General features: G+C 69.0%; 51 protein-coding genes (2 of these 51 running past the window's edge). 17 read left to right on the top strand and 34 right to left on the bottom strand.

The annotated features are described in order from the left end of the window. A protein-coding gene (locus C7C45_RS26255; protein ID WP_110566371.1) for an ATP-binding protein crosses the window boundary here: on the top strand, positions 1-1,889 show its 3' end. The gene continues 3,574 nt to the left of window position 1, outside the view; the window shows 1,889 of its 5,463 coding nt (coding positions 3,575-5,463); its start codon lies beyond the left edge, outside the window; the stop codon is at positions 1,887-1,889. A 68-nt stretch (positions 1,890-1,957) separates the two neighbouring features. Here C7C45_RS26255 and C7C45_RS26250 read toward each other — a convergent pair whose 3' ends face one another. The 12 genes from C7C45_RS26250 to C7C45_RS26190 all read right to left on the bottom strand — a co-directional run bounded on the left by C7C45_RS26250 (position 1,958) and on the right by C7C45_RS26190 (position 11,812). Beyond that, positions 1,958-2,314 carry a hypothetical protein gene (locus C7C45_RS26250; RefSeq protein WP_208641342.1) on the bottom strand — a complete coding sequence of 119 codons (357 nt, stop codon included), beginning with the start codon at positions 2,312-2,314 and terminating at the stop codon, positions 1,958-1,960. A gap of 9 nt (positions 2,315-2,323) precedes the next feature. Further along, on the bottom strand, positions 2,324-2,902 hold the full coding sequence (locus C7C45_RS26245) for a sigma-70 family RNA polymerase sigma factor (protein ID WP_110566370.1): 579 nt from the start codon (positions 2,900-2,902) through the stop codon (positions 2,324-2,326). A gap of 166 nt (positions 2,903-3,068) precedes the next feature. Continuing rightward, positions 3,069-3,626 (bottom strand): gluconokinase, encoded by a 558-nt coding sequence (locus tag C7C45_RS26240; RefSeq protein WP_110566369.1) that lies wholly within the window; start codon positions 3,624-3,626, stop codon positions 3,069-3,071. Beyond that, positions 3,616-4,845, bottom strand: coding sequence for a D-mannonate dehydratase ManD (gene manD, locus C7C45_RS26235; protein ID WP_110566368.1), 1,230 nt, complete (start codon positions 4,843-4,845; stop codon positions 3,616-3,618). The genes C7C45_RS26240 and manD overlap by 11 nt, the downstream gene beginning before the upstream one ends. Further along, a complete protein-coding gene (locus tag C7C45_RS26230) occupies positions 4,842-5,309 on the bottom strand; it encodes an enolase C-terminal domain-like protein (RefSeq protein WP_244200575.1) in 468 nt (155 codons plus the stop codon). Before C7C45_RS26230 ends, manD begins: the two co-directional genes overlap by 4 nt. Before the next feature lie 249 nt (positions 5,310-5,558). Further along, positions 5,559-5,783: a hypothetical protein gene (locus C7C45_RS26220; RefSeq protein ID WP_110566367.1), complete on the bottom strand. Its 225-nt coding sequence runs from the start codon at positions 5,781-5,783 to the stop codon at positions 5,559-5,561. A 73-nt stretch (positions 5,784-5,856) separates the two neighbouring features. Continuing rightward, entirely contained in the window at positions 5,857-6,039 is a 183-nt protein-coding gene (locus C7C45_RS26215) for a hypothetical protein (RefSeq protein ID WP_110566366.1), read from the bottom strand. A 152-nt stretch (positions 6,040-6,191) separates the two neighbouring features. Continuing rightward, positions 6,192-7,400 (bottom strand): helix-turn-helix domain-containing protein, encoded by a 1,209-nt coding sequence (locus C7C45_RS26210; RefSeq protein WP_110566365.1) that lies wholly within the window; start codon positions 7,398-7,400, stop codon positions 6,192-6,194. A 233-nt stretch (positions 7,401-7,633) separates the two neighbouring features. Then, positions 7,634-8,959, bottom strand: a complete 1,326-nt coding sequence (locus C7C45_RS26205) for a carbohydrate-binding domain-containing protein (RefSeq protein ID WP_110566364.1) — start codon at positions 8,957-8,959, stop codon at positions 7,634-7,636. Between the two features lie 291 nt (positions 8,960-9,250). Further along, positions 9,251-10,150, bottom strand: coding sequence for a hypothetical protein (locus C7C45_RS26200; RefSeq protein ID WP_110566363.1), 900 nt, complete (start codon positions 10,148-10,150; stop codon positions 9,251-9,253). 12 nt (positions 10,151-10,162) lie between these two features. Further along, positions 10,163-10,927 carry an SDR family NAD(P)-dependent oxidoreductase gene (locus C7C45_RS26195; protein ID WP_110566362.1) on the bottom strand — a complete coding sequence of 255 codons (765 nt, stop codon included), beginning with the start codon at positions 10,925-10,927 and terminating at the stop codon, positions 10,163-10,165. A 45-nt stretch (positions 10,928-10,972) separates the two neighbouring features. Further along, the gene (locus C7C45_RS26190; RefSeq protein WP_110566361.1) at positions 10,973-11,812 is read right to left on the bottom strand and encodes a fumarylacetoacetate hydrolase family protein; all 840 of its coding nucleotides are present in this window, start codon (positions 11,810-11,812) and stop codon (positions 10,973-10,975) included. A gap of 125 nt (positions 11,813-11,937) precedes the next feature. On the opposite strand from C7C45_RS26190, the gene C7C45_RS26185 reads away from it, so the two are divergent. The 4 genes from C7C45_RS26185 to C7C45_RS26170 are packed head-to-tail and all read left to right on the top strand — an operon-like array spanning position 11,938 to position 15,462. After that, positions 11,938-12,657, top strand: a complete 720-nt coding sequence (locus tag C7C45_RS26185; protein ID WP_110566360.1) for a GntR family transcriptional regulator — start codon at positions 11,938-11,940, stop codon at positions 12,655-12,657. 29 nt (positions 12,658-12,686) lie between these two features. Further along, positions 12,687-13,397, top strand: coding sequence for a (Fe-S)-binding protein (locus C7C45_RS26180; RefSeq protein WP_110566359.1), 711 nt, complete (start codon positions 12,687-12,689; stop codon positions 13,395-13,397). After that, positions 13,394-14,869: a LutB/LldF family L-lactate oxidation iron-sulfur protein gene (locus C7C45_RS26175; protein ID WP_110566358.1), complete on the top strand. Its 1,476-nt coding sequence runs from the start codon at positions 13,394-13,396 to the stop codon at positions 14,867-14,869. The genes C7C45_RS26180 and C7C45_RS26175 overlap by 4 nt, the downstream gene beginning before the upstream one ends. Beyond that, complete coding sequence (locus C7C45_RS26170) at positions 14,866-15,462, top strand: LutC/YkgG family protein (RefSeq protein WP_244200574.1); 597 nt, start codon at positions 14,866-14,868, stop codon at positions 15,460-15,462. The genes C7C45_RS26175 and C7C45_RS26170 overlap by 4 nt, the downstream gene beginning before the upstream one ends. A gap of 65 nt (positions 15,463-15,527) precedes the next feature. On the opposite strand, the gene C7C45_RS26165 is transcribed toward C7C45_RS26170, so the two are convergent. Then, positions 15,528-16,085: an aldo/keto reductase gene (locus tag C7C45_RS26165; RefSeq protein ID WP_110566357.1), complete on the bottom strand. Its 558-nt coding sequence runs from the start codon at positions 16,083-16,085 to the stop codon at positions 15,528-15,530. On the opposite strand from C7C45_RS26165, the gene C7C45_RS26160 reads away from it, so the two are divergent. Further along, positions 16,071-16,226, top strand: a complete 156-nt coding sequence (locus C7C45_RS26160; RefSeq protein ID WP_244200573.1) for a TetR-like C-terminal domain-containing protein — start codon at positions 16,071-16,073, stop codon at positions 16,224-16,226. The two genes, C7C45_RS26165 and C7C45_RS26160, sit on opposite strands and share 15 nt — an antisense overlap. A gap of 321 nt (positions 16,227-16,547) precedes the next feature. Here C7C45_RS26160 and C7C45_RS26155 read toward each other — a convergent pair whose 3' ends face one another. The 4 genes from C7C45_RS26155 to C7C45_RS26140 all read right to left on the bottom strand — a co-directional run bounded on the left by C7C45_RS26155 (position 16,548) and on the right by C7C45_RS26140 (position 21,247). Then, positions 16,548-18,140, bottom strand: a complete 1,593-nt coding sequence (locus tag C7C45_RS26155) for a hypothetical protein (RefSeq protein ID WP_244200572.1) — start codon at positions 18,138-18,140, stop codon at positions 16,548-16,550. A gap of 82 nt (positions 18,141-18,222) precedes the next feature. Then, positions 18,223-18,852, bottom strand: coding sequence for a VOC family protein (locus C7C45_RS26150; RefSeq protein WP_110566356.1), 630 nt, complete (start codon positions 18,850-18,852; stop codon positions 18,223-18,225). Between the two features lie 64 nt (positions 18,853-18,916). Then, positions 18,917-20,107: an MFS transporter gene (locus tag C7C45_RS26145; protein WP_110566355.1), complete on the bottom strand. Its 1,191-nt coding sequence runs from the start codon at positions 20,105-20,107 to the stop codon at positions 18,917-18,919. A gap of 129 nt (positions 20,108-20,236) precedes the next feature. Further along, entirely contained in the window at positions 20,237-21,247 is a 1,011-nt protein-coding gene (locus C7C45_RS26140; RefSeq protein WP_244200571.1) for a GlxA family transcriptional regulator, read from the bottom strand. 130 nt (positions 21,248-21,377) lie between these two features. Here C7C45_RS26140 and C7C45_RS26135 point away from each other — a divergent pair, with 130 nt between their 5' ends. Continuing rightward, positions 21,378-22,016, top strand: a complete 639-nt coding sequence (locus C7C45_RS26135; protein ID WP_110566353.1) for an HD domain-containing protein — start codon at positions 21,378-21,380, stop codon at positions 22,014-22,016. Between the two features lie 127 nt (positions 22,017-22,143). Here the strand turns inward: C7C45_RS26135 and C7C45_RS26130 are convergent, their stop codons facing one another. Next, positions 22,144-22,977 carry an SAM-dependent methyltransferase gene (locus tag C7C45_RS26130; RefSeq protein ID WP_244200570.1) on the bottom strand — a complete coding sequence of 278 codons (834 nt, stop codon included), beginning with the start codon at positions 22,975-22,977 and terminating at the stop codon, positions 22,144-22,146. 229 nt (positions 22,978-23,206) lie between these two features. On the opposite strand from C7C45_RS26130, the gene C7C45_RS26125 reads away from it, so the two are divergent. Further along, complete coding sequence (locus tag C7C45_RS26125) at positions 23,207-26,035, top strand: AfsR/SARP family transcriptional regulator (protein WP_244200569.1); 2,829 nt, start codon at positions 23,207-23,209, stop codon at positions 26,033-26,035. 69 nt (positions 26,036-26,104) lie between these two features. After that, a complete protein-coding gene (locus C7C45_RS26120; protein WP_244200568.1) occupies positions 26,105-27,691 on the top strand; it encodes an alpha/beta hydrolase in 1,587 nt (528 codons plus the stop codon). Between the two features lie 78 nt (positions 27,692-27,769). On the opposite strand, the gene C7C45_RS26115 is transcribed toward C7C45_RS26120, so the two are convergent. Together C7C45_RS26115 and C7C45_RS26110 are read right to left on the bottom strand one after the other, a co-directional pair. Next, complete coding sequence (locus tag C7C45_RS26115; RefSeq protein ID WP_146247413.1) at positions 27,770-28,942, bottom strand: hypothetical protein; 1,173 nt, start codon at positions 28,940-28,942, stop codon at positions 27,770-27,772. Continuing rightward, positions 28,939-29,451, bottom strand: coding sequence for a SigE family RNA polymerase sigma factor (locus C7C45_RS26110; RefSeq protein WP_110566350.1), 513 nt, complete (start codon positions 29,449-29,451; stop codon positions 28,939-28,941). The genes C7C45_RS26115 and C7C45_RS26110 overlap by 4 nt, the downstream gene beginning before the upstream one ends. A gap of 206 nt (positions 29,452-29,657) precedes the next feature. Here C7C45_RS26110 and C7C45_RS26105 point away from each other — a divergent pair, with 206 nt between their 5' ends. Continuing rightward, positions 29,658-30,587 (top strand): hypothetical protein, encoded by a 930-nt coding sequence (locus C7C45_RS26105; protein WP_146247412.1) that lies wholly within the window; start codon positions 29,658-29,660, stop codon positions 30,585-30,587. A 42-nt stretch (positions 30,588-30,629) separates the two neighbouring features. On the opposite strand, the gene C7C45_RS26100 is transcribed toward C7C45_RS26105, so the two are convergent. The 6 genes from C7C45_RS26100 to C7C45_RS26075 form a co-directional block, all read right to left on the bottom strand. Further along, on the bottom strand, positions 30,630-32,357 hold the full coding sequence (locus C7C45_RS26100; RefSeq protein WP_110566348.1) for an IlvD/Edd family dehydratase: 1,728 nt from the start codon (positions 32,355-32,357) through the stop codon (positions 30,630-30,632). 87 nt (positions 32,358-32,444) lie between these two features. Continuing rightward, on the bottom strand, positions 32,445-33,329 hold the full coding sequence (locus tag C7C45_RS26095) for a carbohydrate ABC transporter permease (RefSeq protein ID WP_110566347.1): 885 nt from the start codon (positions 33,327-33,329) through the stop codon (positions 32,445-32,447). Next, positions 33,329-34,270, bottom strand: a complete 942-nt coding sequence (locus C7C45_RS26090) for a carbohydrate ABC transporter permease (RefSeq protein WP_110566346.1) — start codon at positions 34,268-34,270, stop codon at positions 33,329-33,331. Before C7C45_RS26090 ends, C7C45_RS26095 begins: the two co-directional genes overlap by 1 nt. Positions 34,271-34,343: 73 nt before the next feature. After that, on the bottom strand, positions 34,344-35,684 hold the full coding sequence (locus C7C45_RS26085) for an ABC transporter substrate-binding protein (RefSeq protein ID WP_110566345.1): 1,341 nt from the start codon (positions 35,682-35,684) through the stop codon (positions 34,344-34,346). A gap of 204 nt (positions 35,685-35,888) precedes the next feature. Continuing rightward, complete coding sequence (locus tag C7C45_RS26080; protein ID WP_244200567.1) at positions 35,889-38,054, bottom strand: alpha/beta hydrolase; 2,166 nt, start codon at positions 38,052-38,054, stop codon at positions 35,889-35,891. 225 nt (positions 38,055-38,279) lie between these two features. Further along, complete coding sequence (locus C7C45_RS26075; RefSeq protein ID WP_110566343.1) at positions 38,280-39,302, bottom strand: LacI family DNA-binding transcriptional regulator; 1,023 nt, start codon at positions 39,300-39,302, stop codon at positions 38,280-38,282. An 822-nt stretch (positions 39,303-40,124) separates the two neighbouring features. Between C7C45_RS26075 and arfA the strand changes: the two genes are divergently transcribed. Beyond that, on the top strand, positions 40,125-41,648 hold the full coding sequence (gene arfA, locus C7C45_RS26070) for an arabinosylfuranosidase ArfA (RefSeq protein WP_110566342.1): 1,524 nt from the start codon (positions 40,125-40,127) through the stop codon (positions 41,646-41,648). Between the two features lie 174 nt (positions 41,649-41,822). Here the strand turns inward: arfA and C7C45_RS26065 are convergent, their stop codons facing one another. Both C7C45_RS26065 and C7C45_RS26060 read right to left on the bottom strand, forming a co-directional pair. Further along, on the bottom strand, positions 41,823-42,188 hold the full coding sequence (locus C7C45_RS26065; RefSeq protein ID WP_244200580.1) for a barstar family protein: 366 nt from the start codon (positions 42,186-42,188) through the stop codon (positions 41,823-41,825). A gap of 5 nt (positions 42,189-42,193) precedes the next feature. Beyond that, positions 42,194-42,643 (bottom strand): ribonuclease domain-containing protein, encoded by a 450-nt coding sequence (locus C7C45_RS26060; RefSeq protein WP_244166133.1) that lies wholly within the window; start codon positions 42,641-42,643, stop codon positions 42,194-42,196. Positions 42,644-42,919: 276 nt separating this feature from the next. Here C7C45_RS26060 and C7C45_RS26055 point away from each other — a divergent pair, with 276 nt between their 5' ends. Beyond that, a complete protein-coding gene (locus C7C45_RS26055; protein ID WP_110566340.1) occupies positions 42,920-43,753 on the top strand; it encodes a hypothetical protein in 834 nt (277 codons plus the stop codon). 95 nt (positions 43,754-43,848) lie between these two features. Here the strand turns inward: C7C45_RS26055 and C7C45_RS26050 are convergent, their stop codons facing one another. Then, positions 43,849-44,811, bottom strand: a complete 963-nt coding sequence (locus C7C45_RS26050; RefSeq protein WP_110566339.1) for a DUF559 domain-containing protein — start codon at positions 44,809-44,811, stop codon at positions 43,849-43,851. A gap of 310 nt (positions 44,812-45,121) precedes the next feature. Between C7C45_RS26050 and C7C45_RS26045 the strand changes: the two genes are divergently transcribed. From C7C45_RS26045 to C7C45_RS26030, 5 genes are all read left to right on the top strand, one after another. Next, entirely contained in the window at positions 45,122-45,727 is a 606-nt protein-coding gene (locus C7C45_RS26045; RefSeq protein WP_110566338.1) for a hypothetical protein, read from the top strand. Positions 45,728-45,766: 39 nt separating this feature from the next. Continuing rightward, the gene (locus C7C45_RS26040; protein ID WP_110566337.1) at positions 45,767-46,270 is read left to right on the top strand and encodes a hypothetical protein; all 504 of its coding nucleotides are present in this window, start codon (positions 45,767-45,769) and stop codon (positions 46,268-46,270) included. 32 nt (positions 46,271-46,302) lie between these two features. Continuing rightward, positions 46,303-46,560 (top strand): hypothetical protein, encoded by a 258-nt coding sequence (locus C7C45_RS33735; protein WP_146247411.1) that lies wholly within the window; start codon positions 46,303-46,305, stop codon positions 46,558-46,560. 433 nt (positions 46,561-46,993) lie between these two features. After that, positions 46,994-47,386, top strand: a complete 393-nt coding sequence (locus C7C45_RS26035) for a hypothetical protein (RefSeq protein ID WP_110566336.1) — start codon at positions 46,994-46,996, stop codon at positions 47,384-47,386. A gap of 502 nt (positions 47,387-47,888) precedes the next feature. Next, positions 47,889-50,384, top strand: a complete 2,496-nt coding sequence (locus C7C45_RS26030; RefSeq protein ID WP_110566335.1) for a hypothetical protein — start codon at positions 47,889-47,891, stop codon at positions 50,382-50,384. A gap of 95 nt (positions 50,385-50,479) precedes the next feature. Here C7C45_RS26030 and C7C45_RS26025 read toward each other — a convergent pair whose 3' ends face one another. From C7C45_RS26025 to C7C45_RS34530, 5 genes are all read right to left on the bottom strand, one after another. After that, positions 50,480-53,413, bottom strand: coding sequence for a hypothetical protein (locus C7C45_RS26025; RefSeq protein WP_110566334.1), 2,934 nt, complete (start codon positions 53,411-53,413; stop codon positions 50,480-50,482). A gap of 171 nt (positions 53,414-53,584) precedes the next feature. Continuing rightward, the gene (locus C7C45_RS26020) at positions 53,585-54,895 is read right to left on the bottom strand and encodes a hypothetical protein (protein WP_208641334.1); all 1,311 of its coding nucleotides are present in this window, start codon (positions 54,893-54,895) and stop codon (positions 53,585-53,587) included. Beyond that, positions 54,885-56,126, bottom strand: a complete 1,242-nt coding sequence (locus C7C45_RS26015) for a hypothetical protein (protein ID WP_110566332.1) — start codon at positions 56,124-56,126, stop codon at positions 54,885-54,887. The genes C7C45_RS26020 and C7C45_RS26015 overlap by 11 nt, the downstream gene beginning before the upstream one ends. Next, complete coding sequence (locus C7C45_RS26010; RefSeq protein WP_110566331.1) at positions 56,123-56,632, bottom strand: DUF7008 domain-containing protein; 510 nt, start codon at positions 56,630-56,632, stop codon at positions 56,123-56,125. Before C7C45_RS26010 ends, C7C45_RS26015 begins: the two co-directional genes overlap by 4 nt. A 450-nt stretch (positions 56,633-57,082) precedes the next feature. Next, a protein-coding gene (locus C7C45_RS34530) for a restriction endonuclease (RefSeq protein WP_208641332.1) crosses the window boundary here: on the bottom strand, positions 57,083-57,671 show its 3' portion. 38 nt of this gene lie beyond the right edge of the window; the window shows 589 of its 627 coding nt (coding positions 39-627); its start codon lies beyond the right edge, outside the window — the gene reads right to left on this strand; its stop codon occupies positions 57,083-57,085.

Genomic DNA, 57,671 nt, shown 5'->3' with positions numbered 1-57,671 from the left:
CTCGCGAGGAGATGGAGATGATCGCCGGGCGCGTCCGCCCGACGACCGCGGGCGCCGGGCTGGAGGAGATCCTGTTCATCGCGCGGCAGCGCGACCGCCGGACCGGCGAGCTGACCAAGATCGCCGTACGGATCTCGTTCGACGCCGCGGGTGGCGCCGAGCTGACCGTCGGTGAGCCGCCGGTCGAGCCACTCGAACCGCTCGACGAGTACCGGCTGAAGGTGCTGCGGGCGAGCAGCCGCAACACCGTGTACCCGTACGAGCTGACCGGCCGGCTCGGCGACTTCGCCGAACACGACCTCGATGACGACCACCAGCTGGTGCCGGTGGATCGTCCGAAGGGGCGCAACAGCGCCGCGGTCGTCGCCGGGGTGGTCACCACGCCGACCGAGCGGCACCCGCAGGGTGTCACCCGGGTGGTGCTGCTCGGTGACCCGACGAAGGCGTTGGGCGCCCTGTCGGAGCCCGAGTGCCGGCGCGTGATCGCCGCCCTGGACCTCGCGGAGCGGATGAACGTGCCGCTGGAGTGGTGGGCGCTGTCCGCCGGCGCCCGAATCTCCATGACCACCGGTACGGAGAACATGGACTGGGTGGCCGCGGCGCTGAAGCGGATCGTCGAGTTCACCCAGGCCGGCGGTGAGATCAACGTCGTGGTCGCGGGCATCAACGTCGGTGCGCAGCCGTACTGGAACGCCGAGGCGACGATGCTCATGCACACCAAGGGCATCCTGGTGATGACCCCCGACTCGGCGATGGTGCTCACCGGCAAGCAGTCGCTCGACTTCTCCGGTGGCGTGTCCGCGGAGGACAACTTCGGCATCGGCGGCTACGACCGGGTGATGGGGCCGAACGGGCAGGCGCAGTACTGGGCGCCGAACCTGACCGCCGCGCGGGACGTGGTGATGTCGCACTACGACCACACGTACGTCGCGCCCGGCGAGGACGCGCCACGGCGGGCGGCCACCACCGACCCCGCGGACCGCGACATCTCCACCTTCCCGCACGACGTCGCGGGCAGCGCCTTCAGCACCGTCGGGGAGATCTTCTCGGTCGAGCACAACCCGGACCGCAAGAAGCCGTTCGACATCCGTACGGTGATGCGGGCCCTCTCCGACCAGGACCACCCGGTGTTGGAGCGCTGGGCGGGCATGGCGGACGCGGACACCGCGGTCGTGCAGGACATCCACCTCGGCGGCATCCCGGTCTGTCTGCTGGGCATCGAGTCCCGGTCGGTGCCCCGGCATGGCTTCCCACCCACCGACGGCCCGGACACCTACACCGCCGGCACGTTGTTCCCCCGCTCGTCGAAGAAGGCCGCGCGGGCGATCAACGTGGCAAGCGGCAACCGGCCTCTCGTCGTACTGGCGAACCTGTCCGGCTTCGACGGTTCACCGGAGTCGATGCGCAAGCTGCAGTTGGAGTATGGCGCCGAGATCGGCCGGGCGATCGTGAACTTCCGGGGGCCGATCGTCTTCTGCGTGATCTCGCGTTACCACGGCGGCGCGTTCGTGGTGTTCTCGAAGGCGCTGAACCCGAACATGACGGTGCTGGCGCTGGAGGGCTCGTTCGCCTCGGTGCTCGGTGGCGCACCCGCCGCCGCGGTGGTGTTCTCCGCCGACGTCAACGCCCGCACGGCCGCCGACCCCCGGGTGCGGGACCTGGAGGCCAGTGTGGCCGCCTCGGCCGGCACCGAACGCGCCGCGCTCACGGCGGAGCTCGACGAGCTGCGCTCGTCGGTACGCACGGAGAAGCTCGGTGAGGTGGCCACGGAGTTCGACCGGGTGCACAACATCCAGCGCGCCGTCGAGGTCGGCTCGGTGGATGCCGTCATCCGCGCCGCCGAGCTGCGTCCGCGCATCATCGAGGCCATCGAAGCTCACCTGGGTTAACCCGACGAGACGGGCGGGGCGGGCGCGGTTCCTGGAAAGCGAGGAATCGACACCGCCCCGCCCCGGTCTCATCCGGTCGTCTCGGCCGGGCGCGCGACAGCGAACACGAGCCAGGCGACGGCGCAGACCGCGGCCGAGATCAGCAGAGCCCAGCCGGTGCCGACGGCGGCAGCAGCGCCCATGACGACGACACCGAGGGTGGCGCCGACCTGCCGCACGGCGTTGAGCAGGCCACCCACCGCACCGGCCGTGCCCGTCGGGGCGGCGCCGACGAGGGCCGTGACCAGCGCTGGCAAGGCGTAGGAGACACCGAAACCGGTCATCAGGAGGCCGACCGCGAGCCACTGGTAGCCGCCGTCGGCGAAGACCACCCCGCCGAGCGCCGCGCCTCCGGCGGTGAGCAGGGCCAGACCGACCAGTATCAATATTCACGATCAGCCGGTTCGTCGCCCATGGCTCGGGCCGGTGTCGGCCTGCCAGGCCGCGACGAGATCCTCGCGGGCCCGGGCGACCCGGGAGCGGATCGTGCCGACGGGGCACTGGCAGAGGTCCGCGGCCTCGGCGTAGGACAGGCCGAGCACCTGGGTGGCGACGAACGCCTCGCGTCGCTCCCTGGTCAGGCCGGCGATCAACTGCTGCAGGGTCACTCCCTCGTCGGCGCCGCCCGTGATCGCGCCGGCGGCCTCGGCCGCCGCCTGCCAGTCCGGCACCATCGCCGACCGTGGCCGGGCCACCGCCGTCCGGACGTGATCCACGGCAACGCGCCGGGCGATCGTGAACACCCACGTCCGGGCCGACGAGCGGCCGGCGAATCCGGGCAGGTTACGAAATGCCCGCAGGAACGTCTCCTGAGTCAGGTCGTCGGCCTCACCCGGCCCGACGAGGTGCGACAGGAACCGCCAGACCTGAGCCTGCAGGGCCCGGATGAACGCCGTGGCGGCCTGCCGGTCACCCTGACCTGCCTCCTGCGCCCACCGGGTCACCTGGTCGTCGTCAACGACGCCGTTTCGCACAGACCACCGTCCTGGGTGCCACTGACGTCCTCCATGCCGAGATGCCGTCGTCGAATCGCGCCGGTCAGCCGCGCACCCTGGTTGTCGGACACCGGTCCGCAAAAGTTCCCGGGACTCCCCCTTTTCGGTTGATCAGCCTGCGCCGGGCTGGTCCTGGATACCGCGGCTACCGGTCCCCCACCCTGGCCGAGACGGGCAGGCCGAGGCCGCTGACGGCTGCCGCCACCAGCGCTTGCGGGGCGAGCGAGACATCGAGCACGAGCACCGACTCGTCCGGCTCGGCCGGTTCCAGTGTGGCGAGCTGCGATTCGAGCAGGCTCGCCGGCATGTAGTGCCCCTGCCGCCGTGCCATCCGGGCCCGGATCACCTCGGCCGGCCCGTCAAGGTGCACGAAATCCACCCGGCTCGGGCCCTGACGAAGCACGTCCCGATAGGACCGCTTCAGCGCCGAGCAGGCCAGCACCGTCGACCGACCCTCCGCGCCGCGCTCGGCCACCCACGCGGCGATGTCCCGCAGCCAGGGCCAGCGGTTGGTGTCGTCCAGTGGCACGCCGGAGCGCATCCGCGCCACGTTCTCCGGGGAGTGGAACTCGTCCGCCTCGGCGAACATCAGCCCGGTCGCCGCGCTGATCCCGCGCGCCACGGTGGTCTTGCCGGCCCCGGAGACGCCCATCACCACGACGTGCCGGGTGGGCTGGGCGTCGCCGGGCCGCTCACCAGTCATGAACCGTGCCGTCCTTGAGCCGGTTGAACGGCAGGTACGCCGGCTCGTACGGGAACCGGGCCGCCGCCTCCTCGTCGAGCTCCACCCCGAGTCCCGGCTGGTCGCCCGGGTGCAGGTAACCGTCGGTGAAGGTGAACGACTGCCGGAACACCTCGTTGGCCAGCGGGGTGTGCTTCATGTACTCCTGGATCCCGAAGTTGTGGATGGCCAGGTCCAGGTGCAGGGCTGCGGCCATACCCACCGGCGAGATGTCGGTGGGGCCGTGGATGCCGGACTTGATCTGGTACTGGGCGGCGAAGTCGAGCAGCTTGCGCATGGCGGTGATGCCGCCGGTGTGGGTGACCGCGGACCGGACGTAGTCGATCAGCTGCTCCCGGATCAGGGTCTGGTAGTCCCAGACCGTGTTGAAGACCTCCCCGATGGCCAGCGGGGTGGTGGTGTGCTGACGGACCAGCCGCAGTGCCTCCTGGTTCTCGGCCGGGGTGCAGTCCTCCAGCCAGAACAGGTCGTACGGTTCGAGGGCCTTGCCGAGCTTGGCGGCCTGGATCGGGGTCATCCGGTGGTGGCCGTCGTGCAGCAGCGGCAGCTCCGGGCCGAACTCGCTGCGGACCGCCTCGAAGACCTGGGGCAGGTGGCGCAGGTACGCGCGGGTGTCCCAGTCCTCCTCGACGGGCAGCGGGGTGCGCTGTGCGGGTTCGTAGTCGTAGCGCTGGCCGGTGGCGCTGGGCTGGGCGGCCACACCGTAGACGGCGTTGATCCCCGGCACCGAGGTCTGCACCCGGATCGACCGGAAGCCCTCGTCGAGGTGGCGGCGGATGGAGTCGAACAGCTCGGGGATGTCCCGCCCCGACGCGTGCCCGTACGCCATGATCCCGGTGCGGGACGCGCCGCCCAGCAGCTGGTACAGCGGCATGCCGGCAGCCTTGGCCTTGATGTCCCAGAGCGCGACGTCCACCGCGGCGATGGCCGCCATGGTGACCGGGCCGCGCCGCCAGTACGCCGACCGGTACAGGAACTGCCAGGTGTCCTCGATCCGGTGCGGGTCCCGCCCCATCAGCAGCGGGGCGACGTGGTCCCGCAGGTACGAGGCGACGGACAGCTCACGGCCGTTGAGCGTGGCGTCGCCCAGACCGGTGATGCCCTCATCGGTAGTGATCTTCAGGGTGACGAAGTTCCGGTCGGGGCTGGACACGATGATGTCTGCTGCGACGATCTTCACGGGGTGCCTTTCGTTCTTACCGGTCGGATGGTCTCACCACTGGGCGCAGGAGCCGTCGGGGTGCCGCCAGGTCGGGCGCGCCAGGCGTGCCCGCGCTTGTCCGCGGTCCGCACCGCGTGTTCGTCGATCTCGATGCCGAGACCGGGTGCGGTCAGCCGAGGCACGTACCCGTCGACGAAGGCTAGTGGGGCCTTGTCGAGGCAGTGGTCGAGCACCTCGGCGTCCAGGTTGTAGTGGATGCCGATGCTCTGTTCCTGGATCAGGAAGTTGGGTGTGGCGAAGCCGACCTGGAGGCACGCGGCGAGAGCGATCGGCCCGAGCGGGCAGTGTGGGGCGAGCTGCACGTCGTACACCTCGGCCAGTGTAGCGATCTTGCGAACCTCGGTGATGCCGCCGGCGTGCGCGAAATCCGGCTGGGCCACGGCGATGCCGGCCTGCACCACGAGCAGGCCCTCCAGGCGCACGCCGATGTCGCCCAGGCGATCCAGCGGCGCGACGGCGATCGCGCCCGGCGGGCGATGGTGCAGTTGATGGAGCAGGCGATCGGCGAGATGAAGTCGTTGTGGGAGCAGACCGGCATACCGACCGGAGCACGGATGGCGGTCCGACGACCACCCGGTGACCGGAGCATGATCGCAGATGCACGCCTTGGCCGTTTGTTTTGGAGAAGCCGTCGCTGTAGCGGAATTCCTCGTTACCTGCCCGCAGGCTGCTCATCGGGTCCGGGTCCAGCCGAGGAAGCGCTGGTGCAATGTGCCGGCGGACGTCCAGGGCAGGTCTTCGGTGGCCTGGACCAGGTAGGCGCCGAGATAGAGGGCCAGCGACATCGGAGCCCCGGCATACTCCACCCGCAGCTCCAGCTTCCGAGTGGGACAGGGCCAGGGCGCGTTGCAACCACCGCAACTCCAGATCGGCAGCACCGGGCCGTGGGTGGTCACCGCACACGTCCGAGGAGACCGCCGATTCCTGGCACATGTACGGCCAGGGTTGCCTGCCCCTGGGCGTCGTTCACTACGCCTCCTCGCTCGGCCAGTGGCCACGGTTGATCGGTATGCGATGCCGGATGTGGCAGGGCAGGTCCGCTCCACAGCGGCAGATCCGCCGCCATTTCCGCCAGGACCAGACCGGGCGGTGGCGGCGGGCAAGAGTGAGGGCTACGGCGACCAGGTACTCCTCGTACGAGACGCGCGGCACCGGATCTCCTCGTGAGTCACGAGGGTGATCTGATCCACCCTCCACTTGAAGGGGAATGCGGCGACCAGGCGACGTCACGCTGCTCGTCGCACCCCTGAGGGAGAACCTACGTAACGTCATGCGGCGGAATAGGTACGGTTCCTACCCGTAGATCAGGAGACCAGGCCGACCTTCAGCGCAAGATCGCGGACGTCAGCGCGCACCGAACGTGCATTGATCAGGTCCAACGTTATCTGGCGGGCGTAACCGTTGAAGCGAACCGTCTCCGGCGCGCAGTCGTACGCTTCCCGAAGAGTCTCCGCGGCGGCTTCGTTGTCGCCCTTTCCGTAGTGGCCGCGGGCCACTTCGATGAGATGCCGGGAGCGCCGGGGCCTTGATGGGATGGCAGCCGGGTCAAGGCGGTTGGCCTGCCGCACAGCCTCACCGGACTTTTGCAACTCGACGGCGACGGTAACGGCGTGGGCTCCCATGATGACTCGCGAGAACGACGTCTGCAGCTGGTAGAAGCCCTGCGGCAATCGCTGCGCCACCCGGTCTGCGCGATCCCAGTAATGCCACGCTCGACCGTCCTCACCGGCACGAGCGGCGGTATAGGCGGCCTCGAAATTGAGCGCGCCCCACAACGCGAGCAGATTGGCATTCGCGTCGTCGATTCGCGCCTCCAGCGCCGAGGCCACATCCAGCGTCACCGTCATTGCGGTATCCCAGTCGCCGGCGTCCCGGTGAACCTGGCACAGGAACCACCCCGCACAGGCCAATGCTTCGGGGTCACTCGATTCCTGCGCCGCCACCATCGCCCGGTCCGCGACCCGCCACAGCAGCTCCGCAGCAGGTTGGTAAGCCAGGAACATCTGAGCCAGCCCAAGAACCTCGGCCAACAGAGCCTGCGCCTGGCTACGCTCGTCACCTTCGTAGGTCAACGCTGCCTGCTGAGCGTCGCGCACCAGATCCGGAAGCAGGGCACCGAGAACTGTTCGGTGGTCAGACGCCTGGTGGCGTGCCCGCCACGCCGCGGTGAGGCGTTCCCTGATCGCCACCACCGGTTGCGGGGGCACCGCGCCGGAGAACGAGAAACGGTTGACGGCGTCCCGAACCGAGGCGAGTGCAGGGTGCTCCGGTCCGTTCACCACCGCGGACCGATCGCTCAACTCCCCCACCAACGCGGACACGTCGACCTTGAGCGCGCGGGCGATCCGATCCAGCATGTGGACGCGCGGCGGCAGGATGCGATCCGTCTCCACGGCCTTGACCCACTCGGCGCTTCGACCGACCAGCCCGCCGAGCACAGCGCGGGTCTTGCCCGAGCGCTCACGGTAGAGCTTCAGGCGCTGCCCGAAGGTCAGCGCTGGCATAGAGTCCATCCGAAACCCCCATAGCGCGAGGTGCGTCACGGATCGTGGCCGCCGTCGTGCCCACCGTACCCACGGCTCCGCCACGCTGGTAACCCATCAGCTCGCCGGCGCGCGCGACAGCTCGTGGTGTGACGACTGGCAACGTTCTTTCTAGCCAGTCAAACGTGGATCGGCCAGCAACACGGCACGCCCGGTGACGCCCGACTACGCCGACACGCTCGTCGACAGCGCCTTCGCCCGCGTCAGCGGACCACGCCGAGGCCGGTGAACGACCTGTCGTACTCGGTGAACGACTGGTTGTTGTACGGCCCGTAGATCCAGGTCCGCAGCGAGTTGGCGGCGGTGTCGACTTCGACCAGGCGTACCGGATTGGTGGTGTTGGAATGGAACGTCTGGAGGAACGAGTAGATCTTGTTGCCGTTGACCCCGGTGTCGACCCGGTTGGCGGCGACGCCGACGTGACCGGAGAAGACGAACCGGATGTTGGCGTACTGCTTGATCAGGTTGTCGAAGAGATACTGCGGGCTGGTCGCGCCGTAGGACGCGCTCTGCTCGATGTTGGCGTTGCCGTCGATGTAGTCGTGGGTGACGACGATGACGTTGTGCCGGGGGTTGGCGGCCACGACGTTCTTGGCCCAGTTCACTGCCTCGACCCGGGGCCACAGTTCGAGGGTCAGCACCAGCCACTGCACGCCGCCGGCCTCGAAGGTCGAGTACGAGTTGTCGACGTTGCCGGCCTCGAACTGTCCCTTGACCGCGCGGTACTGGCTGGCGGTGAAGTACCTGTTGAAGACGGTGGTGTCGCGGACGAGTTCCCGGGTGTGCTCGGGGTCGCGGGCCGAGCCGCCGACGCCGGTCGCCTGGGTGTCGTGGTTGCCGATCGCCAGCGAGTACGGGATGGCGGCGTTCTCGATCGGCCGCATCGCGTTGCGGGCGACGACGTACTGGGAGTGGTCCGGGGTGTCCCAGTTGACCACGTCACCCGAGGAGGCCACGAAGCGCAGGTCCAGCGCGGAACGGTTCTGCACCAGCCAGTTCGTGCGGTTGAGGAACCGGGTGTCGCTGCTGTTCAGCACCTCCTGCTGGGTGTCCGGCAGGACGGCGAAGCTGAACTTCGTGTCGGTGGCACCCGCGGTCTCCATTTGCGCGTACGCGATGTGGACGTTGCGGTCGCAGGGGTCGGCCCGGAAGTCGTTGATGAGTTGGATCTGCACGGTGTGCTGTCCAGGGCCGACCGCAGCGCCGACCGGGTAGGTGCCGTAGTTGGTCGCGCTGACGATGGTGGTCTGGCCGACGCTGACACCGTCGACCGTCACACGGACGGTAGGCCAGCCCTGGCAGTTGTCACCGATGGCGCCGATCAGCACCCGGCCGGAGCCGCTGATGCTCGTGGTGGCGTAACTGGAGTTGCCCCAGAGCGAGGCGTGCGTGCCGGACGCGGGCACGGGGGCGCCGGTCGCCGTACGGATCGCGCCGTCCACGACGGTGAACGGGGACGGTTCGGCGGCACTGGCCGTACCGTCGACGAGTGCTCCGCCGGTCGCGGCAACCACCGTCGCCACGGCCATCGCCGCGAGCCTGAATCTGAGTCTCCGGAAACGCACCGCTGATCCTCCCCTGCCGACATACGCCCATGAGCTGGGCATTCGTAGCGTAAGGAAGATCGGCGTGACAGATGTGAATGCTTCAAGGCCAGCCCGAGTACCGAAGTTGTACTCTCCGTTCCGCACGACCCGGGACGCGGTGGGAGCGGACACCCCGAGCGGCGTTATGACTCAGCGGAATATTTATACCCGTGAGTCATACCGCTCACCGGCACATCCGCGCCCAGCGAGGTGACAGGCCGACGCCGTCCGGGCCTAGGAGTCCCGCCGACCCGCGCCGGCGGCGGAGGGCCGGTGCGCGATGCGGGGAGCCCGCACGGCGGATGAGGTGCCGGACCCCGGGCGGAAGTCCCGTGCCGCACTGGCCACCATCTCGTCGGAGTCGCGCGTGAGCATCTGCCGGATGTGCGACGGAACGACCTCGGATGTCGCCATCGCCAGTCGGACCTGCACCGAACGGTCGTCGACCAGGCGCACCAGATCCGCCTCGTCCACCTCGACCGCACGGACCAGCGCGGCACGGACGTCGACGACCGGGTCCGCGGCGAGCGCGCTGCGCTGCTCGGCGGTGGTCCGCGGGTTGCGGGCAACCCCCTTGCGTACGCGGGCGGTGCGATCGGCCAGTAGGGTGGTGATCACGTCCGAGTCGTGGGTGTGGGTGGCGAGTCGTTCCCGTACCTCGGGTGAGACGTCGTCGGTCAGCTTGGCGGCCAACTCGGGCTCCAGCTCGCGACTCTCCGCGAGGAGACCGCGCAGCTCCTTGTCCGACGCCTCGGACATCACCCTGCGGATCGACTCGTCACAGGCCGGGTTGCCGGCGACCGCCCAGCGGACCCACCGGTCGGCGTCCTTGACGAGACGCATGAGGTTGGCGAGCGAGGTCGAGGGGTTCCTCGCCACGGCCTCCCGCACCTGCCGATCGTGGTCGCGGGTCAGCGGTCGCAGCGCCTGCGCGGGCGCGTCGGCCCGAGCGGCGACCGTCTTGCGGACCACGGGCGACGGGTCGGAAGCCAGGTCGATAAGGGTCATCTGTGGCGTTGTGGGGTCCTGTGCGAGGGTCAGCCGCTCGTCAGCGCTGCCACCGATCGGACGGTGGGCGGTGGTGTCGGACCCGCTGTGACGGTCGGGCTCGCCGACGTCCTGCTGTTTCCCCATGACGCAATCATGTCACGCGCCCGATCTGACACTGGGTAGTCGTAGGCCGGACATGCCACCGTCCACCGCCAGCGACGACCCGGTCACCGACCGGGTCGTGGGCGACGCGAGGTAGACGACGGCGGCGGCCACCTCGTCGGCGGTCACCAGGCGGCCCGTCGGCTGGCGGGAAGCGAGCTGCCGCTTCTCCGCCGTCGGGTCGGCCGCGCCGGCGAGCAGGCGGGTCACCCAGGGCGTGTCCACGGTGCCGGGGGCGACACAGTTGACCCGGATCCCCTCCGTCACCAGGTCGGCGGCCATGGCGAGGGTGAGGGCGTGCACGGCGCCCTTCGACGCCGAGTACAGGGCGCGTCGGGGCAGGCCGACGGTCGCCGCGATCGAGGAGACGTTGACGATCGCCGCAGACGACGACCGGCGCAGGTACGGCATTGCGACGGCGCTCATTCGGGCCACGCCGGTGACGTTGACGTCGAGCACCCTGCTCCACTGCTCGTCGTCGTCTTCCTCCACCGTGCCCACGGCGGAGATGCCGGCGTTGTTCACCACGATGTCGATGCCACCGAACGCGTCGGCGACCGAGGCGACGGCCCCGTCGAGGGAGGACCGGTCGGCCACGTCCGCCCGGACGCCGTGCACACGAGGATCCTCGGGCAGGCCCGACAGATCCAGGTCCAGCACGCCCACCCGGGCGCCGGCGGCCACGAACGCCCGCACGCAGGCGTGCCCGATCCCCGAACCACCCCCGGTCACCACCGCCACGAGGCCGTCACACCGCATGCTTCTCTCCCATCCCGAGTGGTCCTGCGAGCTGCCACACCGCCGTCAGGCGTCCCTGAGCGTGTTCCGCTGCCGGCCGAGGCCGTCGACCTCGACCTCCATCACGTCACCGGCGGTCAGGTACGGGAAGCGGCCGGAGAGCGCGACCCCCTGCGGCGTGCCGGTGTTGATGACGTCGCCCGGGTCCAGGACGGTGTACTGGGACAGGTGCCAGACGAGGTACGCCACGTCGAAGATCATGTCTTTCGTGCTGGAGTCCTGCCGGGGCTCGTCGTTGACCCAGGAGCGCAGCCGCAGCGCCTGCGGGTCGCCGATCTCGTCGGCGGTGACCAGCCACGGGCCGAGGGGTTGGAACGTCTCGCAGGACTTGCCCTTCGACCACTGGCCGCCCGAGACGGCGAGTTGGAAGTCTCGCTCGGAGACGTCGTTGGACAGCACGTACCCGGCGATGTGCGCGACGGCGTCGGCTGGCGACGCGAGGTAGCGGGCCCGGCGGCCGATCACCACCGCCAACTCCACCTCCCAGTCGGTCTTCGCCGATCCGCGCGGGATCAGGACGTCGTCGTAGGGGCCGACGACCGTGTTGGGCGCCTTGTAGAAGATGATCGGTGCGGTCGGCGGCGCGGCACCCGACTCGGCGGCGTGCGCGGCGTAGTTCTGCCCGACGCAGAGGACCACCCCGGGCCGGGCGATCGGCGCCCCGACCCGCTGACCGGTGATGTCGATCTCGGGCAGGTCGGTGGCCTCGCGGACCCGCTGGATGCCGTCGCCGGCGAGGAACTCCCCGTCGATGTCGGCGGTGAGCGACGAGAGGTCGAAGTGCCGTCCCTCGGCGGACAGCACGGGACGCTCCTGCCCGACGGGCCCGACACGCAGAAATCTCACGAACCAACCTCCAGTGCATGCGTACGAATCGGACGTCCGCGGGCGAACCTATTTCCTATAGGATGTTGCGTTGCTAGTGTGTACTCGCTCACACCCGCGCAGTCAAGGGGTCTCCGGGAGACGCGATGGCCCAGCAGCAAGCTCGCGAGGGCCGACTCCGTCCCGCTCGTCGACTCACCCTCGCCGAGGATGTCTACGAGTCGATAAAGACGCTGGTCATGGACCACATTCTTCCCCCGGGTGAACGGGTCAACATCGATGCGCTCGCCCGGGAGCTCGACGTCTCTCCCACACCGGTGCGCGAGGCCCTCGCCCGTCTGGAGGCCGACGGCCTGGTCCGCAAACGCCCGCTGTCCGGCTACACCACCACGCCGCTGCTGAGCCGGGCCGAGTTCGACGACCTGTTCGACGTCCGCCTGCTGCTGGAGGGCGCCACCGCCGGCCGGGCCGCCACGCACGCCACCGCCGTGCAACGACAACGGATCAGCGCCGAGGCCGGGGCGAGCATCGACGTGGAGGCCGGCGACGGATACCGCCGCCACGCCACCTTCACCACGCTTGACGCGACATTCCACGACCTGATCGCCGAGGCCGCCGGCAGCCCACTGCTGCGCGACAGCATCACGCGGCTGCACTCCCACCTGCACCTGCACCGGCTGTACTTCCCGCCCAACGGCGCCCCGGACACCACCATCGAGCACCAGCGCATCGCCGACGCCATCATCGCCGGAGACTCCCGGGCCGCCGCCGACGCGATGCGGGCCCACCTGACCGCCGCCCGGGAACGCCACCTACCCGCCTTCGACCGGCTTCGGGCACCCGAAGCACCGCACGGCTCGGCGTGACCCACCCCCGACACATCCGAGGAGCCGCCATGCGGATAGCCCTCTTCATCACCTGCGTCAACGACATCGCGTACCCGGCCACCGGCATCGCGGTCACCCGCATCCTGCGGCGGCTCGGCCACACCGTCGACTTCCCCACCGGCCAGACCTGTTGCGGGCAGCTGCACGCCAACACCGGGTACCGGACCGAGGCGATGCCGATGGTGCACAACTACGTCGACGTCTTCGACACCTACGACGCCATCGTCGCGCCGTCCGGGTCGTGCACGGCGATGATCCGCGACCAGTACCCACGCCTGCACCCGCCTGCCGCGTCGGTGGCCGCCCGCACCTACGAGCTGTCCGAGTTGCTCGTCGACGTCCTCGGCGTCACCGACGTCGGCGCCGAGTTCGCGGAGACGGTCACCTACCACCCCACCTGCCACGGCCTGCGCATGCTGCGGCTGGGCGACCGGCCGCTGAACCTGCTGCGCCAGGTGCGCGGGATCCGGCTGGTCGAGCTCGGTGACGCCGAGGAGTGCTGCGGCTTCGGCGGCACGTTCGCCCTGAAGAACCCGGCTGTCTCCGGCGCGATGCTCGCCGACAAGTGCGCCCGGGTCCGCGAGACCGGGGCACGGGTGCTCGCCGCCGCCGACAACTCCTGCCTGGCGCACGTCGGGGGCGGCCTCGACCGCCACCGGTCGGGGGTACGCGCCATGCACTACGCCGAGATCCTCGCTGCGACAGGGGCAACCTCATGAACCGTCCCGCCGTCGACCGGTCCGGCACCGGCGGGGCGGTCGCGCCCGCCACCGGAGGCGGGCGGATTCGCACGCCACTGCCCTTTCCCACGATGGCCGCGCGGGCCGTCGCCGACACCCAACTACGGGCCAACCTGCACCGGGCGACCCGCACCATCCGCGCCAAACGCGCCCGGGTCGTCGACGAGGTGCCCGACTGGCAGGCCCTGCGGGACGCCGGTGCCGCGATCAAGGCGGACGTCCAACGCCGGTTGCCGGAGCTGTTGGAGCAGTTCGAGGCGTCCGCCACCGCTGCCGGCGCCACCGTGCACTGGGCCCGTGACGCGGCCGAGGCCTGCCGGATCGTGGTCGAGTTGACCCGGGCCGCCGGGGCCGAAGAGGTCGTGAAGGTCAAGTCGATGGCGACCCAGGAGATCGAGCTCAACGAGGCCCTGGAGGCTGCCGGGATCGCCGCGTACGAGACGGACCTCGCAGAGCTGATCGTGCAGCTCGGCGAGGACACCCCCTCGCACATCCTGGTGCCGGCCATCCACTACAACCGGGCGCAGATCCGGGAGATCTTCCAGCGTCGAATGCCCGACGCGCCGGCCGACCTCGGCGACGAGCCGTCCGCACTGGCCGAGGCGGCACGCGCCCACCTGCGTCGACGGTTCCTCTCGGCCCGGGTCGCCGTCTCCGGCGCCAACTTCGCCATCGCCGACACCGGCACGCTGGTGGTCGTGGAGTCCGAGGGCAACGGCCGCATGTGCCTCACCCTCCCGGAGACGCTGATCAGCGTCGTCGGCGTGGAGAAGCTGCTGCCGACCTTCACCGACCTGGAGGTCTTCCTGCAACTGCTGCCGCGCTCCTCGACCGGCGAGCGGATGAACCCGTACACCTCGATGTGGACCGGCGTCACCCCCGATGACGGGCCACAGGACGTGCACGTGGTGCTTGTCGACAATGGCCGGTCCGCGGTGCTCGCCGACCCGGTCGGGCGTCCGGCGCTGTCCTGCATCCGCTGCTCGGCGTGCCTCAACGTCTGCCCGGTGTACGAGCGGGCCGGCGGCCACGCGTACGGCTCGGTGTATCCGGGGCCGATCGGCGCGATCCTGTCGCCCCAGCTGACCGGCGTGGCCGACAACGCTTCCCTGCCGTACGCGTCGACCCTCTGCGGCGCCTGCTACGACGCGTGCCCGGTGAAGATCAACATCCCGGAGATCCTGGTCCACCTCCGCCAGCAGGCACCGCATCCGGTGGCGGAGAAGGCCACCATGCGCGTCCTGGCGTGGGTCATGCGCAGCCCCCGGCGATGGGCCGCCGTTCTGCGTCTGGCCCGGGTCGGCGCGGGACCTCTCGGCGCGTACCGCGAGCGGCGCAGCGGTGCTCGCACGCTGCGCCGGCTGCCCTGGCCCGCCTCGGCGTGGACCCGTTCGCGGGACCTACCGTTGCCCGCGCCGCAGACCTTCCGGGAATGGTGGGAGAAGCAGTGACCGCACGTGACGAGATCCTGGCGCGGCTCCGGACGGCCCTGGCCGACGGCCCGCCGCCGGTGGAGGTGCCCCGCCGATACCGCCGGGTCGACGATCGCCCCGACCTGGTCGAGGTGCTGATCGACCGTCTGGTGGACTACCGGGCGGTGGTGCACCGGGGCATCGGGGCCCTCACCGGACTGTTGGCCGAGGTCGACCGGCTCGCCGTCCCCACCGACCTCCCCGCCGACTGGTTGGCAGGCTACGCCGGGCAGGTACGCCGCGACGCTCCCCCACTGTCACCGGCCGAGCTCGACGTCGTGGACGCGGTCCTGACCGGCTGTGCCGTGGCAGTCGCCGACACGGGCACCATCATCCTCGACGCCGGCCCGACGCAGGGGCGACGGGCGCTGAGCCTGGTGCCGGACCGGCACATCTGTGTCGTCCGCACCGACCAGGTCGTCGGCCTGCTGCCGGAGGCGCTGACCCGGCTGGACCCGCGCGCGCCACAGACCTGGATCTCGGGCCCGTCGGCGACCAGCGACATCGAACTCAACCGCGTCGAGGGCGTGCACGGCCCACGCCGGCTGGAAGTCGTCCTGGTCGAGGCGTGACCCGCAGGCCGGCCCCCGGCACCGGACGTGACACGCACAGCTCCCGGACCGCGCCGCCCGCCGGGTCACTTCTCGCTGTCGAGGACGGCCATCATCGCCGTCGCGTACCGCTCACCGGACGCGGCGCCGGCCGGCACGGCCCGCTCGATCTCGTCCAGCGCATCCCGGTCCAGCACCAGGTCGACCGCGGCCAGCGACTCGGTCAGCCGTTCCCGCCGCCGCGCGCCGACCAGCGGCACGATCTGCTCGCCCTGTGCCGCCACCCAGGCGATCGCCACCTGGCTCGTGGTCGCCCCCAGCCGCTGCGCGACCCGGCCGAGCGCGTCCACGAGGCGCAAGTTCGCGGTCAGGTGCTCCCCCTGGAAGCGCGGGCTGTTCGCCCGGAAGTCCCCGCCGGTCAGCGCGCGATCCGCCGACCAGTGCCCGCTCAGCAGACCCCGCGACAGCACCCCGTAGGCGGTCAACCCGATGCCCAGTTCCCGCAGCGCCGGCAGGATCGTGGCCTCGGGGCCACGGGACAGCAGCGAGTACTCGATCTGGAGGTCACTGACCGGGAGCGCTACTCCGGCCCCCGCCGCGCCCTCGCCGTGGAAACCCTCACCAGAGCCATGGCCCGTGGGCAGCTACGCGCCGACATCGACCCCGAATCCGTCGTCGACCAACTCTGGGGCGCCTGCTACCACCGGCTTCTCATCGCCGACCTGCCGCTCACCGAGGACTTCGCCCGCACCCTGGTCGACAACCTCGTCCGCGGGCTGCGCTGACCGCTCAGGCTGGCGCGTCAGGAGGCCCCACATCAGGAACCGGACGCCGCACGCGCGATAGAGGGGCGCGATAGTGCTCTTGACGGACCGGAATCGTGCGTCGACCAGTGGTCAGCGGGTGCAGAGTACCGGCGGCCCGTACCAGTAACAGGGTGCTCGTCGAGGCCAGCCCAGTCGACCGGTCTGGGGCATCGGTCTGACCGCCCTGACACCTGTGCCCAAGACCGGGCCAGTGGCGAGGTCTGAACCTGCTCGGGTTCGCGCTGATGTAGGCCCGCGCGCAGCTTGCTGCCCGCTGGCCCCCCGTGCCGATCAGCGCGTTCACCCGCCGGGCCGGGCAGCCGTCAGCCACTCGACGAGTTGCTCGCTGGTCTCCTGCCCAAGCGTCGACGCCGCTCGGGCAGCCAACGCGCTGAGGTCGGCGTGCTCGGCCCCGGAGACCCGCAGCTCCGGACGAGGAGTGAACCGCCAGGCGGCTCGTTCATAATCCCGAGCCAGGCGCGTCACGTCGGCCCGACCGCGCTCGGCCAGGCGAGGATCGACGTCCAGTGCAGCGATCAGTCCTGCGCGCAACCCGACATCGGTGCCACGGCCGTGCAGGAGCCGGTAACCGGCTCGGCGGAGCTCCACCCGGGTGTCGGCCAGCAACTCCCAGGGCAGGTCCGGGGGCAGAGTGGCCGCAAGCGGCCGCAGCGCGGTGGCGACCTCCCGGACCACCGCCGGTGACGGATCCCGCACCAGTGCGGCGAGTTCGGCCGCGACGACCGCGTCCAGCAGGCGCAGAGCACGGACCGCCTGGGCGCGCACCCTGGCCGACGGGTGCGCGAGCAACGGCCGCAGCAGCGCGGCGTCGGCGGCAGACCCGATCTCGGAAAGCCCGGCGATCGCCCCCAGGGCCGGGTCGTCGATGCCGACCACATGCCGGTAGTGCTCCCGCGCGTCCATGCCGAGTCGCCGGGCAGCGTCTCGCGCCACCGCTCGGACCAGGGGCGCGTCGTCGTCCAGGTACGCGGCCACCTCACCGTCGTGACCACCACGGACCAGGCCGGTCAACGCGACCACCCGCACCTCGCGGCGAGTCGACCGGGCCAGGCGGCGGAGTACGTCGGGACGACGGGTCCAGACCGCCTCACGACACGCGGCTTCCGCCGCCACGGACCTGACCACGACATCTCGGTCGGTCAGCGCGTTCACCACGAGGTCGGGCAGCGGCAGCCAGCCCTGCGCGAGGCCGGTCCGGAACAGAAAGCGACGTTCCCGCGGACTGCCCGAGCCGAGGAGGCCACGCCACACCTGCGCCGTCAACGCGAACATCGCCGCCCGCACCTGGTTGACCGCGAAGCCACCGCGCAACCGCTCGTCGAGGCGCAGCACTGTCGGCAGCACCGCCGGAATCCAGGCGCCCGGGTCCTCGGAGAGCAGCATCGCCAGCCCGGCGCGCGCCCGCTCTCGAACCGGCGTGACCCAGTCGCCGGCCCGCAGCACCAGGAACGGCATCATCTCCGGGCCTGGCCGGACCAGGATCGCTGCCACGGCGCGTTCCCGGATCCGCCCGTCGCCGTGCATGCTGGCCAGTGCCGTCGCCAGCGGTCCCGAGGACGCATCCGTGAAGCGTCGGGCAACCCGCCGCATCGCGGGCTCGCGGTACGGGCCGTACGCCGGCGCCCGGCGCACGTTGTCGTCGAGTCGGACCACCAGAGCCGGATCCGCGGCCACCGCCGCCAACGCCGAGCGGGAATCCGCTTCCGCACCGATGGCGTCGACCTCGAGCAGCACCTCGACGAGATGCTGCAGCGCCTCCCACCGGCCGACGGCTGCGGCATCGACCGCAGCCCGCACAGCGGAGGGCTGCGAAGCCTCCCCCACCACCGACCGCGTCGCCGAGGCCCCACCGTCTCGCTCTGCCGGGATCATCCGGCTATCTTGCCCAGTCCAGCCGGCCAGGCCGAACCCGTTTTCTCACCGCCCCCGACCCGACGCTTCGCGTTGCCAGGGCTCACTCGGGAGGCTTGCCGCCCGACTGCTCGCTCACCAGGTACGCGGCGTACCAGTCGGGCCAGTCGTCGTCCCGCTCGCCGGTGCGCTTCTCGTGCTCGCCGTGGGCGGCGGCCGCGCGCTTGAGTGCGCTCGTCAGGTCGCTCGCGGAGCCGAAGGACGTCAGGCCGCCCTCAATGCGCCCGGGCAGCCTGCTGGTGATCTCCTGGAGCAGCCAGGTGTTGCCGTCCGGGTCGCGCAACGTGGCCCGCGAGACGTAACTGCGTCGGTCGGGGTCCAGCCCGTCGACCGGTCCGTCCGGGCCGACGTGGAAGATGTCGCCGACCTCGACGCCGGCGGACACCAGGGCGTTGTGGGTCGCCTCGATGTCGGACACGATCAGGTACGCCGTGGCCGAACCGGGCGCCGCCGACGTGAGCCCTGTACCGAACTGCACCGAGCACCCGGAGCCATGCGGCGTGAGCTGGACGATGCCGGACGGTGTCTGGTCGAGCCGCCACCCGAGGCGTACGTAGAACGCCTTCGCGCGCTCGACATCCGACACCGGAATGACGATCACCTCGATCTTCACGTCGAGGCTCTCGATGCGCGACGTGCCACTCGCGTCGCCCTGGGCGCTCCTCGGGCTCATCGCAGCCTCCCTCTCGATCATCACGCTACTGCTTGCGTCTCTGCCGGGTGCCGCCTTCCGGGCATCAGCCGGGCGACGCCCTGGTGGCCCGGCGCACCCCGAGCAGCGCCACCAGGGCCAGCAGGATGACGGCGACGGAGTACTCGTCGGCGGTGCGGGGCAGGCCGCCGGCGTAGACCACGAGGAAGCCGGCGATCACCGTGGGGAGGCCGAAGCCGACGTAGCAGACGACATAGAGCAGGGAGAGCACGCTGGAGCGTTCGTGCGCCTCGACCAGAGGCATGATCGTCTTGAGGCTGCCCTGGAAACCGGCTCCGAAGCCGACGCCCCCGAGCGCGACGCCGACGAAGACGCCCGGGATGGTCTCCGCCATGACCGACACCAACGTGACGGCCATGCCCAGGATGAGCGCGACGATCCCGGTCAGGATCACGGTCCGCGCGGCGGTGTTGCGCAGCAACAGGACGGTGATCGACCCGAACAGGGCGAACACGAAGAGGACCAGGCCGCCGACCACGATCGACGTGTTCATGAGGGAGCGCACGAGCGCCGGGCCGAGCGCGCCGAAGAAACCGGCCAGCGCCCAGACCGCGAACAGCACCGGAACGACGACCAGGACCGGCTCGCGTACGGCGCGCGGCAGGGTGATGTCCGGCCGCAGGCTGCGTCGTGCTCCCGCCATCGGCGTGACCGTCTCCGGCATCAGCGCGATCCCGACGGCCTGGATCAGGAGGATCACGAGGAGGACGACGTACACCAGGCGGGTCGGCGCCGGCAGGAAGTCGATGAGCAGCGCCGAGAGCAGGGCGCCGCTCCCGGTTCCGATACCGGGGGCGATCGAGTTCGCGAGCGTGCCACGGGCGCGGTCGATGTCGAGCATGCCGGCGCCGACCGCGCCGGTGGCGGCGCCGGCAGCGAGCCCCTGGAGCAGACGGGCGACCACCAGCGCGGGTACGCCGTTGGCGAAGACGAAGACGACAAGCGAGAGCATCTGCACCGCGATCGCGACAGCCAGGACGGGTCGCCGACCGACATGATCGGACAACTTGCCGAACGTCAGCAGCGAGCCCAGCACCGCGAGCGCGTAGACGGCGAACACCACGGTGGTCGTGACCGGTGAGAAGTGCCAGCGCTCCTGGTAGATCCCGTAGAGCGGGGTCGGGGCCGCCGACGCGGCCAGGAACGACACGAGGATGGACGCCAGCAGCACGAGGGAGACCCTCGGTGCGAGTCGGGCCCCCCCCGCGACAGGCATGTCGGTGCTCCTCGCGCTCGAGACGGTCGACCCGCGGCTCCGCTGGCCGCAGGGCTGCGGAGGCGTACCCGCTGTGCGCCGTCGCATGCAGGGCGCGCCGTCTCAGCTCTCGGTGTAGCCGCGGACGGCTCAGCGGTCCGGGGCGTCCGCGTCGTCGAGCACCGTCGAGTCGTGCCTCGTCGTACAAAACCGCTGCTGGTAGGCGCGGGGCGACACCCCCACCCGGGCAAGGAACACCCGGCGCAGCGTCTCCGGGCTGCCAATGCCGACCTGTTGGGCACAAGCGGTGACCGACTGACCCGCGTGCAACAGACGGATGGCCGCGTCCACCCGCACGCTCTCCACGTACTTTCCGGGGCTGCTGCCCAGTTCCTGCCGGAAGATCCGAGAGAGGTGACGCGGGCTGACGTGCGCCCGGGCGGCGAGGGCGTTCACCGAGTGGTCGTCGGCCGGGTCGGCTACCACCGCGTCGGTCACCTGCCGCAGCACGGGAGTGCGGGGCCGAGGCAGGACCAGTGACGGCGAGAACTGCGACTGGCCACCGGGCCGCTGGAGGAACACCACGAGCGATTGCGCGACCGACCGGGCAGTCTCCGCACCGTGGTCGCGCTCCACGAGGGCCAGCGCGAGATCGATTCCCGCGGACACGCCGGCGGATGTGAAGATCGTCCCGTCCTCCACGAAGATCGCATCCGGCTCGACGGTGACCTGCGGAAACGCGGCGGCGAGCAACCGGGCGTGCTGCCAGTGCGTCGTCGCGCGCCGACCGTCCAGCAGGCCGGCGGCAGCCAGGACGAACGCACCGGTGCAGACCGAGGCGGTACGAGCGGCACGGCGCGACAGCGTTGCCGCGGCGGCTTTGAGTTCGGGACTCATCGGGCTCACCGGCAGGACGTCGCCGCCGACCACGAGAGCGGTCCCGACGTCAGTCGCCGAGTCGACGGCGCCATCCACGGGCACGCGCATTCCCGTGGAGGCACGGACGGCGGCACCATCGCTGGAGCGCACCTCCAACTCGTACCGCGCGCCGAACTTGGCGGCCTCCGCGAAGACCTCGAACGGTCCGGCGAGGTCCAGCAGTTTCATCCCGTCGAAGACGAGGGCCGTGACCCGATGCGCCTCTGCCGCCCGGCTTCCCACAGCGTCCGCTCCCTCCGTGCTGTCCTGATCTGAGGGAAGCATGGCAGAAAGGACAGGGCGTTCGGCGGCCCGGACGAGTGACGCTGGACGCATCGGAGCCCGGCCGGGCTCCCGGACCGACAGGACACCCATGAGCCAGACGATCGCCGGCATCGAGATTCCCGACTCACGACTCGCCACCGACGCCACCGAACTGGTTCGCCAGGCCACCGACGACCTGCTGTTCCATCACTCCCGGCGGGTCTTCGTCTTCGGCTCGCTCCAGGGTCGGCGGCTCGGTCTGAAGGCCGATCCCGAGTTGCTCTACGTGGGGGCGATGTTCCACGACCTCGGGCTGACCGAACGCTACCGCCGCGACGATCAGCGCTTCGAGCTCGACGGCGCCGACGAGGCACGCCGTTTCCTCCGATCGAACGGCATCGGCGAACACGAGGCGCGGCTCGTGTGGGAAGCGATCGCCCTGCACACCACGCCCGAGGTGCCGTACCGCCTGGAGCCCGAGGTCGCCCTCGTCACCGCGGGTGTCGAGACGGACGTGCTCGGGATCGGCTACCGCGAGTTGTCGCCCGCCGACATCGCGGCGGTTACCGCGGCGCACCCGCGGCCACACTTCAAGCGAGCCATCGTCGACGCGTTCGCGGAGGGTTTCCGGCACCGGCCGGACACCACCTTCGGCACCGTCAACGGCGACGTTCTGGAGCACCGGGTGCCCGGCTACCGCCACATCGACTTCGTTCGGATCATCGAGGAATCCGCCTGGCCCGAGTGAGACCCCTACAACTCCGGGGCGGGCCGGCGGGCACCAGGACGCAGGAGAGGCCGCGTCGCGCGGCGGCGGCAGCGGTGAGCCGGGCGTGGTTGCTCTGCGGCGCCCCGGCGACGGTTTGCCGCGAGTCTCAGTGCTTGCGGCCCACCCCGCCGAAGGCGTCGATGTCGACGGGTGTGTCCACCGCGTCGTCGGGCCGCCACTGCGGGCACGGCACGACGCCGGGATCCACCAGCTCCAGGCCGTCGAAGAAGCCGGCGATCTCGTCGGGCGAGCGGAGTGTGTACGGGGTGGCCCCGCTGTCGTTGTAGTCGTCCTGCGCCTGCTGCATCTCGGCGCTGATCAGGCTCGTGCCGTCGTTGAGTGAGAGGTAACTGCCGCTCGGCAGCGACGCCAGCAGCTGCCGCGTGATCGAACGGGCCGTTTCGTAGTCGGGCACGTGGCCCATGACGCCACTGAGGATGAGGCCGACCGGCTGCCGGAAGTCGAGTGTCCTGCCGGCCTCGGCGATGACCGCGGCAGGGTCGTGCAGGTCACCGTCGATGTAGGCCGTCCTGCCTTCGGCCGTGCCGACCAGCAGCGCGCGGGCGTGGGCAAGCACCAGCGGATCACTGTCGACGTAGACGATGCGCGCGCCCGGCACGATCCGCTGCGCCACCTCATGGGTGTTGTTGGCCGTCGGCAGCCCGGTGCCGACGTCGAGGAACTGGCGGACGCCCGCCTCACCGGCGAGGAACTGGATCGAGCGGACCAGGAACTGCCGGGAGGCACGGGCGACGTCGACGACGCCGGGAAAGACCTGCCGGTACTGATCGCCGGCCGCGCGGTCGACCGCGAAGTTGTCCTTGCCGCCGAGCCAGTAGTTCCAGATCCGCGCCGAATGCGGCACCGACGTGTCGATCTTCTGCTCCGCGTCGACCTCGCCAGCCTCGGACCGGTCGGTCGCCTGCGAATCCCTGGTCACGACGAACCCCTCTTCCGATCGCGTACGCGATGTCGTGGCGCGGACAGCCCCGTCGAGTAAGCAGCCGCCCGGGACCGTGCCACGGTATAGAAGGCAAAGAATCCGCGCCACCCCGACGAGGAGCCGGGTGACGATCCGTGGAGCGGCGGACCGACATCCCGAACTGGTCGAGACCCCCCAACCGTCCAGCCGATGAAACAGGATGGGCGCAGATCCGTACGATCGGGTGATGGACCCTGCGGCAGGGCCGCCGGCGATGCGGTACCAAGTGCTTGGGCCGGTCGAGGTGTGGTCTTCCGCCGGGGAGCGGCTGGCCCTCGGCCCGCCGATGCAGATGCGCCTGCTGGCCGTCCTGATGTCGCAGCCCGGCACCGCCTGGTCCATCGACCAACTGGTCGACGAGCTGTGGCAGGGACGTCCGCCGAAGACTGCGGCCGGCAACGTGAAGACCTACGTCTGGGCGCTTCGACGGGCCTTGCGGACCCCCGACGTCCCCGACCCCGCCATCCTCGCGGAGGCCACCGGCTATCGCCTCGTCCTCGACGCGCAGACGTTGGACAGCGCGGCCTTCGACGACCTGACGCAGCGTGGGTATCACGCGTTGCGGCAGGACCTCTGCTCGGATGCCCTGCGGGCGTTCGAGGCGGCGCTGGCGCTATGGCGTGGTGAGCCGTTCGCGGGCCTTCCCGGTCGGGGGGTGTTGCTCTCCGTCCGGGCACGACTTGAGGAGCAGCGGTCGAGTCTGCTGGAGGAGGTCGCGGATCTCCACCTGCGCGCCGGTCGGCACAACGAGCTGATCGAGCCGCTCCGGGCCCAGATCGACGGGGATCCGCTACGCGAGCGCCCATGGGGGCAGCTGATGGTGGCCCTGGCCCGCGCCGGGCGGCGGGCGGACGCGCTGGCGACGTACCGGCGGCTGCACCGACAACTCTCCGACGAGGTGGGCGTCGAGCCCGGTCCCGATCTCCAACAGCTACACACCAGGATCCTGCGGGCCGACCGGGAGCTGTCGACAGCCGGGGCGCGGACGCCGGAGAAGCCCACGCCGCGGATCGTTCCCCGGCAGTTGCCGGCCCCGCCGACGTTGTTCACGGGCCGGACCCGCGAGCTGGCCCGGCTCACGACGCTGCTGCTCGACGACAGCGGGCCGGCCGGCACCGTCGTCGTCACCGGCACCGGTGGCGTCGGAAAGACCTGGCTGGCGTTGCGCTGGGCACATGACAGCCTGCACCACTTCCCCGACGGGCAACTCCACGTCGACCTGGGCGGTTTCGGCACCGCAACAGAGGAAGCCGCACCGTCGACAGTCGTCGTACGCTCGCTGCTGCCCGCCCTGGGCGTGAAGCCCCTGGAGATACCCGCCGAACCGGCAGCCCAGTTCGCCCTCTACCGCAGCCTGACGGCGGATCGACGGCTGCTCGTGCTGCTCGACAACGCCCGCGACGCCGAACAGGTGCGCCCGCTGCTGCCCGGGTCGGCCCGGTGTGGCGTCATCGTGACGAGTCGCCACACGCTGCCCGGCCTGGTCGCCGCCGAAGGCGCCCATCCCGTCGCACTGGACCTGCCCAGCACCGCCGAAGCACGCCAACTGCTCGTACGCCGGCTCGGTGCGCAACGGGCCGCCGCTCAGCCGGCCGCGGTGGACGAGCTGATCACCCGTACCGCGCGGTTGCCCCTCGCCCTGTCCATCGTGGCCGCGCGAGCCGCCGCCCGGCCCACGTTCCCACTTCAGGCCATCGCGGACGATCTGGCGGTGAGCCGGGGCGGGCTCGCCGCCCTGGCCACCGACGACGCCGCCACCGACCTGCGTACGGTGCTCTCCTGGTCGTACCGTCTGCTCAGCGCGGACGCGGCCCGGCTGTTCCGGCAGCTCAGCCTGCACCCCGCTGGGGAGATCAGCGCGGCGGCGGCGGCCACCCTCGCCGGAGCGCCGCCACACCTGATCCGGCCGGCGCTCGACGAGTTGACTCTGGCGAACCTGCTGGCCGAGCAGTCCCCCAACCGCTTCCGGTGCCACGATCTGCTCCGGGCCTACGGGGAGGAGCTGACCGACGCACACGACTCCGCGGCCGAGCGCAGATCGGTCCGCAAGCGGGTGCTCGACCACTACCTGTGTGCCACACGTGCCGCGGCGAGGCTTGTCGACCCCGGCCACCAGCCGCTCGATCCGATGCCCCGGACCGCCGAGACGGCACAGCCGGTGTTTGCCGACCACCGGTCCGCGCTGGCCTGGTTCACCGTCGAACAGCGGGTGCTGCTGGCTGCCGTCGACGACGCGGTCGCCCACGGCTTCGACGCCCACGCGGTGCAGTTCGCCCAGACCCTCACGCCCTTGCTCAGCCGTTTGTCGCAGTGGCACGACCTGGCCGCCGTGCAGGCCATCGCGGTCACGGTCGCGCGACGCCGCAGCGTTCCACGGGCCGAGGCGCTGGCACACCGGGACCTTGCGCTGGCGCACCTGCAGCTCCGCCGCTACGAGGCGGCCCGCCGCCACCTGCGCGACGCGTTGGCGCGGTACGACACGATCGTCGACCGGCCGGGGCAGGCGAGTATCCACCTGCAGCTCGCCTGGGTGTACGACATCGAGGGCAACCCCCGGGAAGCACTGCCGCACGCCGAGGCGGCGCTCGCGCTGTCCAGCAGCAGCGACGACAAACGCGGCACGGCCGCCGCGCTCAACGCGATCGGGTGGGGCCACGCCCGGCTGGACGAGCACGTCCGTGCCATCTCCTACTGTGAGCGGGCGCTGGCACTCCATGCCGAGGTTCAGAACCGGGTGGGCGAGGCCCACACCTGGGACAGCCTCGGCTTCGCCCATCAGGGTCTCGGGGCGCATCCGACGGCGGCGGCCTGCTATCGACGCGCCCTCGCGCTGTATTCCGACGCTCAGGACCAGTGCGGGCGGGCCGAGACACTCGTCCGGCTCGGCGACAGCCATCGGGCGGTGGGCGACCACGACACGTCGAGGGACCTCTGGGGACAGGCGTTGGCGATCTTCGACCGGCTCGGTCATCCGCAGGCCGAGGAGCTGTCCGAGCGGTTGGCGACCGCCCGCTGAACGTTCCCCGGAGGCCGCCTCCGGACCGGCATGGATCCGGCATGGACCGGTCGTCGGCAGGCTGGGCGAATGCTGACCATGAAGAGACCCACCCTCTGGCGACGCGGCGGGGTCGACCGTCGACGCTCGCCGCTTGTCCGTCGCATTCCGGCCGCCGTCGCGGTCCTCGTCGCCCTGTCGCTGAACGCCCCACCGGCGTTCGCGGTCGCCGCGCCGGCGTCGTCCGGCGGCACCGGGCCGGCCACCGGTTCGGTCGTCGAAAGCAGCACCGGCGGGTGGAACGGCCGCATCGACTGGCGGGCGTGCGCGGACCCGGCCGACGATCCGGGTACGCGATGCGGAACCCTGCGCCTGCCGGTCGACTGGGCCCGGCCGGGAGGGGAGACCTTCGAGCTGGCTCTGGCCCGACGTCCCGCCGCCGACCCGGCCGCCCGCATCGGTGTCCTGGTCTTCAACCCCGGCGGTCCCGGCCTGTCCGGGGTGGACGTGGCGCTGACGGCCGCCAGCCAGCTCGGGCCGGACGTGCTGCGCCGCTTCGACATCGTCGGCTTCGATCCCCGGGGTACGGTCCGTAGCGCACCGGTGCGCTGCTCGTCAGCGATGCTGGCCCGGCACCCCTCCCTGTCACCCGCCAACGCGGCGGAGTTCGAGCGACTCCGCACCTACAACCGCCAGTTGCGTGACGACTGCCGCGCCAAGAGCGGCCCACTGTTCGACCACCTCGACAGTGTGAGCGTCGCGCGTGACACCGACGCCATCCGGGCGGCACTCGGTGAGCGGCAGCTCAGCTTCTACGAGTGGTCCTACGGCACCCTGATCGGGCAGGCCTACGCCGAGCTGTATCCCGACCGCGTCCGCGCACTGGCCATGGACAGCGTGATGGACCACAGCCAGGGGGTCGAAGGGTACTTCCGCAGCGGGGCGGCCAGTAACGAGGCTTTGTTCCACGAGTTCGTGGCCTGGTGCGACCGGACCCCGAGCTGTGCGCTGCACGGACGCGACGTGCCGGCGCTGTACGACCGGTTGATGCGCCGCGCCGATGCCGGCACGTTGGTCGACGCGGGCACCGGCGCCACGCTGACCTGGTTCGAGCTCGGGTTCGCGACATTCGTCAACTTCTTCGACTCGACCTGGGCCGACCTCGCGAACATGCTCCTCGCGTTGGAGCGGGGCGAGGCCGCCGATCCCCCGCTGGCGTCCCCGATGGTGCCGGCCGACAGCAACCAGGACCTGACCGAGTACGCCCTACCCGCGTTCTGCCAGGACTGGTCGCTGCCGGTCGACGGGTTCGCCGAGTGGAACCGGTATCTGGAGCTGTCCCGCGCCGAGGCACCGCACCTGCGGGCCTCCCCGCTGGTCGTCCGCTTCGCCGCGATCTGCCTGGGCTGGACGGCGGTCAACCCGCAGCATCCGCTGCGGGTGCGGACGAGCACCCCGGTGCTGCTGCTCAACGGTCGCTACGATCCGGCCACCCCGTACGACGGGGCGCAGCGGGTGGCGCGCCAACTCGGCACGCATGGCCGTCTCCTCACCTACGAGGGGTCGGGCCACGCCAGCTACCCACGCACGGAGTGCACCCGGAGTCGCGTCGACCGGTACCTGATCGACAAGGCCCTCCCGCCGGTCGGCGCGAGCTGCCCGGCCGCCCCGGCCTGACACTCGGGTTGGCGCCGGGGTTCGAGCCTCGGCGCCAACCCGGCACTCACCGCCCGGTGTACGGGCGGCGGTCGGTCCTCAGGCGCGGGTGCAGCGCCACACCAGTGGCCGGTGCACCTCGTTCTCGTAGACGGCGCCGACCACGGTCAGGCCGTCGTCACTGATCCCCTCGGCCGTGTACGTGCCCGCTTCGGTCGCTCGGACGTCGGGCCGGCCCGGCAACCTGCGGGATGTGCCGTCCGGGGCGACGACCAGCGGTGCGCCGTCGCCGACCAGCAGGTCACCGTTGCTGGCAATCGCGGCCACCCCGGGGAACGGCAGCCGGCTCACCGCCCCGGTCGCGAGATCCCAGCGCACCGGCAGCATCTCCACGCCACCGCCCTTCTTGGCACCGGCGACCATGCCGACCGCCCAGGTACCGTGCGCCGACTCGACCGAGGCGCTCGGGGATCCGTCCGGCAACGGGAGGGCCTTCCCCGTCCCCTGCGGCGTCCACCGGTAGGGCAGACCGCCCATCTTGCCGACGACCGTGCCGTCCTCGGTGATTCCGGTCGCGGTGGATCCCGGCCGGCCGATCAACCGGTACTCCTGCGGGCGGTCCACCGACCACAGCACGGCGTGGTGCGAGTCGTTGGCGCCCCTGGCGGTGCCGGCGATGTCGCCTCGACCGTTGATCGCGTGTACGAGGACCGCGTCGTAGCCGGGCGGCGTGGCTAGAGTGCGCAGCGACCCGTTCCGGTAGACCCAGCCGGTGCCGTCGCCGTTGGTGCCGATCACGTACCCGTCCGCGTTGACCGCGTTCCCGTGCCGCACGGCGGCCGGCAGGACAGTTGCCTGGCCGTCGGTCCAGAGCACGACCCGCCCGTCCTCGTTGCCAGTGCCGATCTCACCGACGATGTGTCGCCCGGTGGGGTCGACGCCGATCGCCACCGCGACCGGTCCGGGGATCGGCTGCGGCAGCCACGACGCCTCGCAGGTGAGCGACGAGGCCGGGGCGGCCGGCGTGCTCACGGTCGGTGACGCCGCGAGGGCCGGCGTGGCCGGAGCGGGCTCTCTGGCGACCCCGCCGAACTGGACGGCGCCCACGACGCCGAGCCCGGCAAGCACCGTCCCCGCGGTGGCACCGCCGACGCGGCGGCGCTGGCGGCGACGCCGGCCGTCGCGGATCGCGCGGCCCACGTCCACCCGCGGCTCGGGAACCGGCGCCGAGTGCAGCAGTTCGGCGATTCGCTGGTCATCCAACATGGTCATCTCGAGTTCCTCCCGGCCATTTCGGTGACGGCGAGCAGTTGGCGGATCGCTGCCAGCGCCCGAGCCGTCTGCGACTTCACGTTGCCTTCGGAGCAGCCCATCGCCGCAGCCGTGTCGGTCAGCGACAGATCACACAGAAACCGCAGAACGAGTACGGTTCGTTGACCACGGGGAAGATGAGCGAGCGCGGCGACCAGGCTGTCCCGCTCGGCCACCTCGTCGTGTGGCGTCACCGGACGCTCCGGCTCCGGTGTCGACCCGAACAGCCGGACTTTCGCCCAGCTCAACCGCTTCTCGTCGACGAGCTTGTGCACCAGCATCCGGTGCACGTACGCGTCGACGTTGTCGGCCCGGCTGACCTTGCGCCAGTGCACGTACAACGCGGTGAGAGTCTGCTGCACCACGTCGTCGGCCAAGTGGGCATCACCGCACATCAGGAACGCGGTCCGATGCAGGCTCGGCAGTCGCGCGGAGACGTACTCCACGAACTCCCGCTCGGCATCAATCATTGAGGCTCCCTCCTCCGCACGCTCGACGGGTCCGGACGACCGTCAGGTTGCGTCGACGCCGAGGTTCGGCGGAATGCCAGGTCAGCGGCGGTGACCGTAGCAGCGCGTGCGGCCGTCGGCGTCCGGAGCAGCTCCCTCCGGCGAGGGAGCACCCCTCCCCTGTCGGCGGGGTTCGCCCGAGCCAGGGCAGCGGGAGGATCGGACGCATGGTGACTTCAATCGCCCGTAGGGCTGGCCACGGCCTGACGTACGCAGTGCTCGGCTGGGCCGTGGCATACGGGGGCGTGCGTCTGGCGTGGACCGTCGGCGAAGCCCCGGAGTTCCGGCAGTTCGGTTCGGACCTGGTGGGATTCACCGGTTGGCGGTCGGTGGCGTTGTGTCTGGCCGCGGCCGTGCTGGCCGTTGCGCTGGATCGGGTGTCGACGTGGCGGCCGGTGCTCGCGGGGGTCGCCTGGGCGGTCACCGGGGCGCTGGTCGCAGCCGCCGCGATCCTGCTGCCGGAGCTTGTGGGCTTCCTGCTGTTCATGGTCAGCCCGCACTTCGACCCGACGGCGTTCGCCAGCCGGCTGGGTTGTGTGACCGGAGCGGCCCTGCTTGGCCTGGCCACCGCCCGCTACCAGCGGCGCACCCGGGGTGACTGCCCGCAGTGCTGTCGGACCGGGCGACCCGGTCACCACCGCGCGGTCCCCGCGCGGTGGGCACGCTGGGCCGCGTACGTCGCGGTGGCCGGCCTCGTGACGCGCTTCGCGGCACAGGTCGCGGTGGGGTTCGACAGCCTCATCCAGAACGCCTCCGTGATCGGGCTGGAGGTCGGTCTGCTGCTGGCGGGCGCGCTGTTGCCGATGGCGCTCGTCCACCGGTGGGGTGAGGTGTGGCCGGGGTGGGTGCCGCTGCTCGCCGGCCGCCCGATCCCCCGACTGCTGTTGCTGGTGCCCGGCTTCGGGCTCGGGGCGAGCATCGTGGCGTACTTCGGCGTGGGGCTTGTGCAGTTGATGACCGGCTCGATCAGCGAGTTCTCCGACACGTTCCTCTGGGTGGCGATGTCGGCGTACTGGGTCCTGGGGCTCGGGCTCCTCGCGGCGTCAGGCGACTACCACCTGCGTACCCGCCGAGCGTGCGGGGCCTGCGGGCGGTGACGGGAGCCCCAGCCGTGCGCTGGGGCTCCCACTCGCGAACGGTCAGTGCGAGTGCCGGGGTACGGCGCTGCCGCTGCCACCGACCAAAAAGTCGAGGTCGGCGCCCTGGTCGGCCTGGAGGACGTGCTCGGTGTACAGGCGTGCCCAGCCCCGGTCCGCCGTCCGCGCCGGCGGTTGCCAGGCGGCGCGGCGTTGGGTGAGTGTCGCGTCGTCGACCAGCAGGTCCAGCCGCCGCGTCGGGACGTCGACCCGGACCAGGTCGCCGGTACGCACCAGCGCGAGCGGACCACCCACCGACGCCTCCGGGGCCACGTGCAGGACGCAGGTGCCATACCCGGTGCCGCTCATCCGGGCGTCGGAGATCCGCACCATGTCGGTGATGCCGTCGGCGAGCAGCCGCCGCGGCATGGGCACGTTGCCCACCTCCGGGAAGCCGGGGTAGCCCCGGGGGCCGGCGTTGCGCACCACGATCACCGTGTCCGGGGTGACGTCGAGCTCCGGGTCGTCGGCGGCGGCGACGTAGTCCTCGATCCGGTCGAAGACGAGCGCCGGGCCGGTGTGCTTGAGCAGGTGGGGCGAGGCGGCGGAGACCTTCAGTACCGCCCCGGACGGCGCGAGCGATCCGCGCAGCACCACGGTGCCCGAGCCGGCCGGTTGGAACGGTTCGTCCAGGGTGCCGATGACGTCCCGGTTCCAGCACTGGGCACCGCTGATGTTGTCGGCCACGCTCTGCCCGCTGACGGTGACGTGATCCAGGTGCAGCAGCGGGGCGATCTCGTTCATCACCACCGGAACGCCGCCCGCGTAGGCGAAGTCCTCCATCAGGTACTTCCCGGACGGCATCAGGTTGACGAGCATGGGCACCTCGGCGGTGAGGGTGTCGAAGTCCTCCAGCGACAGCGGGACGCCGAGCCGTCCCGCGATCGCGAGCAGGTGTACGACCGCGTTGGTCGACCCGCCGATCGCGGCGTTGACCCGGATGGCGTTCTCGAACGCCTCCCGGGTCAGCACGGTGGACAGCCGCTGGTCCTGTTCGACCATGGTGATGATCCGGCGGCCGGCGGCCTGCGCGAGCGCGTACCTCCGGGAGTCGACCGCCGGTACGGCGGCGGCCCCCGGCAGTTGCACGCCCAACGCCTCGGTCACGCAGGCCATCGTGGACGCCGTACCCATGGTCATGCAGTGGCCCCGGCTACGGGACATGCCGACCTCCGCCTCGGAGCAGTCCGCGGCCGTCATCCGACCGGCGCGCATCTCCTCGGTGAAGCGCCAGACGACGGTGCCCGAGCCGATGTCCTGACCACGGAACTTGCCGTTGAGCATCGGGCCGCCGGTGATCATCAGGGTCGGCAGGTCGACGCTCGCCGCGCCCATCAGCAGACCCGGGGTGGTCTTGTCGCAGCCGGAGAGCAGGACCACCCCGTCGAGCGGGTTGGCGCGGACCGACTCCTCCAACTCCATCGCCAGCAGATTGCGGTAGAGCATGGTGGTGGGTCGCATGAGGGGCTCGCCCAGGCTCATCGCGGGGAACTCCAGCGGCAGTCCCCCGCTCTCCCACACGCCCCGCTTCACCGATTCGGCCAGGTCGCGCAGGTGGGCGTTGCAGGGTGTCAGCTCCGACCAGGTGGTGGCGATGCCGATCACCGGTCGCCCGTCGAAGACGTCGTCCGCGAACCCCTGATTGCGCATCCAGGACCGATGGATGAACCCGTTGCGGCCCTGGGCACCGAACCACTGCTCGCTGCGCAGGGGTCGATTCGTCGTCGACATCGGCACACCTCTCTGTCACTCGTCCGGCCGCGGGGTGAGCGGCGATCAACACGCACGTGCTGGATTGGCTGGTGGCACGAGCGCGACCTACCTGAGGCCTCCGACGGACAGTCCGCCGCGCCAGTGTCGTTGGAGGCTGAAGAACGCGATGACCAGTGGGATCACCGACACGAGTGAGCCCAGGATGATGAGGCTCCACAGGGACGTGGTTCCCGCGTTGTTCGCGGACGCGATGCCCTGCCAGAGGCCGAGGCCGACGGTGACCGGAAAGAGCCGGTTGTCGGAGAGCATGGCCAGGGGCAGGAAGTAGTTGTTCCAGGAAGCCACGGCGGACAGCAGAAGCACGGTGACCACCGCGGGGCGCATCAGTGGGAGGGCGATCTGGATGAACGTGCGGACCTCCCCCGCGCCGTCGACCCGCGCCGCGTCCAGGAGTTCGTCGGGGACCGCGTCGCGTGCGTAGACGTGCATCAGGTAGACGCCGAACGGATTGAGCAGCGACGGGAGGATCACCGCCCAGACCGTGTTCGTCAGGCCGAGCCGGGAGAACAGGATGAAGGTCGGGATGACCAGAGCGGTGGCGGGCACCATCAACGCGCCGAGCACGATCGCGAAGCTGAAGCGCCGGGCCGCGAACCGGTACTTGGCGAACCCGTAGCCGGCCATGACCGCCAGGACCGTGGCGCCGATTCCGCCGGCGATGGCGTACAGCGTGGAGTTGAGAATCCACCGGAGGTAGATGCCACCGTCGTAGGTGAACAGCTGCTTGAGGTTGCCGAGGTAGTCGATCTGGTCGGTGAACCACAGGGTGTTGCCGCCGCCGAACAGGCCCGGCGCGTCCTTGGAACTGTTGACGATCACCCACCAGAACGGCACGAGGAAATAGATCACCAGGAAGCCGAGGAGGATCTGCAGAGGGAGATGGCGCTGCGGTCGGCGGGCGCCTGCGCGGAGGCTGGTGCGGTCAGTCATCAGAGGAAGCTCCTCCGCTTGCGGGTGAAGAACAGGAAGGCGTACACGCAGATGAAGACGATTCCGCCGAGGGCGAACGAGATCGCCGACCCGTAGTTGAAGTTGGCGAGCGAGAACGCCTGTTGGTACGCGTACATGTTGGGGGTGAAGTCCGACCCGATCGTGCCGGCGGCGAGGAATCGCAGGATCTGCGGTTCGTTGAAGAACTGCAGGGTGCCGATCAGCGAGAAGACCAGGATCAGGATCAACGCGGGAGCGATCAGCGGGATCTTGATTCGCGTCGCGACCTGCCAGCGTCCGGCGCCGTCCATCCGGGCGGCCTCGTAGAGCGACGGGTCGACCCCCTGCAGCGCCGCGTACAGGATGATCATGTAGTAGCCGGCCCACTGCCAGGTGACGACGTTGAGCAGGCCGTAGAAGATCAGGTCGCTGCTCAGGAAGTCGGGCGCGGTGGCACCGAACAGCCCGAAGATGTCGGTGAGTGGGCCGAAGCCCTTGCTGTAGAGGAACCCCCACATCACCGCACCGATGACGGTGGGGATCGCGTAGGGCAGAAAGATCATCAGGCGGGAGAAGCGAGCGAACAGGGTGGTCACCGCGTCCAGAATGAGGGCCATCGCGAGCGCGATGACGATCTGCAGCGGGATGGAGACGAGCGAGAAACGGATGACGAACCACGCCCCGGACAGGAAACTCGGGTCGGTGAACGCCTTCACGTAGTTGTCGAAGAGGACGAAGCTGGTGCCGCCGATCAGTTTCTTCTGAAAGAGGCTGAGGTACAGCGCGTATCCCAGCGGCGCGATGAGGAACGCCAGGAAGACGATCCCGAACGGCCCGACGAAGAGCCATCCCATCAGGTGTTCGCGGAGGTGCACTTTGCCACGGATCTTGCGCGACTCATCGTGAGCACGCGGTGCGCGCTTCTCGGTCAGGAGTGTCATCTTGGTCTCCGGGACGTGGACGCCGACGGTCGAGGGTGGGCCGCCCGGTGCTGGCGCGGCCCACCCATTCGGTTCACTGAACGGTGAAGCCCTGTTCCTTGGCGTACTTCGCCACGTCCTCCTGGAGCCGGTCGGCGGCCTGGGAACCGGTGACGGAGCCCTTGCTGACCTCGCTGATCTGCTTCGTCATGGCGTCGAGGTAGTACTGACCGAAGGGGGCGTAGGAGACGCCCTTGTAGGCGTCGGCGGCGGGGACGTAGACCTCCTTGTTCGCCTGCTGGCCGTCGAAGAACGCCACCTTCAGGTCGATGAACGCGGGATCCTTGAGCGCCGTGAGGTTCAGCGGGAAGATGATCTGGTTGGTCCAGCCGTCGGTGAGCGACTCCTTGTCGGCGTAGAGGCCGTACGCGACCTTCGCCGCCAGCTCCGGCTTCTTGGCCTGCTTGGTCACCGAGAAGGCGGACCCACCCCAGTTCACCTGCACCGGGTTGGCCTCGTCCCACTGCGGCAGCGGCGCCACCGCGAACTTGCCGGTGTCCTGACCCTTGCCGACGCCCGCGCCGGTGAGGTAGCCGGGGGCCCACGCCGCCGAGATGTACGTCGCGTAGTTGCCGTTGATCACACCGGAGATGTACTCCGGGGTGAACTGGTCCTGCGTCCCCACCAGGCCCTTCTTCACGAGGCCACCCCAGTAGTCCAGCACGTCCTTGGAAGCCTGGTCGTTGAGCTTCACGCCGATCGACTTCGGCTGCGCCGGATCGTAGGTGAACGGAGTGGCGCCCTTCTGGATCTGCAGCGCCATCGTGAGCGCCGAGACGTTCGCGCCGAAGTCGCCGAAGAGCGGCCCGCCGGCGTCCTTCACCTTCTGCGCGGCCTGCTCGTACTCGGCCCAGGTCTTCGGCGGGGTGATCTTGTACTTGTCGAAGATGTCCTTCCGATAGATCATCGCCGCCGGGCCGCCGTCGACCGGGACACCGTAGACCGCGTCGCCGACCGACACGTCCTTCCAGGCGCCATCGCTGTAGTTGGCCTTGACCGCGTCGAAGCCGTACTTCTTGATGTCGACGAGCGCGCCCTGGATCTGGAAGGTCGGGATCCGGTCCGCCTCGACCATGATCACATCAGGGGCGCCGGTGCCTGCCGAGATGGCCGTCTGGAACTTGTCGTACTCGTCGCTGCCCTGCCCGACGTTGGTCCAGCAGACCTGCACCTCGTTGTTCTGCTTGTTGAAGTTGTCGACGACGAGCTGCGTGTTGGGGTACCAGCCCCACATCGTCACGACCGGCAGTTCCTTCTTGGTGATGCTGTTCGTGCAGTTACTCGCGTCGCTTCCGCCCTCGTCGGAGGAGCAGGCGACGAGGCCGCTCCCGGCCGCGAGCAGGGCTACCGTGGCAAGTAGTCGTTTCGTCTTCATTGACGTGATTCCCTTCGGGGATCGCGGAATACAAAGGGCGGTGCGCCGACATCGAGGGCTGGCGAGTCGACCGGGGGTAGGGGCAGTACGCCCCTACCCGGTCCTCGGCCGATCGCGTTCGTGCGGATATGCGAAACGCTGGTGTCCGAAGGGCGCCACCGGGGCAGGAGTCCCTGCTCCCGATGGCGTCGCCCGCACGGGCTCCTAGCGCTTGAACAGACGTGGCGCCAGGTCGATCAGGTTCTTCTGCCACACGTCCCAACCGTGCGGCCCGGGGGTCACCCCGTCGAACTCGTAGCGGATACCCAGGTTGTTCAACGTGGTCAGAGATGCCATGAAGCTCGGGTACACGAAGTCGGTCTGGTCTCCGACGTACAGGCGCAGCATCTTGGTCCCGTTGTTGATCGCCGCCACGTCGACGCCGGTGCCGCTGCCGAACCCGGCCGAGAGCGCCGCGACGTACGCGAACTCACCCGGATAGGCCCGGAGGACCCCGAGCGCCTGCCCGCCGCCCATCGACAGACCGGCGAGCGCCTGCTGTGACGACTCGCTGGAGATGTTGTAGCGGGCACGGGCCGTCGGCACGATGTTCTCCAGCAGTTCCCTGTTGAAGTTCGACGAGTTGCCGTTGCCCATCACAACCACCATCGGCACCAGGTCACCGTCGAGGAACTGGTGGTCGAGGATCTGCTTGGCGCGGCCCATCTCGACCCAGTCCGTGTAGCTCTGGCCGCTGCCGTGCTGCAGGTAGAGCACCGGGTACGGCTGCGACCGCCCGGGGTCGTACCCGGGTGGGGTCCACACCAGCGCGGTGCGATCCTGGCCCGCCACCGTGCTGGAATAGGTCATGCTCTCGACCTTGCCGCCCTGGCCGGCGGGCACGTCCGACAGCAGGCGGGCGCCCGGGCCCGGGATGAAGAAGGTGCTCCACATTGGCTCCGAGGTCACCTTCGTCGGGTTCGCGACGTCCTTGACCGCGACCCGGTCCACGATCAGCCGGTAGTAGTAGAACCAGGGCTTCAGGGGCCCCACGGTCAGTCGCCACCGGTCACCGTCGCGGGTCATCGGCACCCGCAGCCAACTGCCTCCCGGCGCCCAGTTCGCCCACACCGTGACGTGTTGGGCATCCTTGAACTCGGTGGTGGTCTCGAAGGTGACGAAGCCGTCCTTCGTGACGAAGGGGGTCGGGGTGGTGCCAGCCGGCGGTGGGGTGAACTCCCCCTTCAGCGGCTGGTGACCGGGGCTCGGGCCGTGGTCCGACACGTGCCCGAACAGCCGCGGCACGAAGTCGACGAGGTTCTCCTGCCAGGTGCGCCAGTTCGCGCCCCCGTCCGGGTTGACCCCGTCGAACTCGAACCTGACATCGGCGCGCTCCAGGGCCTTCGTCAGCCGGTAGGTGGGGTTGTGCGCGGGATCGGTCACGTTGCCGGTGTACAGGCGCAGCAGCTTGACGCCGCGGTTGATCGCCTTGGCGTCCCTCCGGTCGACGTTCGGAGCCGAGAGCCCCGAGAACCAGCCGACGTAGGCGAACTGACCCGGCTTGGCGAGCGCCGCCCCCAGTGCCTGCGTCGCCCCGTCGGACACGCCCGCGATGGCCTGGTGCGCCGGATCACGGAGCACCCGGTAGCGGTCGGCGACCGCCTTCCGGAGGTCCGTCAGCTCCTTGTCGTCCGAGCCGTTGGCATCGCTGATCACCACGACCATGGGCTTCATGGCGCCCTCGGCCGAGAGGTTGTCGAGGATCTGCTTGGTGCGGCCGAGATCCAGCCAGTCGGTGGCCGCTGCGCCGTCACCCGACTGTAGGAAGAGCGCCGGGTAATCCTTGGGACCCCCGGGGCCCTTCGGACCTTCGGGACCCTTGGCCGCGTACCCCGGCGGTGTCCAGACCAGGGCGGAGCGGTCACCGTTCCTGCTCCGGTAGGTCAGCGTCTCGACCTTGCCGCCGGCTCCCGACGGGGCGTCCACCAGCCACCGTGCCGAGTCACCGCCGACGAGGAAGGTGCTCCAGAGGGGATTGGACGCGACACTTGTGCTGTTCGTCGGGTCCTTGAGGCTCAAGGTGTCGTCGGCGGTGACCTGGTAGTGGTAGAGCCCCGGCTCGAGCGGGCCGAGGAAACCCGACCAGGCGTCACCACGGCGGGTCAGACCGAACTCCGCCACGGTGGATGAGGGGCCGAAGTTTCCCTCGACGACGACCTGTGACACGGAGCCCAGGTGCTCCTGGATGTACGCGGCCGGCACGCTGAACGAGGCGTAGCGGTCCGGGGAGACCACCAGCCACGGCGTGTCCGCGTTCGCCGGTTGTTGGGTGATCACAACCGCCGCGAGTGCCAGGACTCCAGCGGTCAACGCCGCCGAGAGTCGACGCACGCCCGATCGGCGTAAGCGTCCATGGTACGGTTCGATTGCCACGCTCCACTCCTTTCCTGCGCCGGTCGCGGATGCGACCCGACTGACCGGCTCAACTCATCGGTGGATCCTGCCGCGCGTGTGCCTCCCCACCTCCTTCATGCTCCTGCCACGGGCGTACCTGACGTGCTCGCTCGGTGCCGCGCGATGTCGGGCGTGACCGGTGGTCGCGCCGGTGGTCGTGTGTCATGGCCCTGCCGTGCTCTTCGGCGGCGCGGTCGAACCGCGGACGACAAGGCTGGTCGGCACCACTATCTGGCGTCCGCCCTCCCATTCGTCGGTCACCAGTGACTTGAGCATCCGCGCGGCCTCGTAGCCGAGCTGATACATCGACTGGTCCACGGTGGTCAGCCCCGGCTCGGTCAACGCCGACTCGGGGATGTTGTCGAACCCGACGACGGACAGGTCCGCGGGGACGGAGAACCCCAACTCGGTGGCAACCTCCAGCACCTTGAGGGCCATGCCGTCGCTCGCCGCGAAGATCGCCGTCGGCGGGTCCGTCCGTCGCAACAGTGCGCGGGCCAACGGGGCGGCCGACTCGGGGTTGAAGTCACCCTCGCCGATCAACGTCGGGTCGACCGGGATGCCGGCGTCGGCCAGCGCCGCCCGGTAGCCCTCCTCTCGCGACCACGCCGCCGCCAGGCTGGAGCGGCCCGCGATGAAACCGATGCGCCGGTGGCCCAGGTCGAGAAGGTGCTTGACCGCGGTGGTGGCACCCGCGAGGTTGTCGGCCGTCACCGAGGGCGTAGTCGAGCCCCGCACCGGGTCGATGGCCACGACCGGTGTCCGGCTCTGCACCTCACCAAAGGGTGTGACGACGATGCACCCGTCGGTGAGGGTGCCCGACAGGCGGGTCACGTGCCGCTGCTCCCAGCCCTCCAGATAGGACCCGTAGAGGTCGCTGTTGGCATAGATGATCAAGTCGAAGCCCGATCGACTCAACGCCTTCATCACCCCCTTGAGCACCTCGGCCGTGTACGAAGGAAAGCTGTGCGCCACGAGGCCCAGAACATTGGTGCGGCTGCGCCGGAGGCTCGAAGCCACCAGACTCGACTCGTAGCCGAGCTGCTCGATGGCGGAACGGACCTGAGCGATCGTCCGGGCACTGACGCCGTAATGCCCGTTGACCACGCGCGAGACGGTGGCGGTGGAAACGCCGGCGGCCCGAGCGACATCACTCATTGTTACCGGCGCATTGACCTCGATCATGCGACTCCCTCTGGACTGCAATCGTTATCGGTTACGTTTCCAGGGTGTTGCCAACGTAACTGAGAGCGTTAACAAACACAAGACCCTCTCGCCCTTGAGCGACCCCCGATAAGACGGTCCTACCAGGAGGCTTTCACGGGCATGGCACACCACCAGTCGCCGTCGCGGATGCACGAACAACTGTCACTCTCGGTGGCCGATGTGGAGAGCGGATCCGCCGCCTGAATCAACCCGCTGCCGACGGATCGGCACGGTCAGTCAGGATCGGTCCCACGACGGTGGCTGCCGTCAACCATCGACGTAGCTCGGCTGAGTCTATGGTTCCGCAATGGCCACCCGGTCACCCCAATCACCGCGACGACGTGTTCGTCCGCCCCGTCCGTCACGACGCCTCCTGCTCCTGGCCACGTACACGGACGGCGGCAGGTAAGCGGTGTCGACTGAGGCGTGCCGGGAGCAGGACGCCCGCTCGGGTGGGGGCCGCGCGGGGCGGGCCGCCCGGCAGAAGCATTGATCACGGGCGTCGTGTTCCCTTGCGTAAACGTAATCGGTAACGTTTACATTGATCGAGAACGTAATCGACGGGCATCGTCTTGTCCAGAGCTCGCACTGACCCCACCACCCCCCGGTTCCGGCACGGCGGCGGAGATCTCGGCGTCCGGACCGCGCACGAAGGGAGCCAGTCCTGAACCCCCACCAGCACACGGCGCCGGAGCACCTGGCCGGCACCGAGAGTCCACTCCCCTACCGCTGCGGGCTGCCAGCCCGGTCCTGGCCGGACCGGCAGGTCGCCATCAGGCCAACGGTCCGCGGGGTGGCATCGTGAACACCGCGCGCCTGACCCTGGACCCACGTCGACGCGTGGCACCGGTGCCGCGCCGGCTCTTCGGCTCGTTCGTGGAGCATCTGGGTCGCTGTGTCTACGGAGGCATCTACGAGCCGGGGCATCCGTCGGCCGACGCGGACGGCTTCCGCGCCGACGTCCTCGCCCTGGTCCGCGAGTTGGGTGTCACCACGGTCCGCTATCCGGGTGGCAACTTCGTCTCGTCCTACCGCTGGGAGGACGGCGTCGGCCCGGTCGACCAACGACCGGCCCGACTCGACCTCGCCTGGCACAGCCTGGAGACCAACGCGTTCGGGCTGGACGAGTTCATGCGCTGGCTCGGCAAGGCGGACGTCGAGCCGATCATGGCGGTCAACCTCGGCACCCGTGGCACCGCCGAGGCGGTCGACCTCCTTGAGTACGCGAATCACCGCGGCGGGAGTCACCTCGCCGACCAGCGCCGGGACAACGGCACGCCCGACCCGTACGGGATCAGGCTGTGGTGCCTCGGCAACGAGATGGACGGCCCGTGGCAGGTGGGTCAGCGGACGGCAACCGAGTACGGGCGTCTCGCCGCGCAGACCGCGAAGGCCATGCGCCGGTTCGATCCCGACCTCGAACTCATCGCCTGCGGCTCGTCGCACTACGGCATGCCCACGTTCGGCACCTGGGAACGGGACGTGCTGACCGAGGCGTACGACGACGTCGACCTGATCTCGCTGCACGCCTACTACCAGCCGGTCGACGACGACCTGCCCAGCTTCCTCGCCTCTGCCGCGGACATGGACAGGTACATCGACTCCGTCACCGCCATCGCCGACTCCGTCGGGGCGATCCGGAAGTCGACCAAGAAGATCATGATCGCGTTCGACGAGTGGAACGTCTGGTACCAGTCCGCCGCACCGTCCACGCCGCCGAGCGGTGCGGACTGGCCGGTCGCGCCGCCGCTGTTGGAGGATCACTACAGCGTGGCCGACGCGGTCGTCGTCGGCGGCCTGCTCATCAGCCTGCTCCGGCACAGCGACCGGGTGACCGCGGCGTGCCAGGCCCAACTGGTCAACGTCATCGCACCGATCATGACCGAACCAGGGGGCGCGGCCTGGCGTCAGACCATCTTCCACCCGTTCGCCCGTACCGCCCAGCACGCCCGGGGAGCGGTGCTCGACGTACTCCGCGACGGCAGCACGACGACCACCGACCGCTACGGCGAGGTCGACGCCGTCGACGCGGTCTCCACCTGGGACGAGAGCACCGGCGAGATGACCGTGTTCCTCGTCAACCGCGTCACCGACACCCCTGCGGAGGTGACCGTCGACGTCAGCGGCGCCCAGGTGACCGGGATCGTCGAGTGCGTCACGGTCGGTGGCACCGACCTTGGTGCCAAGAACACGCCCGACGGCCCGGACCACGCGGCGCCGCGCCCCAACGGCACAGCGCAACAGGCCGGCGCCGGTGTCCGGCTGACGCTTCCAGCCACGTCCTGGAGCATGCTGCGGTTGAAGGCCACGGAAGCGACAGCGTGATCGGCTGACCAACCGTCGGTCACCTCCGTCAGGGCGGATGCGAGAGTAAGCGATATACCTCAGAGTCATATTCATACCTCTGAGGTATATCGCTCATCGAAGGAACTACCTCCGGCGACCGTCACCCACGGTGAGATGCCGCCCCCACCGCCGCCGACGAGATCGAATCACCGATCAGGAGGGCACCGCCTCGTCGAGGATGACGCGCAACGGGTGCGGGGCGCTGGTGGCGAGGTCGCCGAGCACGGCGAGCAGCAGACCGTACTGATCGGACGGCTCGTCGACGAGCAGCTGACCGGCATCGGTGATCAGCAGGGTGAGCGGACCGGCGTCGAGCCGGTCCCGGAGCACGTCGAAGAGGGCGTCCCAGGTCTCCCCCAGGTACGCCGGCAGGGTCAGCACGGCGGCGAGCGCGGCGAACAACCCGGCCCTGGTCCGCGTCGTCGCTCCGGCCAACACCACCGCGCCGGGTACGTAGAGGCCGCCGTCGTGGCGGACGATCAGCCAATCGGGCACCCGACCCGCGTGCTCGTCGACCATCACGCTCAGAGCCGATAGAAGTCGGTGTAGTGGTTGGGCGAGAACCAGGTGACCCCGGTGCTGCGGTTCACCACGATCCGGTACGCGTCCCGGGCGGCGCCCTGGGTGCGCGGGTAGACGTCGTACTCGTAGTAGGTGGCGTTGGTGGGCAGTTGACCCTCGTAGTTGTAGAACTGGCCGCCGGCGAAGTTGGACTTCCCGCCGCTCCAGGAGTACCAGCCGCGGCTGGTCGGAAACCCCTTGGCGGACCAGCCCGAACGGGCCGTGCGGGCGTCCGCGCAGCGGCTCATGGTGCAGGAGCTGTAGACCGCCGCCGAGGCCGGGTCGGTCAACCGAGGGGAGACCACGGACGGGCCGACCAACGCGGCGGCGACCATGGCGAGGAGCAGGGCGAGGGTGGTGGTACGCCGGCGGATCGCGCCGAGCGTGGCCAGCGGGGACACGAGGGTGGACACAGGCTGCCTCCAGAACATCCAATCCATCGATCCGCGTGATTGTCGGATCGGACCCAGTCTCACCGCTGCCGGTCGGCGACAACAGCCCTCGCCACCCCAACTGCTCCACAATGCTGGGTTAACCCAGAATGATCATCTGTCTCGGCGCGCCCGATCGGGCGGCAGCAGGCGACGGCGCGGTGTCGGTGTCGGGTGCGGACGTGACGGCGTGGCGACGGGCAAATCGGTCACCGGTTGTTAGCGTGAAACGCGGATCCGTGACTGTGGAGGGGTGCCATGACGGACGCCCCCGATGGGAGGCCGAGGCCTGCGGACCAGTGGCGACACCGGGGCATCCGTGGGCTGACCATCGCCCGTGACGCGAGTGTCCGCGGTTGGCGGTGGTGGGCGCGAACCTGGGATCGGCTGGTCGCCGAACTTCAGGACGAGGCGCCCGTCGGGTCCGCCGCCGCACCGTCACCGTCCGGCCCGCTCGTCGAACAGCGCGACGCGCCCCGGCTGATCGCGGTGCCCGCACGCGGGTACGTGTACTCGTTCTACCTCCGCGCCACCTTCGCCTGGTCGTCACCGGCGAGTCTGCGGGCCGAGGTGCTGAGCTGGTACGTGCAGTACTTCCAGCCCAACGCGATCCAGCGACTGACGCGGATCGCTGCCGACGCCGCCCGGGACCTACCGCCGCACCGGGCCGGGGACCTCGAACTGGCGTTGCAGCAGGCGCTCGCCGAGGACCCCGTGTGGCACTACCAACGGGGTGACATCGTCATCACCTGCCGCCCCGACGCCGCGGTCCGCCTCGACGAGCGGATCATGCCGGCGCTCCAGCCGCACGTCGACCGGCTGGTCGAGCTGGAGTACCAGTTCGACGAGCAGCTTCGCCAGGCGCGCTACGCCGAGGAGCTGAGCCGCCAGTGGGTGACGCTTCTCGGTGCCCATGCCGAGGACCAGGACATTGCCGACGCCCGCGAGCACATGCTCACCGCGCAGAAGGACGCGGCCCGCTGGATCACCGAACTCCTCCGCCGCCACACCGAGCACCCAACCGACGCGGTGACCGCGCCACCGATCCCGCCGCAGCAAACCCGCGAGACCTCGACGCCGCCGAACTCCTAACAGCACCCTGTCGCCCCGCCCCGCCCCGCCCCGCCCCGCCTTCATGATCAATTGATGAGAAGTAGGTCTGGGTGGCTCTTGGCACCTACTTCTCATCAATTGATCATGGGAGTAGGGCGTCGGCGGACGGCGAGGATGGCGCAGGCCTCCTGGCGGACCTGCACCGGGTCTGCGATGAGGCGTCGGTGGGTGAAACGAACGACGAGGATGCCGATGGTCGCGAGCAGCGCGTCGCGCCGGAGGTCGATCTCACGCTCGGCCGGATTGCCGTGGCTGGTCGCGCCGTCCAGTTCAATGTCGACCCGCTCCGCCTCGGCGAACATGTCGAGGTAGATGGTCCGGCCGCCGACCCGCACCCGCGCCTGCCGCCTGAAGGTCGGCATACCTGGGCCGGTGAACACGTGGTCGTGGCCCCAGATCTCCAACGGGCTTCGACAGCCAGCGGCGAGCCGGTCCAGCAAGAGTCGCAGCGCCTCGCGCTCCGTCATCCTCGGCACCTCGGCAAGAGCGGCGACGAGGCGTTGCGGGGTGGTCAGCCGGTCGTTGACCGCGCGTATGAGAAGGCTCGCTCGGTCGGCCGGTGGCAACAGCGGCCAACAGTCCACCAGGGTCCGGTCGAGCCGGGTAGTCGGCAAACCTCCCCGCATCACCACCTGTGGCGGCGCAACCGCAAAACCGGAGCGATGGCGTACGACGAGATGTGGCCGGTCACGCAGGCCCGACCCGATGGGCAGGTCGAGCTGCACCGCCTCCCCCGGTGGCTGGCGGCGCAGACCCCACACGTCGAGCGCGGTCAGGCAGCTGAGCGCGGCACGCCCGTCGGTGTACGCCAGCGCCGCCCGGCGGGCCAACTCCGGCTCGACCCGGGCCAGCATCGGCAGGTCGCTGGTGGTGCCACGGATCAGCTCGCCGTCGACGTAGATCCCGGGCAGCAGCCGTGCCAGCCGACCAGCGCGCCAAGCAGTTTGGATCGTCCAGGCCGGCGCCACCCGCATCACGGCTCGTCGAGTCACCAGCCCATCACCGCGTACGAGCAGGAGATGCAGCCTCGGGTCCACCGGGCCCACCCTGCCCGGGCCTGCTAACGGAACGGTGCCCGCACCGCACGCCCCTCGTTGGCAGACACGTGGCCCGGTTCATTTCGCCAATGACAAGTAGCGCTGCTGTCTGATTCTTGTCATCGACAGTGGAATGAGCGCCATCCGGCCTTCAGTTCGAACCCTTCGCTGCCCATAGGTTGACTCACCTTGTCCGTTTCGGCGATAGTCGTCGCCCGCAGGGCAACGAGAATGAGCACAAGTGAGCCTCAAGCCGTATCGGCCGCCGTCAGCAGACCCGGCACGATCTTCACCACCCTAGGAGAATTGCATGGGTTTCTTCAACAAGAAGGAGCAGAAGATCCGGAAGATCCCACCGCCTCCACCCCCGACTGCGTCGCAGGACGACCTGCACGACGCCCGTCGGCTTGTGCAGGACTTCCTCGTGGCGGTCGGCAACGACGCGAGGATGCGTGTCACGGCACTAGCGGTCTCGCGCGCTGGTGGCGGTCCAAAGGATTTTGAAAGCGCGCTGAGGAATAGCTATAGCACCGGCGACACCGGCATGGATCGCCCCTGGCACTGGCTCGTCGCCGTAAGCCGCGAGGCTCGGACCGCAGGAGACGTCGCTCTCATCGCCGCTGTCGCCCTTTTCGTCAACATCTGGGACACCCAACTACGGCACAAAATCCTGCTGGCCGATACGGCCGACATGATGCTTGGCGCCCCTCCGACTGACGTCACCAAGGAAATCTATTCCATTGCGGTGCTGACCCTGCCCGGCCCTTTCCCGAGCCAGACGGTAGTCGACAACGCCACCGGGTCCGTGAAGATCCATGAGGTGCAGAAGAAGTGCGCAATAGATGCCCTCGGTGCCGGGATCGCGATCTCGCCCGAGGTGAGGGCGGCGGCCCAACTGATCCTGAATCGTCAATGAACGTCCGCAACGCGGGGTTGACCGACGGAGGGGCACTCGATGGATCATCTACTGCAGTTGGCGCGCCAACAACTTGAGCAGACCAAACGTGCCCTCACTCGTGCCAGCCTGGAGTACGTCGAACTCGATCCCTTTGTCATGGGTGTCGGCGTCGCGGTCCCTTACGGTCCAACGGACTATGTCATCATCTCGATCTCCGGGGGCGGCAACGAATCCGTGTTGAACCTGACGTCAGGCGTTCTCCAGGACCTTCCTCAGGACCCCCTTCCCATCCTTGACGTCTGCAACAAGCTCACTCGCGACAATCCCATCTTTCCGCACTTCCTCCACGACGCGGAGGCGGGCTGGGCCGTACTGGTGCAGCACCGAGCGCTCGCCACCGTCCTGTACGACGTTCCGGGGCTGATGAAGGTGATCGTCGAGAACCTGCCCGTTATTGCGCGGCAGAGCCGCGAAAAGCTGGCCGCGGCCGGAGTAGTGGGCCGCCCGTACATCTGGAGCCCCGCTGACGCCAATCACCTGCTTATCCGCTCGATGATGTAGGTGCCGGCACCGCAAACACCATCACGGCCTGGGTGTGCAGTCAGGCCGGTGGTGTCGGTGAACAACGCCCGGCGCACCCTTGTTCGCCTCCCCGCGACGGCAGCGAACTTCCGGCCTGGAAGAAGGACTACAACACCGGTCACCGCAAAATCCGCGCCTGCGTCAAACACGCCTTGGCCCGCCGCCTCAAGACCTACAAAATTCTGTGCGACTACCGCCGCGCCGGCCGCACCCTCGCGGTCACTGCGGCCGGAATTGCCCACCTACATAACATCGCTCTGGCCGGCTGATCCTCCATCCGCTGCCAGGCCACCCCTGCATCGAGTTACGAGACCTCGCTTAGGCAACATCAGCCTCGACCCATGCAAGATCGTCGCCGCCGCACTCGTTTTGCTCTACACCGAAGACGACTGCACCACATGATCAGCGCCGGTAGTCAGAACATTGCGCGGAATAGCTAAATGAGGGCGGACAGCCGCAGGATCCGGGCGACGGCAACAAATGGTCGACTACCGCTGCCCGAAGCTCCAATGCGACCTCGGCCGAAAGTCGCACTCGAACTGACAGATCTTGTACAGCGCGCGGACCAAGGGTTGCGATTCCGTCATCAGTAGAGTGCACTCACCCTTACTCCGAACGAAGGGCAGGAGATCGGTGCAATGGCACCGTTGCTCTTGACGTATAAATCATCCTATACGCAAAGAAACGGAAAGAGAGGTTCTAATGGCGACCTGGGCCGACCTGAAATCCTATGCACGATCGAACTACAAGATCTCCGATGAGCAGCAGGACTTGATCAAGCTCGTCTTCGAGACGGGGAACCTGCGTTCGCAGGCAGTGCTGCTCTGCCATGTCACATTGGCGGACGCAGATGAGGATTGGGTGCAGATCGAGTCCCCCTTCGGTGAGTTGAACTCGGTGAACCTGGTCCAGGCGCTGCGCGAGGTGGGGAACACCCTCTGCGGCGGCGTGTCCGTCGTGGGAGACATGGTGACATTCCGCCACGCCGTGCCTCTGCTCAACCTGAACATCAACGAGTTCGAACGGCCACTGGCGCTCGTCACGTCGACTGCGGACCGGCTTGAGCACCTTCTCACCGGGGCCGACCGGTACTGACCGTCGCCCGAGGCGGGTAGGCGACGGTGGACTGCCTGCCTGCCTGCCTCCCGACCCAGACTCCGGCGAAGAAGGACTACGGTTTCGAACTCGAAGGCAGCAGCACCAGCGACGTCAACGTCCGCGCTCTGCTGACGGCGTTCGCCGGTCGCATCCGGCCCTCATGGCCAAGCGCCTTGCGATCGAAAGGAATGCCGAAAGAGTCGATGGGTACTGAAGGTGGCTGATCCAGGCCGACTGAACAAAGTGGTATGACGACACGGCAGCACAACGGTCTATGTTGGTGATCGGTTGCAGAAAACGGGTACCGATGAGCGGCTGCGTGCACCGATCATCGCTGGCGCCTTGCCCTCGGGCCGCTTCACCACATAGAACTTTCTGCATGAGGGTTCCATCTCCTACCAGTGGTAGCGACCGTGGCTGGCTGCCGCACGCCGGTGAACTTTTCACCGACCGCGAGACTGAGTCACAGGCGTTTAAGGCGGCGCTGGCGAGGTTCCGTGTGCTGATTGACCAGGATGACGAGGTCGGTCTTGCCCGGCGCAATCTCGTCACCTTCTACGGGCTCGGCGGCATCGGCAAGACAGCCTTGTCAGAGCGACTGGAGGCGTGGGTCAAGCACGACCTGCCGCTCGTCAATGGTTGGGGGCCGGCGCCGGCCACGAAGGTCGACGCAATCGTCCGCATTGATCTCCACGGCTCCGCCGGGCAAATTGACATGACGGCGGTGCTGCTCGCGCTACGCGCCGGCGTCGCGGGCATTCGCCGCCGCTGGCCTCTCTTCGATCTCGCTTTCACCGCCTACTGGTCCGCAGTGCGCCCTGGCGAGCCGCTGCCAAGTATTCACAGCCGCGGCGAGTACGCCGACGTCGTCGCCGACACGGCCGGTGAGATCCTAAAAGACCTGGGATCCGCGGCCGACTACACCGTGGGCACTCCGGTCGGCATCGGCGTGTGGGGCGTCCGGAAGATCATCGGAATCCTACGCCGGCGGCGTGACGTACGGCTCGGTGTGAGCGCATTCGCTGGCTTCGAAGAGTTCCTTCTGCGTTGCGCGGACGACCCCAGCCCGACGGAGGCACGGCCGGTCCTCGCCTGCGAAATTGCGGCGATCCTGTCATGGGAGTTGGCGGCGATGGTGCCGTCCCCGCTCTTGACGGTGTTCGTCGACACCACCGAGCGCCTTGCGCTGGATCCGCGAAGAATGTCCGAGTGCCACCTGAATACGCTGATCCATGACATGCCGAATGTCCTGTTCGTGCTGACCGGGCGGAACATGCTGGACTGGTACGACGAAAGCCGAGCCGACCTGCCGTACCGCGGCCGGTGGACGTGGCCAGGCTTGGTGCCAGGTGCACAGGACGCGCCGCGGCAGCATCTCGTCGGTAACCTCTCGCCGTCTGACACGCGGGCGCTGATCGAGCGCGGGCGGCGCCTACTTGACCTGCCGATGAGCGACGCGGTGGTTGAGGAACTCGTTCGATCTTCGGCCGGCCTGCCCCAGTACCTCGAGCTCGCCCGACAGGTAGCGCTCTCCGCAAAGGACGCCGGCAAGGGTCGATTGATCCAGGTCAACGAGGTGACCGGGGGGCTCCGCTCGCTGGTAATGCGCGTCTTGGACGACATTCCTGCCGACGAGCAGCGGGCAATCCGAGCTGCCTGTCTGTTCCGCGTCTTCGACACGGCGCTCATCGCCGCGGCTGCGGATGTTGACCACGGGTGCGCCGAGCGGGCCGTCACCCGTCCTATGATCGATCGGCAGGACGGCCAACGTTTCCCGTACCGAATGCACGACGCGGTGCGGGAAGCGATCCGTCGCACTGATCACCAGGTCACCGGCGGCTGGTCCGAGCGCGACTGGGAGCTGGCCGCCAGCCGTGCCGCCGCAGCGGCGCGGCTGATGCACGACGCTGCCAAGGAACGCGAGGACAACAGCGCGGTTCTAGATGCCGTCGGCATCGCCATCGGGCTGGTGTGCGAGCAGAACACCACGCTGGAGGTTTCGCCGAGTACCTCCTACGCGGATTGGCTATCGAGGGCCATCGTGTTCAGCCCGTCCGTGCAGGGGCTGCGCCCCCGGGTGCCGCCGGCGAGCAGAACAGAATACGGCCGGCAGGTGCTGAACTTCATTGCCGCCAAGTCCCTGGAGACGCCCGCCGAGGAACGTCTGCGGCTCCTTCGTGAGATTTCCCGTGCCAACCACCCGTTGCGCAACGTCGCCCGCCGGCATCTCGGCTACACCCTCAAGGCGCAGTACCGCTGGGACGAAGCGCTGGATGTCTTCGACGAGCTTTCGGCGGAGGTTCCGACCTCGTTGCACCTGGGGCAGCGGCCTCAGGTTCTGAGCACGACACGCCGATTCGTGGAGGCCCGGGACGCCGCCGCGAACCTTCGAGTCCAGGCACTGATCACTCGCGCCCAGGAGTACGCACACGGCCGCCCGCAACGGTACTTCGCTGAAATAGGCGAGAAGCTGTCGAAGCTGCGTGCCGCTGGCCGCCAGCGGGAATACCTTGAGGATCTCGGGTTGTACCTCGAACGCCGGGCGTTCCTGCATAGCAACCTCGCAGTTGACGAGGTTGACAGCTTCCGTGATCAGGCCGAACTCGTCGGCCATACCGTCGCTACCCGCAGCGCCTTGCTCGCCATGGTTCTCGTGCACCGGTCCGATCCCGCGGAGATCTCGGTCATACTCAGTCGGCTCAAGGCCCTGGACCTGGCGTCCAGCCCTACCGACGTGATCGGGTACCGATACGCAGTTGCGGAGTTCTGTGACGCCCGATTGGCTGGCGACCGGAACCGATTGACTGCGCTGCAGCAGGAAGTCGACGGTTTAGGGGCCCGCACCCGTTCGTGGGTGCCCGTCGAATGCTTCCTTCAATCGGTCGGCCTGCCGGTCCGGCCGGTGCCGACACAGTGGCTCGAGCCATACGACCTGGTTAATCGGCGCTGGGCCCGACATCTACGCTCTTACCTCAGCCGCCACAACGTTCAATAAGACATCCTCTTCTCCGGGTGCAAAATGCTCGCGCGAAGCTTCCTGCTGCGCGGCGAACGTTCATGAGCCTCGATCCACCCGTTTCCGGGACGGTTTTAGCCGGGCAGGCCATTGCGTCGATGACGCCGCACGAAGGTGTACCCCTGCGGCAGCGGCCGGTCGACCACTTCCGAGGCGCGTACCGCGTCCCGGTGCGCGTCCATCTGCCCATCCGACGCCTCTGCTCCAAGAGGCAGACGCCGGACGAATGGTGCCACCCAGTGCTCGTGCCGGGGCCCGCCCCAGCCGTCCCGGACATCGCGCTGCACCTCGAGCGCGTGAACGCGTGGCACATACCGCAGCAGGTCGCTGCGGACGTGTCCAGGGCGCGGCGGATACCAAGGGCGACCGTCCGCGTCCAGGCTGCCTTCGACACGTTCGAGGCGGCCGGCTCTCAGCAACTGCTCGACCGCTTTCGGAACCCGGTCGTGCAGATGTCGTGGCATGCCGACTGCCATGCAGTTTCGTATCAGCGCAGGCTCGGCCAGCATGGCTACGCCGTCAACACTGAGGTAACCGAGCTTACGCAACGTCCGCAGAACCCAGCTCGCGTCCGACAGGTCCGGGACCTCCCGGTCCTGGTCGGAACCAGGAGCGCTCTCCCGGGTAACGACCTGAGCGTCGTAGCGGTGCCGGAACTCGACGTCGTCTACGCACTCCGGCTGCGGTAGTAACGTTGTGCGGGCCTTGATCACATTGGAGTCAAGGCGCCACCGGAATGTCACGATCACCCCTGGTGTCAGGTCCTGAGGCCAACGAATACCGCCGAGTTCCCATTGGCCGCCGCGACGACGCAGGGTAACGCCCTGCGTAGCAACGAACGGAACTCTCGAACTTTCTTCGTGGTCCATACGCAGGCGGAGTGCTCCCTCCTGCCATTGCTCCCCCTTCCGGGGTTCGGGCAGTGCACACCAGCCGCCGTCGATGTGCATTCGATGCAGAGCGGTGCGCCAGGCCAGCTCTTCACGGCGGATCGCCCCACCCTCCTGGCCGGACACCCACAAGGCGTGGTCGCCTTCCTCGTCCGGCCTGGTGGCCTGGCCGCCGAGTCCTCGACCCAGGCTACGCGCGACCATCTCAAGTTCCACCCGTAGGCGCCGCTGGCCATCCGGGCCGTCAGCCGCGGCGAGGGCCAACGCGGCGAAATGGCGCGCAACCTCGTCGCCGCGATGCGGACGAGGGCACGGGTCGGCGTACACGGAGATGTGCTGCCGGTAGACAGCAAGCTCTACGAGCAGACTGATCGTTGCCTCCGTCAGCGGCCTGGCCTGGTCGCGTGGAACGGTGCCGGTGCGCAGAACGTGCTGGACGACGGCGGCTGCGGCGGCGTCACGGGTCACCACGCGCACGCGGGACACGTTCTCACCGAGTGCCAGGGCGGCTTTGCAGATCACGTGGATCATTCCTTCCCCGGGCTCTGTCGACTTCCCGAAACCAGCCTGCACATCACCGTCTTCTGTCATCCAGGCGTACCCGAACCTCGGGGTGCCCTGCACGGTGTCAGCCGACACCACGGCGAGGGCGGCCGGAGCGGGGTGCTGTCGTCCGCCAGAGCAGATGAAGGCTTCCGGCTCGGACCCTGCACTCGACGGAGCGCTCGCCTTCTCAGGAGGTTCCGGGACGGCGGGCGTCCTCTCGACCCCGGGCGCGTTCGTCGGAACGGTGGTGGGCTCGGTCGTCTGCCCCGCCTGGTGCGCGTGCACATGGCTGACCACCTCGTGAGCGCAGGTCGCGCACGGGTGCGGGTCGGTGACCCTGGGGCACTGTGCGCGGTGGTCCGCACACGCCGATTCGACCAACGCTGCGAGTTTCGGATCCGCACCAGCGATCTCGGCCGCCGCCTCCCGGAGACACTCGGCCCGCAACTGCTGCATCGGAAGCGCACGGTGGAAACGGACGGCACGCAGCCGCAGTTCCTTGACGAGAAGCTCAGCCATGACACTGCGAGCACCAGCCCGTGCGCACGCTTTGACCGCGGCTTCCAGGTGGTCGGTGCGCAGGCCCTCTCTGCCGGGCGCAGCGGTGCCGAGCGTCTCCGCGATCTCGTCGCGGGCCAGCCTCAGTTTGTCGTACATCCGGCCAGATTGGGCCTCCCACCGTTCGACCACAGCGGGGTGCACGAGGAAGTCGTTCGGCCGGGTCTCGTTGGCATCGGCGCGGAGCACCCTCGAGAAGCCCTGGTTGTCCAGCCGCAGCAATGCCTTCACCTCGGCCGGAAGGGCTTCCTCCGCGTATGCGGCGTCCAGTTGACTGCCCGCCAGCCACGCCCAGATGTCTTCCGTCGGCACATCTATGGCACCTGAACGTAGCCCGCGGCGTTTCAGGGCAGTGGCGAGAGCGTCCCGTAACGGCTTGCCACCAAGGTGGCGCATCACCAGTGCGTCGAGGTAGTCCGGTGCAGTCGAGGATGCCCGGGCGAGGGTGAGCCACTCCTCGTGCCGGCCGTGAAGCTGGCGAAACACACGGCCACGTTCCTCGGCCAGCCGCTTCGCAACCTGGTCCGACCGGTAACGGATGGATTGGACGCCACGAACCCGCGCTATCAGCGACTCGCCTTCAGCCAGCAACTCCGCGTACCGCAGCGCGACTACGGTCACGTTCTTCTCGGCGAGCGCTTTCAACGCCTTTCGGTCTTCATAGGCGAGCCGCCGACGCTCGGCTCTGGCCCGCAGCAATTGCGCCAACCGATCTACGTCCTTGCGAAACTCGTCGGCCCGGTTGTTGGTAGGCGACGCATTCTCAGGCGCATGAGTAGCTTTCTCTGGCTGCAGAGATGTCTTCTCTTCGGTGGCCAGCAGCCTCCCGCAGCACCCGTTGCACATGACCGACAGCCAACTGCCATCCACGATGGCCACCCGCTGCGACGTCTTCTCCCGATCGCAGCGGGTGCAGAGGAAGGTAACCCGCTGCTGCAGTCGGTACTGCTGCAGGAGCCCGCGCGCCGGATAGATCAGGCTGATTCGCCAGCCATCCGGCATGCTCACGGTCACCGGCGCACCCTCCAGAAGTCCGCCGCCCGCACCGATCCCCCGTCGGCAACCAGCACCAGATAATCCTTTCTACGCTTTCGTCTTACGGCCGCGGGTCGCCTTAGTGGGCGCCACAAGGTCAGCGCCTCGTCGCTAAGGTGCAGTCGGTAACAAGTTGCGCGCGGTGTCCGGTCAGGCAGCTACTGCAGGGAACACTACGAGCGATCCGTCGCTGCTTCGTTCGATCTCGATCGCAACGTCAGCTCGGTGGTGTCCCACGTTGAGGCCGTCGCCCAAGGCGCGCAAGCGGTACGCGGCCTTGAGCAGGTCGTCGACCTCGCCCTGCGTGAACATGATGCTTCGGAACCCGCCGGGGCGCCTCAACTCCATGGTCGACAACCGAAGCAGGACTGAGTTGATGCCTGATTCCAACTCGTCGACGCGACGCTCGTCGTCGCGCAAGTTTCCGATAAAGCTCTTGAACGGATTTTCCGTCCCCACCAGTTGAGCGTGTTCGACTGCTTGAAGCACGAGCACTCGGCGTTTGAGAGCGATGGCGAGTCGCGCAAGCTCCACGTGGGCGCGGAATGTGCCGCCATCCTCATCGATGCCGGGGAATGCTTTCGTCAATGCCGCGACTTCAACCGGGCCGTCGGGCAGCGCGGCTAGCGCATCTTGCCATTTCGCGAGTCGACGCTTGGTTCCTTCGATCGCCGTGTTGATCGCGTACGACGAGGAATCCAGTCCCAACGACAGGCCGATTCTGCCCTGGTCGAGGAGAACCGACGTCGCCTTGTCGATCGCGTCACGGCAATCGTCCAACGCGCTGCGTTCCTTCTCCAGATTGTCCTCGTGCAACTCCTCCAGGAGGTCGCTGATCCGCTCGATCGCTTCCTGGCGTTGGTGATCAGCGTAGGCGCTGACGCCCACCGCGACGGCCATCAGCACAAGTGGCGCGGCCACTGTCAACGCTCCGGCGCTGGCGACTGCCACACCAGCTGTGGCGGCCGAGCCGGTTGCGGCACCTGCGGCAGCGGCCTTGCCAGCAACGGGCACGAACGTGGCTTTGGCTACGATGCCGGTGGAGCTGACCAGGTCGCCATAGATACCTCCCGCAAATGCCTTCGAACCCATGGGCCCGACAAGTCCTTTACCGACCTGTGCGGCGACCTTTGCCGGCACCACCATCCGGTAGAGCACGTCACCGGTCGCAGCGACGTCTAGCGGAGGTGCTGACTTCGCTGTCTGAGTCACGAGGTGCGACAACTGCTGAGCGAGCGGACTGGCCGCATTGAGCGGAATTCCGCCGTTCCGATCGCGCTTGCTTGAAATCGGATGTGCTTCAAGCGTGGCGATGGGGAAATCCGCAAGTGTCGCCAGGACTGTTCTCAGTTCTTCGAGCCGGGCCGGCGTCATGCCCTCATGACCGAGCACGTCCGGCACGCTCACCGCGTCCGTGGCGAGTGTCCATACTGGCACGGGTGCTCGGTTATCAGTGGTCACGCGTTGTCCCTTGCAAACTGACATCGCCATCGGCGGTGTTAGCGACACCTTCTACAACCTCAGGCCGCAGATCAGCCGACCAATTCGGAGTGCCCTCACCCTGTAGCAGGATGACGTGGTTGTCCCCGCAGATGGCCGGCCAAGCCCGGTCCGTGCATTTCGATACGACCAGGACGGGCGTCGCAACGATTCCGTGCGCCGCGAGGCGGTGGCGGTATTCAAGGACCTGACCGAGGCCCAGCCGAAGCTGCTCGACCTCGTTGACCCCGACCACGCTCTTCACCTCGGCGATGAACTGCCGCCCGTCGGCGTCCCGCCACGCCAGATCCACCGGTACGCCGTGCAATCCAGCACCAACCCGTACACCCTCGGCGATAAGGTGATCGATCAGCGCCCGGCACAGCCGATCGTGCTCGCTTACTCCGGCCCGGTAGGCGTCCGCGTCGAACGACCGCTGCGCCGGCAGGTCGACTGGCACGGCCGATCCCGCGTATTCCCGGTCGAAGCCGCGCTCCCCGCCGGTCTCGGCGGGCGCCGCACCGACGAGCAGGTTCTCCGCCGCCCGCCAGGCTTGACCGGCTACCTCGGCCCGGTACCGGCTCTCGAACGGGAACGGGCCGGCCGCTACCCAGGCATTCAGCATCCGGGCGGCGGCCACGACCGGCCGCTGACGGAGCAACCACAGCGCCGTGTCGATGTCCGGACACGTGAGGAGCATCTTCTCCTCGGCGAGGGTCTTCGTCCGGTCTTCCGGCACTTCGATGCCGCGCCGTCCCCACTCCTCCAGTTCCACCGCGCCGGCGTCCATGGCGAGGACGATCGGTGCTCCGGCTACCCGCAGCCACACCTCCTCGCCGGACTCGTACACGCCGAGGGTTTCCAGCACTCCGACGGTCAGCCGCAGCAGCGAACCGTGGCCCTCGTTCACCCGCGACAGCAGCCAGTGCCAGCCGGCAGTCGGTGCGGCTTCCGGCACCGTCATCCGGGTTACCCATCCGGCCAAGGCCCACGCCGCACGCTGCGGCTCGTCCAGCCCATCGGCCCAGTTGCCGCCGAAGGCAACCGGCGGCGGGTCTAGTGGCGCGGCCTCCGGGTCGGCGAACACCCACGCCGCGAGGTCGGCCGGCTGGGTGATCTGCCACAGCCGGGAGCGGCGGGCCGCCAGGATCTCGGTCAGCTCCTCGACGTCACCCGCCGACCACAAACCGGTCGGCACTGACTCGGTCGTCACACCTTGGCCTTACGGCCGCGGGTGTCTTTCACCGGGCACCACGAGGTCAGTGCCTCGTCGGTGAGGTGCAGGCGATTGGTGGTCTCGGCGAGGAAACCCTCGTAAGTGTCCGCCGGCGACGCACCCCACGCCGCGTCGAACTCGCCGTGCCAATGGCGTACCCAGGGAAGGATCTCGCGCAACCCCGCGACCAGCGGCAACAGCCGGTCGTCGGTCCAGCCGTCCTCCTGCTCGCGGGCCACGATCAGGGTGGCCAGGGCCTGGGCCTGCTCGCGGTGGTCCCAGCCGGCCCTGCCGGCCAGCAGCGATGGGTCACCGTCGCGGCTGGCACCGGAGTACGAGACGAACCGCTCCTTGGGTACGTCGAGGACCTTGAAGGCTTGGTCGTACTCGCCACGCAGGCGGAGGCACACCTCCTCGACCGACTGGGCCTGCTCTCGCAGGTCGTTTCCCAGGTTCTTGACCCGCTCCTGCAGGTCGGACAAGAACAGCTTCCGGTCGATCACGCGCCGACTCTAGTCGTCCCGCTCAGGGGACGGGGGTACCCAAAAGGCTCGTGTAGGTAGCCGGCTCGCTACCTACGGCTCCCGCATCCAGAGCTTCGGGTCGGTCACGAAGACCCACGATCCACTCGTTGTCGCCCACCCGCACCACCGCACGGTCCAGCTTGGGCAGCAGCGCGTGATCCTGCATGGGGCAGGGCAGCCACACGCCCCTACCCCACCTTGGGCAGCGTCGAACAACTCGTCCGCGTACAGCGAGTTGGTGGCGACGACCGACACGCCCAGGCTTTTCCGCACGGACTGCGGCCGAACGGTTGAGCAGCGCCTACCGCAGCGCCGCGAACTGCTCCACCGATCTGCCCCGGACCGCCCGGTAGTACCCGTCGCGTGCCTCGTTGACCCGGGTCAGCATCGCAGGGGTATCCGGTGGCCCGACGACCCCTCACCGGCGCATCAGCTCGGTCGGCCTTCCACGATGGACCCCAGCACGGGCCTCCCCGTCCAGGCCCACATCTCCAGTGCGTTCCGGTCGACGAGCGTGATGTTGAGCTGCCGAGCCAGTTGGATGCCATCGCCCGCGGTGAAGAAGCTGTTCGTCACGAGCATGCAGATATCGCCACCATGGATGTCCCGGCAGGTGCCGGCGAAGCGTTGGATCGCGGCACTGCCCACCCGGTTGCTGGAACTCTGCCGCTTGCACTGCACCACGACACGCCGGCCGTCGGGAGCGATCGCCGTGACGTCCGCTCCTCGGTCACCGGAGCCGCCGCACACCGTCACATTGCGAAACCCGGAGGCGACCAGGAGCCGCGCGAACCACTGCTCGAACTCGGGGCCGCTCATCGTGTCGGTCACCGCGATCAGCCTGTCGCGCTGGGCCTGGTCGGCCCGCTCGCGGGCACGCTGCTTCGACACCACAAGACCCACCGTGGTCGCCCCCACAACGACGAGGCTCACCAGAAAAGCGGTCCAGTATGGGTGCTGCTGGACGAAGTCGATGACCAGGCGGAGGAGCACGAAACCGACGACGGCACACAGCACC

The organism is Micromonospora arborensis, from assembly GCF_003205615.1.
GTDB lineage: Bacteria > Actinomycetota > Actinomycetes > Mycobacteriales > Micromonosporaceae > Micromonospora > Micromonospora arborensis.
This window is presented reverse-complemented; position numbering and strand designations above follow the sequence as displayed.

Coding starts and splice junctions, on each gene's coding strand:
- C7C45_RS26185 (WP_110566360.1), top strand. CDS start 11,938: ATGGCCCAGCAGCAAGCTCGCGAGGGCCGACTCCGTCCCGCTCGTCGA.
- C7C45_RS26100 (WP_110566348.1), bottom strand. CDS start 32,357: ATGTCGACGACGAATCGACCCCTGCGCAGCGAGCAGTGGTTCGGTGCC.
- C7C45_RS26155 (WP_244200572.1), bottom strand. CDS start 18,140: ATGATCCCGGCAGAGCGAGACGGTGGGGCCTCGGCGACGCGGTCGGTG.
- C7C45_RS26090 (WP_110566346.1), bottom strand. CDS start 34,270: ATGACACTCCTGACCGAGAAGCGCGCACCGCGTGCTCACGATGAGTCG.
- C7C45_RS26205 (WP_110566364.1), bottom strand. CDS start 8,959: ATGGCCGTGGCGACGGTGGTTGCCGCGACCGGCGGAGCACTCGTCGAC.
- C7C45_RS26110 (WP_110566350.1), bottom strand. CDS start 29,451: ATGATTGATGCCGAGCGGGAGTTCGTGGAGTACGTCTCCGCGCGACTG.
- C7C45_RS26055 (WP_110566340.1), top strand. CDS start 42,920: ATGACGGACGCCCCCGATGGGAGGCCGAGGCCTGCGGACCAGTGGCGA.
- C7C45_RS26035 (WP_110566336.1), top strand. CDS start 46,994: ATGGCGACCTGGGCCGACCTGAAATCCTATGCACGATCGAACTACAAG.
- C7C45_RS26040 (WP_110566337.1), top strand. CDS start 45,767: ATGGATCATCTACTGCAGTTGGCGCGCCAACAACTTGAGCAGACCAAA.
- C7C45_RS26210 (WP_110566365.1), bottom strand. CDS start 7,400: ATGGACTCTATGCCAGCGCTGACCTTCGGGCAGCGCCTGAAGCTCTAC.
- C7C45_RS26160 (WP_244200573.1), top strand. CDS start 16,071: ATGGCCCGTGGGCAGCTACGCGCCGACATCGACCCCGAATCCGTCGTC.
- C7C45_RS26175 (WP_110566358.1), top strand. CDS start 13,394: ATGAACCGTCCCGCCGTCGACCGGTCCGGCACCGGCGGGGCGGTCGCG.
- C7C45_RS26075 (WP_110566343.1), bottom strand. CDS start 39,302: ATGATCGAGGTCAATGCGCCGGTAACAATGAGTGATGTCGCTCGGGCC.
- C7C45_RS26095 (WP_110566347.1), bottom strand. CDS start 33,329: ATGACTGACCGCACCAGCCTCCGCGCAGGCGCCCGCCGACCGCAGCGC.
- C7C45_RS26085 (WP_110566345.1), bottom strand. CDS start 35,684: ATGAAGACGAAACGACTACTTGCCACGGTAGCCCTGCTCGCGGCCGGG.
- C7C45_RS26150 (WP_110566356.1), bottom strand. CDS start 18,852: ATGAGCCCGAGGAGCGCCCAGGGCGACGCGAGTGGCACGTCGCGCATC.
- C7C45_RS26115 (WP_146247413.1), bottom strand. CDS start 28,942: ATGACCATGTTGGATGACCAGCGAATCGCCGAACTGCTGCACTCGGCG.
- C7C45_RS26105 (WP_146247412.1), top strand. CDS start 29,658: ATGGTGACTTCAATCGCCCGTAGGGCTGGCCACGGCCTGACGTACGCA.
- C7C45_RS26195 (WP_110566362.1), bottom strand. CDS start 10,927: ATGCGGTGTGACGGCCTCGTGGCGGTGGTGACCGGGGGTGGTTCGGGG.
- C7C45_RS26120 (WP_244200568.1), top strand. CDS start 26,105: ATGCTGACCATGAAGAGACCCACCCTCTGGCGACGCGGCGGGGTCGAC.
- C7C45_RS26200 (WP_110566363.1), bottom strand. CDS start 10,150: ATGGGGAAACAGCAGGACGTCGGCGAGCCCGACCGTCACAGCGGGTCC.
- C7C45_RS26240 (WP_110566369.1), bottom strand. CDS start 3,626: ATGACTGGTGAGCGGCCCGGCGACGCCCAGCCCACCCGGCACGTCGTG.
- C7C45_RS26125 (WP_244200569.1), top strand. CDS start 23,207: ATGGACCCTGCGGCAGGGCCGCCGGCGATGCGGTACCAAGTGCTTGGG.
- C7C45_RS26145 (WP_110566355.1), bottom strand. CDS start 20,107: ATGCCTGTCGCGGGGGGGGCCCGACTCGCACCGAGGGTCTCCCTCGTG.
- C7C45_RS26065 (WP_244200580.1), bottom strand. CDS start 42,188: ATGGTCGACGAGCACGCGGGTCGGGTGCCCGATTGGCTGATCGTCCGC.
- C7C45_RS26180 (WP_110566359.1), top strand. CDS start 12,687: ATGCGGATAGCCCTCTTCATCACCTGCGTCAACGACATCGCGTACCCG.
- C7C45_RS26045 (WP_110566338.1), top strand. CDS start 45,122: ATGGGTTTCTTCAACAAGAAGGAGCAGAAGATCCGGAAGATCCCACCG.
- C7C45_RS26135 (WP_110566353.1), top strand. CDS start 21,378: ATGAGCCAGACGATCGCCGGCATCGAGATTCCCGACTCACGACTCGCC.